Annotated in this window: 50 protein-coding genes and 3 tRNA genes (2 of these 53 running past the window's edge); 29 read left to right on the top strand and 24 right to left on the bottom strand. The window is 59.0% G+C overall.

Annotated features, from left to right (window positions below):
- On the top strand, positions 1-7,067 hold the 3' portion of the coding sequence (locus OHL18_RS22140) for an MBG domain-containing protein (RefSeq protein WP_263377056.1). 4,813 nt of this gene lie to the left of the window's left edge; 7,067 of the gene's 11,880 nt are visible here — the last part of the coding sequence; its start codon lies beyond the left edge, outside the window; its stop codon occupies positions 7,065-7,067.
- A 108-nt stretch (positions 7,068-7,175) separates the two neighbouring features.
- Here OHL18_RS22140 and OHL18_RS22135 read toward each other — a convergent pair whose 3' ends face one another.
- Both OHL18_RS22135 and OHL18_RS22130 read right to left on the bottom strand, forming a co-directional pair.
- Positions 7,176-8,300 carry a hypothetical protein gene (locus OHL18_RS22135; RefSeq protein WP_263377055.1) on the bottom strand — a complete coding sequence of 375 codons (1,125 nt, stop codon included), beginning with the start codon at positions 8,298-8,300 and terminating at the stop codon, positions 7,176-7,178.
- A 65-nt stretch (positions 8,301-8,365) separates the two neighbouring features.
- Positions 8,366-8,605 carry a hypothetical protein gene (locus tag OHL18_RS22130; protein WP_263377054.1) on the bottom strand — a complete coding sequence of 80 codons (240 nt, stop codon included), beginning with the start codon at positions 8,603-8,605 and terminating at the stop codon, positions 8,366-8,368.
- A gap of 930 nt (positions 8,606-9,535) precedes the next feature.
- On the opposite strand from OHL18_RS22130, the gene OHL18_RS22125 reads away from it, so the two are divergent.
- On the top strand, positions 9,536-10,249 hold the full coding sequence (locus OHL18_RS22125; protein WP_263377053.1) for a hypothetical protein: 714 nt from the start codon (positions 9,536-9,538) through the stop codon (positions 10,247-10,249).
- Between the two features lie 400 nt (positions 10,250-10,649).
- Here the strand turns inward: OHL18_RS22125 and OHL18_RS22120 are convergent.
- The 3 genes from OHL18_RS22120 to OHL18_RS22110 form a co-directional block, all read right to left on the bottom strand.
- Positions 10,650-10,725 (bottom strand) — tRNA-Lys (locus OHL18_RS22120).
- A gap of 151 nt (positions 10,726-10,876) precedes the next feature.
- Entirely contained in the window at positions 10,877-11,731 is an 855-nt protein-coding gene (locus tag OHL18_RS22115) for a menaquinone biosynthesis family protein (protein ID WP_263377052.1), read from the bottom strand.
- 125 nt (positions 11,732-11,856) lie between these two features.
- Positions 11,857-12,468 carry a biotin transporter BioY gene (locus OHL18_RS22110; RefSeq protein ID WP_263377051.1) on the bottom strand — a complete coding sequence of 204 codons (612 nt, stop codon included), beginning with the start codon at positions 12,466-12,468 and terminating at the stop codon, positions 11,857-11,859.
- A gap of 384 nt (positions 12,469-12,852) precedes the next feature.
- Between OHL18_RS22110 and OHL18_RS22105 the strand changes: the two genes are divergently transcribed.
- Complete coding sequence (locus OHL18_RS22105; protein ID WP_263377050.1) at positions 12,853-13,224, top strand: FtsB family cell division protein; 372 nt, start codon at positions 12,853-12,855, stop codon at positions 13,222-13,224.
- A gap of 27 nt (positions 13,225-13,251) precedes the next feature.
- Here the strand turns inward: OHL18_RS22105 and OHL18_RS22100 are convergent, their stop codons facing one another.
- Complete coding sequence (locus tag OHL18_RS22100; protein ID WP_263377049.1) at positions 13,252-14,025, bottom strand: hypothetical protein; 774 nt, start codon at positions 14,023-14,025, stop codon at positions 13,252-13,254.
- Between the two features lie 327 nt (positions 14,026-14,352).
- Here OHL18_RS22100 and OHL18_RS22095 point away from each other — a divergent pair, with 327 nt between their 5' ends.
- Positions 14,353-14,994, top strand: a complete 642-nt coding sequence (locus OHL18_RS22095) for a flavin reductase family protein (protein WP_263377048.1) — start codon at positions 14,353-14,355, stop codon at positions 14,992-14,994.
- Positions 14,995-15,015: 21 nt separating this feature from the next.
- On the opposite strand, the gene OHL18_RS22090 is transcribed toward OHL18_RS22095, so the two are convergent.
- Positions 15,016-15,858 (bottom strand): ABC transporter ATP-binding protein, encoded by an 843-nt coding sequence (locus OHL18_RS22090; RefSeq protein WP_263377047.1) that lies wholly within the window; start codon positions 15,856-15,858, stop codon positions 15,016-15,018.
- A 26-nt stretch (positions 15,859-15,884) separates the two neighbouring features.
- Complete coding sequence (locus tag OHL18_RS22085; protein ID WP_263377046.1) at positions 15,885-16,667, bottom strand: MlaE family ABC transporter permease; 783 nt, start codon at positions 16,665-16,667, stop codon at positions 15,885-15,887.
- A 148-nt stretch (positions 16,668-16,815) separates the two neighbouring features.
- On the opposite strand from OHL18_RS22085, the gene OHL18_RS22080 reads away from it, so the two are divergent.
- From OHL18_RS22080 to hpnE, 4 genes are read left to right on the top strand one after another with little or no spacing between them, the layout of a single operon-like run.
- Positions 16,816-17,922 (top strand): zinc-dependent alcohol dehydrogenase, encoded by a 1,107-nt coding sequence (locus OHL18_RS22080; RefSeq protein ID WP_263377066.1) that lies wholly within the window; start codon positions 16,816-16,818, stop codon positions 17,920-17,922.
- Positions 17,919-18,869, top strand: a complete 951-nt coding sequence (gene hpnC / locus OHL18_RS22075) for a squalene synthase HpnC (protein WP_263377045.1) — start codon at positions 17,919-17,921, stop codon at positions 18,867-18,869. The genes OHL18_RS22080 and hpnC overlap by 4 nt, the downstream gene beginning before the upstream one ends.
- 14 nt (positions 18,870-18,883) lie before the next feature.
- A complete protein-coding gene (locus OHL18_RS22070; protein WP_263377065.1) occupies positions 18,884-19,798 on the top strand; it encodes a phytoene/squalene synthase family protein in 915 nt (304 codons plus the stop codon).
- Complete coding sequence (gene hpnE, locus OHL18_RS22065; protein WP_263377044.1) at positions 19,795-21,195, top strand: hydroxysqualene dehydroxylase HpnE; 1,401 nt, start codon at positions 19,795-19,797, stop codon at positions 21,193-21,195. Before OHL18_RS22070 ends, hpnE begins: the two co-directional genes overlap by 4 nt.
- A 71-nt stretch (positions 21,196-21,266) precedes the next feature.
- Here the strand turns inward: hpnE and OHL18_RS22060 are convergent, their stop codons facing one another.
- From OHL18_RS22060 to OHL18_RS22025, 8 genes are all read right to left on the bottom strand, one after another.
- Positions 21,267-21,656, bottom strand: a complete 390-nt coding sequence (locus OHL18_RS22060) for an EamA family transporter (protein ID WP_263377043.1) — start codon at positions 21,654-21,656, stop codon at positions 21,267-21,269.
- Complete coding sequence (locus tag OHL18_RS22055) at positions 21,653-22,081, bottom strand: DMT family transporter (RefSeq protein ID WP_263377042.1); 429 nt, start codon at positions 22,079-22,081, stop codon at positions 21,653-21,655. The genes OHL18_RS22060 and OHL18_RS22055 overlap by 4 nt, the downstream gene beginning before the upstream one ends.
- 71 nt (positions 22,082-22,152) lie before the next feature.
- Positions 22,153-23,637, bottom strand: a complete 1,485-nt coding sequence (hpnJ, locus tag OHL18_RS22050) for a hopanoid biosynthesis associated radical SAM protein HpnJ (protein ID WP_263377041.1) — start codon at positions 23,635-23,637, stop codon at positions 22,153-22,155.
- Positions 23,638-23,718: 81 nt separating this feature from the next.
- Positions 23,719-25,137: a TolC family protein gene (locus tag OHL18_RS22045; protein WP_263377040.1), complete on the bottom strand. Its 1,419-nt coding sequence runs from the start codon at positions 25,135-25,137 to the stop codon at positions 23,719-23,721.
- Between the two features lie 14 nt (positions 25,138-25,151).
- Positions 25,152-26,126: a tetratricopeptide repeat protein gene (locus OHL18_RS22040; protein WP_263377039.1), complete on the bottom strand. Its 975-nt coding sequence runs from the start codon at positions 26,124-26,126 to the stop codon at positions 25,152-25,154.
- Between the two features lies 1 nt (position 26,127).
- The gene (locus tag OHL18_RS22035) at positions 26,128-27,369 is read right to left on the bottom strand and encodes an efflux RND transporter periplasmic adaptor subunit (RefSeq protein WP_263377038.1); all 1,242 of its coding nucleotides are present in this window, start codon (positions 27,367-27,369) and stop codon (positions 26,128-26,130) included.
- Between the two features lie 85 nt (positions 27,370-27,454).
- Positions 27,455-29,332, bottom strand: coding sequence for a single-stranded-DNA-specific exonuclease RecJ (gene recJ / locus OHL18_RS22030; protein WP_263377037.1), 1,878 nt, complete (start codon positions 29,330-29,332; stop codon positions 27,455-27,457).
- A gap of 6 nt (positions 29,333-29,338) precedes the next feature.
- Positions 29,339-29,803 carry a hypothetical protein gene (locus OHL18_RS22025; protein ID WP_263377036.1) on the bottom strand — a complete coding sequence of 155 codons (465 nt, stop codon included), beginning with the start codon at positions 29,801-29,803 and terminating at the stop codon, positions 29,339-29,341.
- A 151-nt stretch (positions 29,804-29,954) separates the two neighbouring features.
- Here OHL18_RS22025 and OHL18_RS22020 point away from each other — a divergent pair, with 151 nt between their 5' ends.
- The 10 genes from OHL18_RS22020 (at position 29,955) to OHL18_RS21975 (ending at position 37,603) form a co-directional block, all read left to right on the top strand.
- On the top strand, positions 29,955-30,233 hold the full coding sequence (locus OHL18_RS22020; RefSeq protein WP_263377035.1) for a DUF507 family protein: 279 nt from the start codon (positions 29,955-29,957) through the stop codon (positions 30,231-30,233).
- Complete coding sequence (locus OHL18_RS22015; RefSeq protein WP_184221679.1) at positions 30,230-30,505, top strand: DUF507 family protein; 276 nt, start codon at positions 30,230-30,232, stop codon at positions 30,503-30,505. Before OHL18_RS22020 ends, OHL18_RS22015 begins: the two co-directional genes overlap by 4 nt.
- A gap of 169 nt (positions 30,506-30,674) precedes the next feature.
- Positions 30,675-30,751: transfer RNA gene (locus OHL18_RS22010), tRNA-Glu, on the top strand.
- 58 nt (positions 30,752-30,809) lie between these two features.
- A tRNA-Glu gene (locus tag OHL18_RS22005) sits at positions 30,810-30,886 on the top strand.
- 184 nt (positions 30,887-31,070) lie between these two features.
- Positions 31,071-32,270, top strand: a complete 1,200-nt coding sequence (locus tag OHL18_RS22000) for a GGDEF domain-containing protein (protein WP_263377034.1) — start codon at positions 31,071-31,073, stop codon at positions 32,268-32,270.
- A 7-nt stretch (positions 32,271-32,277) separates the two neighbouring features.
- Complete coding sequence (locus OHL18_RS21995; protein WP_263377033.1) at positions 32,278-33,318, top strand: SphA family protein; 1,041 nt, start codon at positions 32,278-32,280, stop codon at positions 33,316-33,318.
- A 292-nt stretch (positions 33,319-33,610) separates the two neighbouring features.
- Positions 33,611-34,537 (top strand): GGDEF domain-containing protein, encoded by a 927-nt coding sequence (locus OHL18_RS21990; protein ID WP_263377032.1) that lies wholly within the window; start codon positions 33,611-33,613, stop codon positions 34,535-34,537.
- 4 nt (positions 34,538-34,541) lie between these two features.
- A complete protein-coding gene (miaB, locus tag OHL18_RS21985; RefSeq protein WP_396275087.1) occupies positions 34,542-35,855 on the top strand; it encodes a tRNA (N6-isopentenyl adenosine(37)-C2)-methylthiotransferase MiaB in 1,314 nt (437 codons plus the stop codon).
- Complete coding sequence (locus tag OHL18_RS21980) at positions 35,855-36,391, top strand: bifunctional nuclease family protein (RefSeq protein WP_263377030.1); 537 nt, start codon at positions 35,855-35,857, stop codon at positions 36,389-36,391. Before miaB ends, OHL18_RS21980 begins: the two co-directional genes overlap by 1 nt.
- A gap of 30 nt (positions 36,392-36,421) precedes the next feature.
- The gene (locus OHL18_RS21975) at positions 36,422-37,603 is read left to right on the top strand and encodes a glycosyltransferase family 9 protein (protein ID WP_263377029.1); all 1,182 of its coding nucleotides are present in this window, start codon (positions 36,422-36,424) and stop codon (positions 37,601-37,603) included.
- Here OHL18_RS21975 and aroA read toward each other — a convergent pair whose 3' ends face one another.
- The 3 genes from aroA to OHL18_RS21960 form a co-directional block, all read right to left on the bottom strand.
- Positions 37,604-38,902 (bottom strand): 3-phosphoshikimate 1-carboxyvinyltransferase, encoded by a 1,299-nt coding sequence (gene aroA, locus OHL18_RS21970; protein WP_263377028.1) that lies wholly within the window; start codon positions 38,900-38,902, stop codon positions 37,604-37,606.
- A gap of 52 nt (positions 38,903-38,954) precedes the next feature.
- Positions 38,955-39,377 carry a (deoxy)nucleoside triphosphate pyrophosphohydrolase gene (locus OHL18_RS21965; protein WP_317890524.1) on the bottom strand — a complete coding sequence of 141 codons (423 nt, stop codon included), beginning with the start codon at positions 39,375-39,377 and terminating at the stop codon, positions 38,955-38,957.
- A gap of 154 nt (positions 39,378-39,531) precedes the next feature.
- On the bottom strand, positions 39,532-40,263 hold the full coding sequence (locus tag OHL18_RS21960) for an HAD family hydrolase (protein ID WP_263377026.1): 732 nt from the start codon (positions 40,261-40,263) through the stop codon (positions 39,532-39,534).
- 132 nt (positions 40,264-40,395) lie between these two features.
- On the opposite strand from OHL18_RS21960, the gene OHL18_RS21955 reads away from it, so the two are divergent.
- Positions 40,396-40,905, top strand: a complete 510-nt coding sequence (locus OHL18_RS21955; protein ID WP_263377025.1) for a pyridoxamine 5'-phosphate oxidase family protein — start codon at positions 40,396-40,398, stop codon at positions 40,903-40,905.
- A 3-nt stretch (positions 40,906-40,908) separates the two neighbouring features.
- Here the strand turns inward: OHL18_RS21955 and lolA are convergent, their stop codons facing one another.
- From lolA to OHL18_RS21940, 3 genes are read right to left on the bottom strand one after another with little or no spacing between them, the layout of a single operon-like run.
- Positions 40,909-41,559 carry an outer membrane lipoprotein chaperone LolA gene (gene lolA, locus OHL18_RS21950; protein WP_396275083.1) on the bottom strand — a complete coding sequence of 217 codons (651 nt, stop codon included), beginning with the start codon at positions 41,557-41,559 and terminating at the stop codon, positions 40,909-40,911.
- Positions 41,559-42,089 (bottom strand): prepilin-type N-terminal cleavage/methylation domain-containing protein, encoded by a 531-nt coding sequence (locus OHL18_RS21945; RefSeq protein WP_263377024.1) that lies wholly within the window; start codon positions 42,087-42,089, stop codon positions 41,559-41,561. Before OHL18_RS21945 ends, lolA begins: the two co-directional genes overlap by 1 nt.
- 58 nt (positions 42,090-42,147) lie before the next feature.
- Positions 42,148-43,461 carry a M16 family metallopeptidase gene (locus OHL18_RS21940; protein ID WP_263377023.1) on the bottom strand — a complete coding sequence of 438 codons (1,314 nt, stop codon included), beginning with the start codon at positions 43,459-43,461 and terminating at the stop codon, positions 42,148-42,150.
- A 216-nt stretch (positions 43,462-43,677) separates the two neighbouring features.
- On the opposite strand from OHL18_RS21940, the gene OHL18_RS21935 reads away from it, so the two are divergent.
- The gene (locus OHL18_RS21935; protein WP_263377022.1) at positions 43,678-45,222 is read left to right on the top strand and encodes a glycosyltransferase family protein; all 1,545 of its coding nucleotides are present in this window, start codon (positions 43,678-43,680) and stop codon (positions 45,220-45,222) included.
- Between the two features lie 8 nt (positions 45,223-45,230).
- Here the strand turns inward: OHL18_RS21935 and OHL18_RS21930 are convergent, their stop codons facing one another.
- On the bottom strand, positions 45,231-45,875 hold the full coding sequence (locus OHL18_RS21930) for a hypothetical protein (RefSeq protein WP_263377021.1): 645 nt from the start codon (positions 45,873-45,875) through the stop codon (positions 45,231-45,233).
- Positions 45,876-45,964: 89 nt separating this feature from the next.
- Here OHL18_RS21930 and rlmN point away from each other — a divergent pair, with 89 nt between their 5' ends.
- Together rlmN and OHL18_RS21920 are read left to right on the top strand one after the other, a co-directional pair.
- Complete coding sequence (gene rlmN / locus OHL18_RS21925; RefSeq protein WP_263377020.1) at positions 45,965-47,272, top strand: 23S rRNA (adenine(2503)-C(2))-methyltransferase RlmN; 1,308 nt, start codon at positions 45,965-45,967, stop codon at positions 47,270-47,272.
- A 207-nt stretch (positions 47,273-47,479) separates the two neighbouring features.
- A complete protein-coding gene (locus OHL18_RS21920; RefSeq protein WP_263377063.1) occupies positions 47,480-49,204 on the top strand; it encodes a CRTAC1 family protein in 1,725 nt (574 codons plus the stop codon).
- A gap of 80 nt (positions 49,205-49,284) precedes the next feature.
- Here OHL18_RS21920 and OHL18_RS21915 read toward each other — a convergent pair whose 3' ends face one another.
- Positions 49,285-50,736 carry a sensor histidine kinase gene (locus OHL18_RS21915; RefSeq protein WP_263377019.1) on the bottom strand — a complete coding sequence of 484 codons (1,452 nt, stop codon included), beginning with the start codon at positions 50,734-50,736 and terminating at the stop codon, positions 49,285-49,287.
- Positions 50,737-50,765: 29 nt separating this feature from the next.
- Between OHL18_RS21915 and OHL18_RS21910 the strand changes: the two genes are divergently transcribed.
- The 7 genes from OHL18_RS21910 to htpG all read left to right on the top strand — a co-directional run.
- Complete coding sequence (locus tag OHL18_RS21910; protein WP_263377018.1) at positions 50,766-51,905, top strand: histidine kinase; 1,140 nt, start codon at positions 50,766-50,768, stop codon at positions 51,903-51,905.
- A complete protein-coding gene (locus tag OHL18_RS21905) occupies positions 51,895-52,614 on the top strand; it encodes a response regulator transcription factor (protein ID WP_263377017.1) in 720 nt (239 codons plus the stop codon). The genes OHL18_RS21910 and OHL18_RS21905 overlap by 11 nt, the downstream gene beginning before the upstream one ends.
- Positions 52,615-52,697: 83 nt before the next feature.
- Entirely contained in the window at positions 52,698-52,952 is a 255-nt protein-coding gene (kdpF, locus tag OHL18_RS23410; protein WP_396275079.1) for a K(+)-transporting ATPase subunit F, read from the top strand.
- Positions 52,952-54,739, top strand: a complete 1,788-nt coding sequence (kdpA, locus tag OHL18_RS21900; RefSeq protein ID WP_263377016.1) for a potassium-transporting ATPase subunit KdpA — start codon at positions 52,952-52,954, stop codon at positions 54,737-54,739. The genes kdpF and kdpA overlap by 1 nt, the downstream gene beginning before the upstream one ends.
- 11 nt (positions 54,740-54,750) lie before the next feature.
- Positions 54,751-56,790: a potassium-transporting ATPase subunit KdpB gene (gene kdpB / locus OHL18_RS21895; protein ID WP_263377015.1), complete on the top strand. Its 2,040-nt coding sequence runs from the start codon at positions 54,751-54,753 to the stop codon at positions 56,788-56,790.
- A gap of 14 nt (positions 56,791-56,804) precedes the next feature.
- Positions 56,805-57,374, top strand: a complete 570-nt coding sequence (gene kdpC, locus OHL18_RS21890) for a potassium-transporting ATPase subunit KdpC (protein ID WP_263377014.1) — start codon at positions 56,805-56,807, stop codon at positions 57,372-57,374.
- Between the two features lie 66 nt (positions 57,375-57,440).
- On the top strand, positions 57,441-57,671 hold the start of the coding sequence (gene htpG / locus OHL18_RS21885; protein WP_263377013.1) for a molecular chaperone HtpG. It continues 1,650 nt past the right edge of the window; only the first 231 of its 1,881 coding nucleotides appear in the window; it begins with the start codon at positions 57,441-57,443; the stop codon falls past the right edge of the window.

Below are 57,671 nucleotides of genomic sequence, written 5' to 3'. Positions count from 1 at the left end.
TTATTCCAAGCACCTCAAGCCAGACCTATTATGTAACCGCCTACGCACAGTTATTGACGACCAGCCCTGCCCTATTCACCCTTGCAGCCACCACGATAAAGTTCTCCCTCACGTCGGTCTCGCCAAACGCGATCATCAACAGCGGATCGCAGACGCTGACGTTCGTGGGCGGCGGCTTCCAAAGCAACGCAACATACCAGTTGGTTGCGCCCGGCGGCCAGACATATACAGCAACTTCAGTCTTCCTGACCGACGCATCCCACGCCGCCGCCACTTTTGCCGCGAGTGGACTGGCCAATGGAATCTATGGCGCACAAGTCATGGAGAACGGAACTACTGTGTCACTGAGCAATGCAGTCGCGGTGGGTGCCAACTCTTCCGGATCAAGCTCCAGCGTGGGAGGCCAGATACAGGTCAACTTATCGACACCGTTTGAGTACCGCGTAGGTTTCCCCTTCGAGGCAACGCTGAACTACACGAATGTCAGCAGCTCCGACTTGCCGGCACCGATGATCCTGGTCTCCGCGACCGGTGCGACACTGTCTCAAATTCCGCCGCCATGCTCCGGCTGCAACGCGAACTTCCCGTTGATGTACCAAAGCCAAAATAGCTCCACATCCCTGCTTGTCCTTGGGATCAGCAACCAGGGGCCCGCCGGCGTGCTCCCGGCAGGTGCCTCGGGAAGTATCCCCTTGCTCGTCACGGCCGCATTCTCTTCGAATGTCACCTTCACCACGCAGGTCGTAAGCACGGCAAACCCTGATCCGCTGATCGGATACACGGTCAGCGACAAGGATTGCCCTGCATCAGGGTGCCCCGTCTCTCTTTCCGTCAAAGCCATCGCAAAGCGTCGCGCTTCTGCCTCACAAAACGGTTCAACGGCCCCGACAGAGACCGATATAGGGAATTTCCCTGACGCTACCGCTTTCTGCAGCGTGTTCCTGCCGGCATTTACAAGTGCTGCGGGGTTCTCGCGGACCTGCATGCAACTTCTCGTCGGATCTGGCTATCAGGCGGATCCAACTACCGTAGTTGCGCCGTACGAATACCTCAATCTCGATGGCCGCAACATTAATAGCCTGTTGGCTGCGGACGCGACTGCATTGAGCAGCCAGGGGATATACGAATCCGATGGCAGCCGCCTGTTCCAGTTCGAGCTTCAAAACGACGGCCTTAGTGTCTTCAACCAGCGGTACCACCAGGGGGCCTTTGGTTTCGGGACCAGCCACGCCTTCGATATCACAGGAGAGATCTACAACCGAACACCTGTCGTCCACTATCCGGACGGGAGTACAAGATCCTTTCCGACACCAGACCCGAGTAAGTCGAACCAGTATCTCGGATCTATTGGGGACTATGGTGTTCTCACAGTTAACACCGACGGAAGCTGGACGCTCACCGAAAGAAGCGGGACCGTCTACGACCTGGTCCCCGATACCCAGAATACGGCCACAGCGCGCCAAGTACTTAACTACATCCAGGATCTGAATGGCAATCGGATCACGCTGACGTATACCAACGACCTGGTCACGAGCGCAGTCGATAACTTCGGCAACACCATCGCCTTTGCCTACGACTCCCTTGGTCATATCCTTCAGGCGACCGATCCGGTGGGTAGAGTCACGACCTATACCTACGATACAAAGACCGATTCGCTCCACTCAACCTTCCTTACCTCCGTAACGAATTCTGCCGGCACCACCTCGTTCACATGGAACGAGGGCGGCCCATCCGGAGTCGGCTACATCGCCGACAGTTGCGTATCGACCTACTGCGAGCCTGCGATCGGGGTCAACACCATCGCCTATCCCGATGGCACCCACACTTATTTCACGTACGATGCGCTGGGGCGTCTTGCCACCCAGTACCAGGACGGAAACGCTCAGACGCTCACCTACAAATACGTTGCGGGGGGAGTCGTTACGCTGACCGACGCCGACGGCAACACAGTGCAGGCTTCAACCGACGTGAATGGAAACATATCGCAATACACCGATCCGCTTGGGTCGGTGACAAACCTTTCATACGACCCAGAGAGCAAGTTCACAGGCCTGGCTGGTCCACTCGGGACGACCCTGTCGTTCGGATACGACTCACTGGGCAATGTGGCATCGCTTGTCGATCCACTTGGCAACCAGCAGAACTACTCCTCGACCGCGTATAACAAGCTTCAATCCTTCACGGACGCCGCGGGAAATGCAACGAGCGCAACGTATGACAGCAGTTACAACCAGACTGGCTTAGTCTATCCGGACAACAGCAGTGTACAGGCCACATACGACGGCCATGGAAACGTGACCAGCGTGACTAACCGTCGTGGACACACAACGACCTATACCTACAACTCGGTCAATCTGCTTACGAGCAAGACCTACGCCAACGGCTCCCAGGTCAGCTATACCTACGACGCTCACCGAAACCTACTCACTTCGACCGCCTCGAACGGAACGACCTCTTTTGCCTATGACACTGCCGATCGTTTGACGCAGATCACTTATCCCGGCGGACAAACCATCCAGTACACATACAACACCGGCGGTCAGCGGACCAGCATGTCCGATTCGACTGGCTTCTCGGTCAACTACAGCTACGACGCGGCAGGCAGGCTCTCACAGCTTACCAACAGCGGCGGTGCGTCCATCGTCGCCTATACCTACGACGCCGCGGGTAATTTGACAAAGAAGAGCATGGGGAACGGCACGTCCACGACGTTCGCCTACGATGCAAACGGCAACCCGCTCCACCTCATCAACTATGGCGCAACCGGATCCGTGCTGAGCGAGTTCGACTATACCTACGATTCCCTCGGCAGAACGGCCACAGCCAAGGCGCCAGCCGGAACTTCAAGCTATGCCTACGACGCAGACGGCGAGATATCATCCGATAACACTCCGAACGGAGTTATACCGTACACCTACGACGTCAATGGAAACTGGACGAACGCCTCCGGCACCGCGTACAGCGTCAACAACCTGAACGAGTACACTACAGCCGGAACAACAGCATACGCCTACGACCCCGACGGTAACCTCATATCAGGTGCTGGGGTCAACTATACCTACGACGATGAGAACCGGCTCATCGGCATGACCAGCGCCACGGATACATGGACGTATCAGTACGATGGTTTGGGGAGCCGGATCTCGGCGACGCATAACGGAACGGTAACTCAGTATGTAAACGATCTTTCAGGTCTAGGTAACGTCGAGGCTGAGTTGAACGGCAGCGGCCAGCTTGTCTCTCACTACACCTACGGCCTCGACCTGACCAGTTCCGTGCCAGCCAGCGGTTCCGCTGCGTATTATGCCTTCGATGGCGCGGGTAACACGGCACAGATGACGAGCGCCTCCGGTAGCGTTGTCAATAGCTACAGCTATCTGCCATTCGGCCAGAAACTCACCAGCGTCACAGGCGTGGCCAATCCCTTCACCTTCGTTGGTGAGTACGGCGTGATGGATGAGGGCAGCGGTCTCTACTTTATGCGAAACCGCTGGTATGATCCGGCGCTCGGTCGGTTCGTTCAGCAGGATCCGATTGGTTTTGCTGGCGGAACAAATCTCTATAGCTACTCAGGAAATAGCCCACTCACCTACTCAGATCCAGTTGGTACGTGCCCCACGAAGGCAGACGTAATTGATGCCGGGAATCATGCGCTTAATGCGCTGTCCGGGACTGGCGTGGTAGCTGGCATTGCAGGTAACGTGTCGACGATCTTTAGCCTCGCACAAGACATACATAACGGAGACGCAACAAGCGCCGCCAAAGACAGCGCATCGATCCTAGCGCGCACCCTGTCGCTGGCACCTGCAGAGACAATAGCCGCAACAGAGTTCGTCGGTATCAAGCTATTGCAAAAAGCTCCCGCAGCTCTTGCCAAGGCCGTGCCATTGCTGGGCCAGATAGGAATTCTTGACGAGGCCAGCCAGGCTGGCTTCAATGGAGCCGCAGCCCTCTATTATTACTCGCCATTCCAATTCGACCCCCATGACGACCCAACCGTCTGCAACAACGTAACTCCTGCACCGCGCACTGAAATGCCGATAGACGTACCCGTCGACAAACTTTTGAATGGGCAAATTACCATCACGGATATGACTTCAGGCGGGACATCCAAGGATCCCAACGGCAAGCTGACCTCCGGCTTTGGCGATCAAGGCTTTGTTCCGCCGAGCACGCCAATTCTGTACACCATTTACTTCGAGAACCAGCCAACTGCCACGGCCCCCGCAGAGAAGGTGACCGTCACCGATCCGCTGGCCCCCAATCTCGACTGGTCGACCGTGCAGCTGAGCCAGATCCAGTTCAATAACGTCACCATCAACGTCCCGGCGGGTCAGCAGACCTACAGCGGCCAGGTGAGCGTAGGCACCGATCCGAACCCGGTAAGCGTGAACGCCGCGCTGAACCCCAGCACGGGAGTCCTCTCCTGGACGATGCAATCGGTGAACCCCACCACCGGTGGCCTGCCCTCCGACCCGCTCGCCGGGTTCCTGCCGCCCAACAATGCCAGCAACCAGGGCACCGGATACGTCACCTTCACCGTAAAGCCGAAGAGCGGACTGTCTAACGGCACAGCGATCACGAACCAGGCCACGATCGTCTTCGACGCGAACGCGGCGATCAGCACGAACACAGTCACGAACACGATCGATTCGGTCGATCCCACCAGCAGTGTAGGAGCATTACCCGCAACGACAACCTCGCCGTCGTTCACCGTCACCTGGACCGGAAGCGATCCTGCGGGTGCTGGAATCGCCAGCTACAACATCTATGTATCAATTAACAATGGCGCCTACTCAGTCTGGCTGTCTTCCACAACCGCGACTTCGGCGACTTACAGCGGCGTTGCCGGTCTCACCTACTCCTTCTATTCGATCGCGACAGATAATGCAGGAAACATACAGCTGGCCCCAGGACCAATCCAGACGACGACAACTGCTCAGGCGCTAGCATCGCAGACGATCACCTTCGGCACCCTGGCGAACCAAACTTATGGCGTGGCCGCAATTTCGCTCACCGCCACGGCAAGCTCGGGACTTCCAGTGGCCTACACGGTGACCGGACCCGCTACCGTGTCTGGCTCAACGTTGACGATCACCGGAGCCGGCCTTGTGACGATAACCGCCTCACAAGCGGGCAACAATACCTATGCCGCCGCCACTTCGGTGTCGCAGAGCTTCACGATTGCCAAGGCTGCTTTGACCGCGACCGCGACAAACGTGACCAGATTATATGGCGCTGCAAACCCTGCTCTCACGTACAGCCTTGCCGGCTTCGTCAACGGCGATACCACTGCGGTCGTCTCCGGCTCGGCTACGCTCTCGACCACGGCGACAACGACCTCGGCTCCAGGGCCCTACCCGATCACCTTCGCGACCGAAGCACTCGCCGCGACAAACTACACCTTCAACTATGTAGCAGGTGTGTTGACCGTCTCCGGCGGGGCTTACCAGACGATAACCTTCAGTGCTTTGTTGAACCAGACGTATGGGACTGCTCCGCTCACGCTCGCAGCGACCGCAAGCTCCGGTCTTCCCGTGAGCTATAGAGTGAACGGACCTGCGACGATCTCAGGCTCGATATTGACGGTCACCGGCGCGGGGCTTGTGACGGTAACGGCGTCGCAGGCCGGCAACGCGGACTACGCGGCAGCCACTCCCGTCTCGCAGAGCTTCACAGTGGCCAAGGCTGTGTTGACGGCAACAGCCGCATCGTTGTCACGGATCTATGGGGTGGCGAACCCTGCGTTGACTTATTCCGTCGCCGGATTCGTGAACGGCGATACAAGTGCTATTGTCTCTGGCTCCGCCACTTTGAGCACGACTGCTTCTGCCACTTCGCCCGCTGGCACTTATCCGATCACCTTCACGACCGAGGCCCTGGCCGCTACAAATTACAGTTTCAAGTACGTGGCAGGAGTGCTGACCATCTCTGGCGGGGCTTCCCAAGCGATCACCTTTGGTACTCTTGCTGGAAAGACATACGGAGTGGCTCCGCTTACCTTGACAGCAACGGCCAGCTCGGGTCTGCCGGTGAGCTATACAACGACCGGCCCGGCGACGATATCGGGTTCGACGTTGACGATCACCGGTGCGGGTCTGGTGATAGTAACCGCCTCGCAGGCTGGCAACACGGACTACGCGGCGGCCATGCCTGTCTCGCAGAGCTTGACGGTTGCAAAGGCTGTTTTGACCGCGACGGCGGCGAGCGTATCAAGGCCTTATGGTGCGGCGAATCCGGCTCTGACTTACTCCGTGGCCGGATTCGTGAATGGAGATAACAATTCGGTGGTCTCAGGCTCGGCGGCCCCGACCACGACGGCGACGGCTACATCGGCTCCAGGAACGTACCCGATCACCTTCGCAACCGAGGGCCTGGTCGCAGCCAACTACAGCTTCGCCTACGTGGCTGGAACGCTGACGGTCTCATCTGGCACGCTTGTCATCGCTCCATCCTCCGGGAACTTCGGCAGCATCACGGTTGGCAGGATTAGTCCGGTGATCTCGTTTACCGTCACGAACAATACGACTTCGACGATGGGCTATCTCGGATACACCAATCTTGGGGAGTTCTACCTTCAGCCGGGGACCTGCCATTTGGTAAACGGGGAACCAATGCTGAATCCCGGCAAGAGCTGTGTCTTCACCGCCGTCTTCAAGCCGACGAAGCCGGGACCTGTCAGCGGATCCCTTTCGATTCAGACGTCATCGGGCACCTTCACCGTCCCGATGACTGGAACGGGTTCGACGCTTTTGATTGCTCCATCCTCCGGGAACTTCGGCATCATTACTGTGGGAAAGACCAGTCCAGTGATTTCATTTACCGTCACAAACGATACGACTACAACGATGGGATATCTGGGTTACGCGAACCTTGGAGAGTTCTATCTTCAACCGGGGACGTGCCATCTGGTGAATGGCGAACCCATGCTGAATCCGGGCCAAAGCTGCGTCTTCACCGCGGTCTTCAAGCCGACCAAACCGGGATCTGTCAGCGGCAGCCTATCGATTCAGACATCCTCGGGGACCTTCAACATTCCAATGATGGGAACAGGACTGACGCCGTGATTGCGCCGTCGAGATTCAAGAGATCATTCGAGATCTCGGATTGACCTCAATCGTATTTTTCTGATCTACCTCTATAGGGGCCTCGCATCATGGTGAGGCTTGCTTAGGCTAGTTGAGTGCATTGGAGAGCCTCTCGAGAGCGCCGGAACAGCTTCCCATGTGTAGAGGATTGGTGAAGCAGTCAGTTTCAATCTCTCTTCGAATAGCAACGAAATCTGCACCGGTATCAAGCCATGGATTATCAATGTAGGTCAGTAGATTCCTTATCTGTGGGCGGAAAAGCATGAACCCACCATCTTTCGCTGCCTGTATTGCTTCGGCCATAGCCGATCTCGATGTTGGGCTGGAATCAACGATGCTCGCCGCTTCAGCCGGCGTTTTCCCGAATTTCTCCACTAAGTCATCGCGTTGTGCATTCCTTCGGGTGGTGTCGTACATTTTCAAAGCTGCCGCGTCTTTTTGTCCCTGATCCCTAATTTGCGCGACTAAAGTTGCGATCTGCTGACGCAGGAGAGATTTAAGCCTACCTTCGACGTTAGCGACGTGCGCTTCGGTATCGGTGTTGTTAGATCGCACTGTGTGCAAAAACATCAACACTTTTGCTTCGTGGGACATGAGCAAAGACGGATTGATACTCTCTAGAATGGTAAGAGCGTTGATGACACCACTACGATTGGATGTCTGGGTGCTGGCTGTGTCTATAAGGTCTTCAACTAGCTTGTCGTCATTTGACCAGACGCGAATTAATTCCGCTACGGCCTTCCGGTTTCTGTCGCTGTTATCGCTGAAGCAATCGGCGATCAACGGCGAGAGCCGACTATCTAACACAGTTCGGGCAGCCCTTTGCACGGTAGGTTCAGCAGAGTCTAGCGACACAATTTGGAGAAGACGAGAGCTCTCTTCTGGAAGAGCGTACTGAACGGCTTCAATTGCCAATAATTTCTTTTGGCGCGAGCCGCTCGAAAGTGCATCCATGAACGTTGAGATCAGTTGCGCTTGGCTAATTCGAGCCTGAAGTGCTGCGAACTCTTTTTGTTGAGTTTCGACGCGGCGAGTGTTTTCAAGCGCCATCCGTTGTGACGCTTGGTTGTACCAGAATCCAGCAAGTCCGATGGACAGTGGGATAAGCATAGCGCCGATGATCTGAGCCTTATCCCACCAGTCTTTGGGTTTGCCCTTCAGCCTTTCATAGTCTTTTTCGAGTGTGGCGATGCGCTCTTCAATATCTGCCATGGCGTTGGATTCTAACACTCGACGATAGCTCGCATAGGTTCAAGGTGACGGGGCGGCCAGATTGTTTAGAGGTGCAGTCTTCTGTACTGCTCTGTCGTCAGATTGAGCCAAGCTGAACCCCTTCCGAGGCTGATGCCGTGCTCAATCGCCTGCCTATCTGCCAGCACCTTACCAGCCCCACCACGCAAGGCTATCTCGATCACCTTGATGGAGTCCTGGAAGATCATCTTGCGGGGCAGGGGAGTCTTCAGATCCGCTTCAAGGAACGTGACCCTCCAGCCTTCCGGCATCAGCATGAAGTGCATGTAGACCCTGCGTCGGGGTTCACACCGTTCGCAGTAGCGTTCCCTAAATCTGGCGGGCGGGGATTCCAGCGGCACCTTGCAGGAGCAACATATGCGTCCCGACTCTCGCATCCGGGTTGTCGATGCTCGCTCCCCGCCCATGTGCAGAGTTTAGGCGAAGGCAAGGCGAAAGTCATCCACACGCTTGAAATACGCCCCGTCAGCCGGATATCACTGCCAAATGCGTATCTTGTTGCCAAGCGAAATATCGTCTAGCTCTGCTGTGAATACTGGGTATACTCTAGCCGGATCGCTCAGTCACACTACGAAGGCGAATACACGTGTCTCCCGAGGAGCCTGATGAGAACTAGCGTGGGTTTTTTCTTGTCCATGACTTTCCTTGGTCTGATCCTATTGTTCATAGGGTTCAACCAGCTAGTTGGGCCCGATCCCGATCCAGTGGGGGGGCTGGATAGGCACAATTTATGGCGTTCTGAGTTTGACGTTTGTTTTGGCCATCTTTAGTAAGGAGTTTCAGAGTGCGCACCCCGACTTGTTCGCATTAGGTGAACTGCTAATTGGAGTCGGCATTTGTATCGTGAACATCAGAGCAATCCATCAAGTGAGCCCCGTCACTTTTTACAGCGTCCTCTCGGCTGGTGTTCTGTCCTGCCTCAAAGGGATGAAGGATCTCCTTGGATGAGCGACTCTCTTGAGGTCGGTTCAATACTCACCCAGCACACGGGAGATTCTTCATGGCCGGTCCTAACGACTGCAATCAGGCAGGCACCGAGATAGACCATGTTGCGGTTGACGCGGGGCAGGCTGGCGTTGGGATCAAACATGATAGGGTTTAGGCAAATAAAAGGAGAACACGACAGAGTGCAGATTTGCGATCGTGATCTATATATTGCTTTACATTAGGTAAAGTCCAGCCTAATGTACGAGATCATGCAAACCGACTGGAAGAGCATTGCCGCCGTCCTAGCGCCGCTCTTGGCTGCGGTTGTCACTGCAGGTGCAACTTTTGTAGGGACAGTGATTGCCCTGCTCTTTGCTTGGTTCAAAGAACGCGGCGAAAGCACAAAGCGGTCTCAAGTCATCAGAGAGGCCACGGACCGTGTACTTTTCTGGAAAGCTTGGCAGGAACTCAGGATAGCCACCGCTAACGATGATGATCTAGATAGCATTCGCGCCAAGGTTCGCGAGGAACTTGATTTGGTTCGGGCCGGTTTTGAGCAACGCATCCATATACCGTCGAGACCCAACTCGTTGATGCGACGGCTGCTCTTGCTGTACAAACCGTACAACGAACAAGTTTGGTTGCTGCGGGCGGCTTTTTACGCGTTATTAGTCTTTGCAATACCGGGTGGCGTCATCCTGGGTCGAATTTGCATCGGGGCACAGGGCGACGCTATCGACCATTTTGGCCCCATGATTGTCATCCATAATCAGCCGATCCCCAATCACCTGACCTGGGCCTACATCGAACAATCTCTTGACTTTCCAGCCGTTGCAGGGCTGATTACCATTATCTCGGCGTTGGGATTGTTTTGGCTGCTCTTGATGACGGGATACATCCTCATGGTACTTCTAGTCCGATGGATCGCGCTTGATCTGGATAAGGATTCGATTTCGGAGCAGCTCGTCAAATTGCTTTCTTAAACCAAATCAATCATCGATAAAGATAACGCGTCAAGAGTAGTAAGTTCGAGCCGAGGCGAGAAATGAAGAACGCCCACTTCGGTCAAGAGAGCAAGGCGGCTTTGACGCCCACGCAGTCTCATAAATATGCTGATTTGTGAACAGCGCAAGGATCGAACTCGCGACCGGTCGATTGGAAGTTCACAAAGCTAGACAGGCCGCCGATTGAGCACAGCCATCGCATTCCGAAGACTCGAATGAGTCATGTGGGAATAGCAGGCAGCCATCGCAATCGACTTGTGACCGCGTGCTTCCGTGCGGCGACAGGCAACGACAGCATCAGAAGCGAGAACAACCACTGAAACCCAACAGCCACTTGAACAGCCACTGGACAGATTTTCTTGCTTGAAAGGGCTGTAAGTGGTGGACGCGGTAGGGATCGAACCTACGACCAGTCGATTAAGAGTCGAATGCTCTACCAACTGAGCTACGCGTCCACTTTGGAGGGAGTCCTTCAGAAGTTCAAGGACATTTGCGGTAAAGGCCTGCTGATCGGGAAGACTCAGGACTCATGTACCGAACCAACTACATAAGAATAACACATGGGGCGGACGGAATCTCTCCCGATCCGGCCCCGATTGTTGAGATTTAGCCTATGAACTGTACGTCGGTCTTGACCGGAATGATGCCGCGCTCATATCCCAGTTCCAGCAGCTTACGGATGGCCAGACGCCCATCTTCGCCGTAGTCGAGCGTGCGCTCGTTCACGTACATACCGACGAATCGGTTCGCGAGATTCGTATCCAGATCACGGGCGAATTGCATGGCGTATTCCAGAGCTTCATCGCGATGATCGAGCGCGTGCTGAATGCTGTCGCGTAGCGCGTTCGTGGTGGTCAGCATTACCTCATCTCCGAGCGAACGCCGAATCGCGTTGCCGCCAAGAGGGAGGGGAAGTCCGGTCTCCTCTCGCCACCACTGACCCAGGTCGAGCACCTTCTGCAGTCCTTCGATCGCGTAGGTGAGTTGACCCTCGTGAATAATCAGCCCGGCGTCAAACTCGCCGGCAAGGACTGCGGGAATGATCTTATCGAAGGGAACGGTGACGGTTTCGATCTCCGGTGCAAAGAGCTTCAACGCGAGATAGGCGGTCGTCAGCGTTCCGGGTACAGCGATCTTGACCTTGCGGATCTCATCGAGGGAGAACTTCCGGCTGGCCACAATCATGGGGCCGTAGCCATCGCCGACGCTGCCGCCGCAGGCCATCAGCGCGTACTTCTCCTGCATGAAAGGGTAGGCGTGGAACGAGATCGCCGTGACATCGTAGAAAGCCTCGTTGATGGCGAGATGGTTGAGCGTCTCGATGTCCTGCAGCTTGTGGGTGAACTTGAATCCTGGCACACGGACCTTATTGGTTGCCAGGCCGTAGAACATAAAGGCGTCATCGGAATCAGGGCTGTGCGCGATGCTGATCTCTTGAATTGAGGTGCTTGATGCAGTCATTTACAGATCTTCCTTATCCACGCCCGGAGGAGCGCCGTCGCGTGGGCCATGCAAGTTGTGCGGTGTCGGAGGTGCGGCAGATCCAGGCGTTCTCAATTGGCTGGATCTGCCAGAGGTGTGGGAAGTTAAGAGCGCAGCCAACGCCGGGTTGAGCCGAAGATCATCGCAGCGGCGACCACCTTGGCCGCTGCTCCAAACATGAAGGGAGCGATCGCGACATGCCACGCTGAAGAGGCGCTGAGATAGTGCGAGTGGGCAAGCCAGGTCGCTCCGAAGCCGAGGATGATTGCCGTGGCGCCGGTCCCCGCCATGACTGCCGCGGTGAAGGAAGACATTCCGGAGCGGCTAAGTCTTGAAGCTGCCCCGGCGATGACAGCCGCGAAGGGATAGGCGAAGAGGTAGCCGCCCGTCGGGCCAAAGAGTTGGGCCGTACCGCCAAGGCCCATCGGACTGAAGACCGGCAATCCAGCCGCGCCTTCGAGGAGGTAGAGCATGAGGGCAGAGAAGGCGGCCGTAGGTCCAAGCGCCATGCCAACCAGCAACACTGCGAAGTCCGACATCGTAAGCGGCACGGGGGTGAACGGAAGAGGCAGGGAAATATGCGCTCCCGCAGCGATCAATGCCGTGGCACCGACGACCACAAAGATCTTTCCAGGCAGAGTCTGGCTTAGGGACTCGAGAAGCGGCAGCGCCGGTCGACCGTTAGGCCCAAGCGATTCGGATGTTGCAGAGTGCATGTTGTCCTCTTTCTTCGTGACTTGTAGCCGTGCGTGCTTGAACTCGATTCGATCCGAAAGCGGTTACCCCGCGTAGTCGACAGGGCTGATACCCGGAAAGTCTTCAGCCAGTCCGGTGTTGCCCAAAGGCACGGCCGGGATGCCGAAGAGAAGACGCAACGTCGCCTTCAAGCATAGCAAGCCCACGGCCTGGTATGCACCATAATCCTCCGTCCTGCTGCGTACCCTGGAAGGAGCGGGCGTCAACCTTCGTGCTAGGTCAAATTGGGGCGCTTTCCAGCCGCCCGGTGAAAGGCCAGTTAGCTTTGTGGTTCCGGCAGTGTCCGGGAGACAAGATCAAATTGGAAGTTTCACGAAGGAATCTATACTTGTCATGCGGAGCCCATGCTTAACAAGTCCCATCCCGGAAGCCGGCTGGCGTCGGTTGCACGTACTGCGAAGAGCCTCTACGCCGTGCGCCGCAGGATTGCGACCGTGGCGGCTGCGGCCTTGACCATAGGGCTTGGGTATCACGTGGTCTTCGGCCGCAATGGCCTTTTCGTGTATCAGCAGAAGCGTATGGACACGCGAACCCTGGATGGGGAACTGCACACGTTACAGCAGGAAAACGACCGGCTGAAGATCCATGTGGACCGTCTGCAGTCGGATCCGGATGCGATCGAACACCAGGCGCGTGAAGAGCTGCACTACACCCGTCCGGGTGAGGTCATCTATACGCTTCCGGCTCAGACGCCACCCGAAAAGACAAGCAAATAGTGGGAGCTGGCCGTCTCGCTGCAATGTTTAGGGCGTCGGTTTCTTCTTTCCGTGAATGTGCCGCCGGATATCGGGATAAAACTCGATCAGCAGAGCTCCGAACGACCCCTCTGCGGTGACCTCCATGCCTTGTTCGACCGTAAGGGCAAACCCTCGCTCGGCACGCGGGTAATATAGATTCGAAATTCCCCCGGATACCAGGTTCCCGAGGACGTTGGAGTAGTTCGGCTGCAGCTTGCCGTTGTCACCTCTTGCAACGACGGTCGTCGAGAGCGAATAGAGGAATCGCTTCTTGAAGGAACCTGTCCCCATGCGGTAGTACCTGGGGTCCTGGTGGAGAAGGACTGGCAATACGCCGTTTCCGATGATCGTTCCGTTGAACTGATCCACGTAGTTTGCACCATACCGCTCGCCGAAACCGGCCCATCCCTGTCCATAGCCATGGTGGGTTCCGTTCGGGTCGATGGAGCTGTGGGAGTCCGTCGCCTGTCCATACCCGGAGGTGATGAAGGCCAACCCAAACTGGTACGGGTCGACAGCGCTGCGGAACGCCGCGCGCATCTTCTGCCCGGGGCTAAGCGGAAGAGCCGTGCCGCCAAGAACAGCATTGAAGTTCGGAACCACGCCGGCCATGCGCTGATGAAGCTGCCGCTGGAGCTGCTCTTCAGAGAGCTTCTTCTTCTCTTCCTCGGTAAGAGGATGATCGGGATCTGGGGCTGGCACCTGTTCGCTGGAAGAAGCCGGTGGTTGGGAGCTCTGAGGTTCTTCGACCAAGGAGTCCGCCATGAGAGGAGCTGCCAACTGTGGTTCGGGCGCTTCTGGAAGCGATCCCGAGGCAAGAACGGTTTGTGCAGGCGAAGTCTGGCAAGAGGGCGCTACCGGATATACCAGCACGATAGCGATCGCTGAGACAAGGAACATACGGCGGGGATTGATAAAAATCACTCTTTGACTGTACCTGAACGGCTCCCTTAGAAGACGGGGAAACCCGGGCAGAAGACGCAAAGGAGCCCTTCGTGTCCGTCTGATGGAAGTCTGTGGAGTCTCGAATCAATCGCAGAAGGGTTGAGTCCGTAAGATGGGAACAGCGCAAGAGATTCATTGCGCCGTACTTAGGGGGACCGAGAGATGCACTTTTTCATAGCGGAGATGGCACCAAACCAGATCTACAACCTGCTGATCGGGCTGGTGGCGCCGCGGCCCATCGCGCTGGTGACGAGCATGAACGAAGAAGGCAGAGTGAATGCCGCTCCGTTCAGCGCCTACAACTATCTCTGCACCGATCCGCCGGTGGTTGGGCTTGGTGTCATGAATCGCCCGGGCGGCAAGTTCGTTCCCAAGGACACCGCGAGAAATATCCGCCGAACCCGCGAGTTTGTCGTGAACGTGGTGACCGAAGACATCGCGCACCCGATGAACATCTGTGCGACCGACTTTCCCGAAGAGGTGGATGAGCTGGAGATGGCCGGTCTGGAGACTGCGCCGTCAAAAGTAGTGAAGGTGCCTCGCATCAAGCAGGCCCATGCCGCGCTGGAGTGCGAGGAGTTCACCTCGATGGAGATAGGGAATTCGCGGATCATCCTGGGCAAGGTGGTCGCGATGTATGTGGAGGACAAGTTCGTCGATCCGGCTGGGCCGTACATTCTGGGCGAAGAGCTTCACGCTATAGGCAGGATGAATGGCCTTGGCTCTTACGTTAAGACACAGGACGCATTTTTTACGATGCCCCGTATTCCGTACAGCGAATGGCAGAAGGGGCGGCGGGAGTAGCTCTCCAGAGATGCGACGGGACTAGGAGAGATATTCTTTCAGCCAGGGGTCATCGGAGTGGACCAGCTCTTCCGTGGAGCCGTCGAAGACGATGCGCCCCTCGTTGAGAACGAGGAATCGCGTGCTGGGTACGATTCCGTTATTGGGCAGTTTCTCCATGTGCCCGGTCTCGGTGTTGAACTGGTAGGTTGCGAGCGTGAAAGCGTCCTGGAGGCGGTGCGTGATCAAGAGCGAGGTGGTGTGAGAGACGTCCCGCTGCTTCACCACTAACTCGACGATCGTGGTTGAGGTGATGGGATCGAGACCGCCGGTGGGTGAGTCGTAAAGGATCAAATCGGGCTTGGTGATGAGTGCACGCGCGATGGAGACGCGGCGGCGCATACCGCCCGATAGCTCCGAAGGGAACTTTGAGATCGCCTTTTCCAGTTCGACGAAGCGGAGGGATTCCACCACCCGCTTGTGCGCTTGCTCTTCGGGAACCTTCTCTTCGTTCAGGCGATAGGCGACGTTTTCTTCCACCGAGAGTGAGTCGAAGAGCGCTGACTCCTGAAAAACCATGCCGATCCGCGACCGCAGCTTGTAGAGGTCGTTCTCGCTCATCTTCGTCACATCCTGCCCGAAGACCTTGATGGAACCCGTATCCGGCTTGAGCAGGCCGTTAGCGAGCTTCATCAGAACCGACTTGCCGCAGCCTGCCGGACCCAGGATGATCCGCGTCTCACCGGGCATCACACTGAACGAGATCTTCTCGAGTACCGGCTTGATGTCGAAGATGATGGAAACGTCTTCGAAGACGACCACGGGCTCGGCGCTGCTTGCAGCGGTAGCCGGTTCCGTCTTGTCCAAAGTCACTGAATTCGCCATCGTCCGCCGTCTGACACTGCCAAGGTCTATTGATTGCCAAAGATGCCGATCATCGCGCGGCTTACCAGGAAGTCCACGATGATGATGAAGACGGAGGAGACGACGACAGCTTGCGTCGTCGAACGACCGACGCCTTGAGTTCCGCCCTTGGTGGTCATGCCGAAGTAGCAGCCGACGGTCGCGATGATGAAGCCTGAGAAGAGCGGCTTGACCAACCCCTGCGTCACTCCCGCGTAGGTCAGCGAGCGATAGGAGGTGTGGAAGTAGGACGAAAAATTCAGACCGAGCATGGTCACGCTGACCAGGGCGCCGCCCGCGATTCCCACTGCGTCGGAGACGATGGTCAGGAAGAAAAGCATGAAGACGGTGGCCATCAGTCGAGGGGTGACTAGTTTTCGAACTGGATCGGTGCCCAGCGCGCGCATGGCGTCGATCTGCTCGGTGACCTTCATGGAGCCCAGCTCCGACGCCATTCCCGACGCGTTGCGGCCGGAGATCATCAGTCCGGTCAGCACCGGCCCGAGTTCCTTGACCATCGAGAGCGCGACCAGGCTACCGGTCATGCTGATCGCACCGAAGGCCTCAAGCGAGCTTGCTGATTGGAGAGCGAGCACGCAGCCGGTGAAAAATCCGGTCAGAATGACGATCGGCATCGACCCGACGCCGATGGAATCCATCTGGGTGAAGACGTCATCCCAGTAGTGCGGGCCGGTAAAGATATTCGCGACCGCCTGTCCCGTTAGCAGGGAATACTCCTGCACGGCTGCGACACGTTGTTTGAGAAACACGTCTGGGGAAACGAAAGGCATAGTCTGGCTCAATGTATCAGATGCAGTTTCCTTTCGGGCGACTTCAGCTGGGGAGCGGATTTTCTCTGATCAAATCGCTCGGCACACGGCATGGCACATCTCCAGGCCCATCGGTGAGAAAATCAAGAGAATGAGAACGTCGAATCAAATGCTCGCAGCGGTGCTGTATGGCAAGGAAGATCTCCGGTTGGAACGGGTTCCCGTTCCGTTGCCGGAGGAGGGAGAGATCGTAGTCCGTGTCGGGGCGGCGCTGACCTGCGGTACGGACCTGAAGGTCTATCGTCGCGGTTACCACGCGATGATGCTGCAGCCGCCCATTCCCTTCGGTCACGAGCTGGCCGGAACGGTCTCCGCCGTTGGAGAGGGCGTTACACGATTTTCTATAGGCGACCGTGTCGTCGCGTTGAACTCCGCGCCTTGTGACGTGTGTTTCTTCTGCGAGCACGACCAGCAGAATCTCTGCGAGGACCTGCTGTTCAATAACGGTGCCTACGCGGAGTACATCCGGGTTCCTGCGAGGATCGTCGAGAAGAACACACTACGTATTCCCGAGGGAGTTGCCTTTGAGCACGCCGCTCTGACCGAGCCTTTGGCCTGCGTGGTTCGCGGCCTGGAGGAGACCATGGCGCGGCCCGGTGACACGATGGTGGTCGTAGGTGCAGGGCCTATCGGGCTGATGTTCATGCACGCGGCAGAACTGGCGGGCATCAACGTAATTGCCGTGGTCAAGCGAGAAGACCAGATCGCATCGGCGAAGCTCTTTGGGGCCTCTCAGGTGGTGCAGATCCACGATCGGATCGATACGGTTGCCGCCACACGTGCGTTGACTCCGCAGCAGCGCGGCGGGGACTCCGTGATTGAAGCGGTCGCCACTCCCATGACGTGGGGATGGGCCGTCGATATGGTACGCAAGGGCGGGACCGTGAACTTCTTCGGCGGGCCACCTTCAGGGACGCGCGTCACGCTCGATACGAACCGCCTGCACTACGGCGACATCACGCTGAAGGCCAGCTTCCATCACACCCCAGCCGCCTGCCAGACAGCGTTCGAACTCATCACAAGCGGTCGCTTCAAAGCGTCGGAGTATATTACGGGCCGGGCGTCGCTTGCTGACGTCCCGCAGCTCTTCCACAAGATGCTGACTCGCTCCCGCGGAGCGTCACGGCTGGAGATCAAGACGGCGATCTTCCCTGGCAGCGAACTATTAGAGAGCCCCGCACGGGCTGAGTCGGTACTGGTGGGAGCCGCACGATGAGCTCGCCGGCAGAGCTAGCCGTTTCCGTACATGGCAATCTTGAAGGCGCTTCGCCGCAGTACCTCATGCCCGCTGTGCGGCCTACGCTGACTGAGGCGAAGCTGTGGTGCCGCAATCTAGCTACTACGCACTACGAAAACTTCCACGTTGCGACGTGGTTCCTGCCCAAGGCAGTGCGTCCACACTTCGAGAGTGTTTACGCGTACTGCCGCGTATCAGACGATCTTGGTGATGAGGTCGCCGATCCGCAGACCGCACTTCGCCTCCTCGATGAGTGGGGAGCTCTGCTCGACGAGTGCTACGACGCGCCTGCACAATCGCGGCACCCAGTCTTTGTCGCGCTGCATGAGACCATCGTGGAACACAACCTGCCGCGTCATCTCTTTCACGATCTGCTGGCCGCCTTTCGGCTCGACCAGACGAAGACGCGCTACGAGTCGCTTGCCGAGCTGAATGCGTACTCGCATGACTCGGCAAATCCCGTGGGAAGACTCGTCCTGCTGATCTCCGGCCACCGCGAAGAGTCGCTCGCTCTGCTCTCCGATAAGATCTGTACCGCGCTGCAACTCGCAAACTTCTGGCAGGATGTGGTCGAGGACTGGGAGCGTGGCCGTCGCTATCTGCCTGCCAATCTGATGACGCAGTTTGGCGTAACCGACGACGATATTGCTGCACGCCGGTTTACGCCGCATTTTCGAGCGCTGATGCAGCATCTCGTTACGTACACACGAGAGATGCTGCTCGAGGGAAGCGCGATCAGCCAGCATGTTGATCGCGAGCTTGCGACCACTCTGGATCTCTTCCGCAAAGGCGGCGAGTCTATCCTGGACGCGATCGCCGCGCAGGACTTCAACACGTTGAAGAGCCGCCCGGAGGTCTCGAAATCACGCAAGCTTCAACTGCTCGCAGGGGCGGTCTGGGGCAAGCTGCTTGGAGCGAGATCGTGAACGCACCTGTCTCCATGGAGCCGCCTACTTTGGAGATCGCCGCGGCCTACGCGGTCTGCGAGGCTATCGCGAAGCGCGAGGCGAAGAACTTCTACTACTCCTTCCGCGTTTTGCCGCGAGCCAAGCGCGACGCCATGTGCGCGATCTACGCCTTCATGCGCCGGGCCGATGACCTCTCCGACGACGAGACCTTCTCCATCGAAGTTCGTCGCGTGATGATGGACGAGTGGATCGCTGCATGGAGGCGATCCACGCTCGAAGACACAGACCCGGTCTTCGTCGCGGTGCGTGACACACAGGCCCGCTTCGGCATCTCGGACGATCTGCTCGAGCAGCTTGTGCAGGGCACGACGATGGACCTCTACCCGGACGAGACAGATGACGGCCAAATAAGCGGCTATGCCGACTTCGACGCACTCTATCGCTATTGTTATCTCGTCGCATCGGTGGTTGGCCTCGTGTGCATTCGGATCTTTGGTTACTCAGACGCGCGCGCCGAGAAGTTTGCCGAAGAGACCGGCATAGCCTTCCAGTTGACGAACATTCTTCGCGATGTGAAGGAAGACGCCGAACGCGGGCGCTCCTATCTCCCGCTCGACCTCATGGCGGGATATGGGCTCACCTTCGACCGGTTGCAAGTACTCTCCTCGGGAGAACTGCCGGTTGAGAATGATCGCCAGATGCTGCGCGCTCTTGGCGAAAAAGCTGAGGTCTACTACGGCTCGGCGCAGCAGTTGCTGCCTCTGATCGACCGCGACAGCCGCGCGGCGTTGTGGGTGCTGGTGACCATCTACCGCCGTCTGCTGGAGCGCATCATCGCCGCGGACTATGATGTCTTCAGCGAGCGTGCCTCGGTGCCGACTGCGCAGAAGCTGACGATTCTCGCGCAGGGAGTTCTGCTGTCCTTCAGGAACCGAATCTTCGGATGAGCGGAGCGATTCAGCGTGACGTAGTCGTTGTCGGTGGTGGGCTTGCGGGAACTGCCGCTGCGCTTGCCCTGTCGCAAGGCGGAGCGGGCACCAGTGGCAACAGCATCACCGTGCTCGACCGGCGGCCGACGCTGGGCGGACGTGCCTACTCTTATCCGCATCCTGCGCTCGAAGAGGTTATCGATTCGCAGCACGTCATCCTGGGCTGTTGCACAAACTTGATTGATCTGTTCGAACAAGCTGGTGCGGCAGACACGATCCGCTGGTACGACGAACTCTTCTTCCTCGAGCCCAATGGCAATAGGACGCGGCTTGCACCTGGATCGCTGCCCGCGCCGTCGCATCAGACGATGAGCTTTCTGCGTGCCCCGATGCTTGGGCTTGGTGACAAGATAGGCATCGCACGTGGACTGATGGAGTTTTTGCGTGGCTATCCGGCCTCGGATGCAGAGAGCTTTGCGGCGTGGCTGAAACGAACGCATCAGACTGAGCGGGGGATTCGCCACTTCTGGGAGCCGGTCGTGGTTGGAGCCCTGAACGATGGCTTCGACAACTGCTCGACGAAGTATGCAGGCAAGGTCTTCCACGAATCGTTTCTACGGTCGCCGCAGGCCGGTCGCCTTGGGATTCCCGCGCTGCCGCTTAGCGAGTGGCTCGCGCCACTGACGGATCTGGCGCAATCGCGTGGTGTCGATGTGCGCCTGAAGACCGGCATGACAGCGCTTGAACAGATTGCCGGAGATCGCTGGCGCGTCACGACCGATGGCGCAGACTTCGAGACGAGTAACGTCATTCTGGCGGTGGACTTCAAGCAGACGCAGGGCATCCTGCGCGGACTGCCGGATGGCGCTCCCATCGCCTCTGGATTCGACCACTTTATCGCTGCGCCCATCACTACGATTCATCTCTGGTACGACCGTGAGGTGATCGATGTAGACCATGCCGTCCTGCTCGATACGCGTATTCAATGGATCTTCACCAAGTCACGAATACGTCGCTGGCCGGCTTCGCGCGGGACTTATCTTGAGCTGGTGATCAGCGCGTCTTGGCCGGAGTTGAAGATGGGGAGGGAAGCGATACTCGCATCCGCCCTTGAAGAGCTAGCAATGTTCTTTCCGGCGATTAAGACCGCACGGCTGGTGAAGTCGAGCGTGTTGAAAGAGGCTCGCGCAACGTTTTCGGTGACGCCAGGGCTTGATCATTACCGGCCCACGCAGAAGACGCAATGGCCAGGGCTCTTTCTTGCTGGAGACTGGACCGCGACCGAGTGGCCATCAACGATGGAGGGGGCTATACGGGGTGGGAGGCTCGCGGCCGGAGCGATTGTGGGGGATGCTGCTCGGTATCTTTCTGCAGAGCTTCCGGCTACGGGGTTGATGCCGCTGCTGGTTCGTTAGCTCGTGCGTTCTACGTCCCACCCATCGCGAGAAGCAACGGCGCGATGGATGGGGCACCCTGGCTTAAGTCGTTACTTCGCTAGAAGAACGACGCCTGCGGTGACGAACGCGGCGGAGATCCAGCGGCGTTTGTCGACGTTCTCGTGCAGGAAGAACTTCGCCGCGAAGGCGTTGCCAATGTAGGTGATCGCCGCGCTTGCCGGGGTCGCGAGCGAAACATCGACGACACTCAAGGTGAACAGCAGCGAGAAGAAACTCACAGCCATGGAACACACACCGAGCAGAAACATTGGGTTGGTAACGACCGCCTTGACCGCGCCCAAAATTCCCGATTTCGCCCGGATCAGGTCGAGATCGCCAATGCGACGCATCGCGCCCGCAGTGAGGATATCTCCCGCAATCGCCGAGACCGCGACAACGCCAATCAGAGCCCATTTCTCGGCCACGCCGACGGTCGTCATACCTCCTCCATCTCTTTCTCTGAGGGCTTTGGCGGATGCTCGGTGAGCGATGGCCCGTTCGCGACGAACCCGACACCGCAGACGATCAGCATGATTCCCAGCCAGCGATAAAGAGAGATCGTCTCATGCTGCCAAAACTTCGCCAGCAACGCGATGACTACGTAGCTGAAGGCGGTGGAAGGGAGGACGAAGGTGAGGTCGGCCCAGCTCAATGCGGTAAGGTAACTTGCGAAGTATCCGATGAGCAGAAGGATTCCACCGATGATCCAGGGGTTCTTCATTGCGACGAGCAACAGTCCGAGATGATGCGCCGATACGGGCCCAACCTGCGCCATGCCATGCGACAGCATCGTGTCGCCGACCGATACGGTCAGCATCACGGCGAGCAGGATCAGGTAACGCCGGAATGAGAGGGTGTGCTTCATTTTCCTTCGAGCAAAATCAGAAAGGCGGCCAGCAGACTTGCTGACCGCCTCTTCGTTGGAGTTCGTGAACGCTACGCGTTCATGCTGACCGATTCCTGAGCCTTCACTGCGTTGGCTTCCTTCGCAGCGCGGGCAGCCTTGTTGCGCTGCGAGCGGAGCTTCATGAAGCTAACGGCCTCGGTGTAGAGGCGGGGCACATCGCGGTTGACGATCGCCTGCCACACCACGCGGAAGGCCGCCTTGGGGCGGAAGTAGTACTCGTCGTAGAACTTGTGCACCATCTCCATCACGTACTCGACGGGAAGGCCAGGGTATTCGATGTGCGCCATCTGGTGGCCGCCATCGTCGCTCATCGCTTCGTTGGTAATGAAGTTGTTGGCCTTCGCGTAGTCGAAGAACTCCGTACCAGGGAAGGCGTGCGCAATCGAGACCTGGATCGTCTCGCAATCGAGCTGTTTCGCGAACTCGATCGTGTTGCGGATCGACTCCTTCGTCTCTCCGGGCAGGCCGAGGATGAAGTCGCCGTGGATGACCAGGCCGAGTTTGTGGCAGTCACGGGTGAAGTCGAGCGCGCGCTGAACGGTCGCACCCTTCTTGATGTTCTTCAGGATCTGCTCGTCGCCGGACTCGTAGCCGACGATCAGCAGGCGGCAGCCCGCTTCCTTCATTGCCTTCAGGGTCTCGTAGTCCGTGGTGACGCGCGAGGTGCAGGACCACGTCAAGCCAAGCGGCTTCAGCTTCTCGCACAGCTCGACCGTGCGGGCGCGCTGGATATTGAAGGTGTCATCGTCGAAGAAGAACTCTTTTACGTGCGGGAAGAGTTCCTTCGCCTGCTTCATCTCTGCAGCGACATCATCTGTAGACCGCTTGCGCCAGGCGTGGCCCGAGAGCGTCTGCGGCCACAGGCAGAAGGTGCACTGAGCCGGGCAGCCGCGTGTCGAGTAGAGAGACACATAAGGGTGTAGCAGGAAGGGAACCGAGTACTTGGTGACATCGAGATCGCGATGGTAGATCTCGGTCGCCCAGGGCATCTCGTCCAGCTCTTCCGGAGTGACCTGCGGACGATCTGCGTTGTGCTGGATGACACCGTTTTCCTTGTAGCTGACGCCAAGGATCTCTGCAAGAGGCTTGTGATTCGCGAACTCCACGACGGAGAAGTCGAACTCGCGGCGGCAGATAAAGTCGATTGCCGGGCACTCATTCAGCGCCTTGTCTGGTGAGGTGGTCACCGGAGGTCCGACGAAGGCAATCTTGATCGACGGATAGGTTTGCTTGATGACCTCGGCCATCTTCTGGTCGCCCTCCCAGCCCATCGTGCTGGTGAAGAGGACGAGGAACTCGTAGTCCTTAAGGATTTCGACCACATCCTGCCAGCTGAGGTGGTGCGGCGGAGCGTCGACGAGGCGAGAGCCTTCGAGCATGCCGGCGGGATAGGTGAGCCATACCGGGTACCAGTAGGATTCGATCTCACGTGTCGCGGGCCAGCGGGAGCTGGCTCCACCATCAAATTTCTCAAAGGAAGGCGGGTTCAGAAAGAGTGTCTTAAGTGGCTTCATCGCTACCTCATAGTTTACCACTCCGTTAGCCCTTGGAGCCGCGAAGCGTTGGTTGTTGGAAGGGTATCGCCGCTGAGTCGCTTAGGGCGTGACCGAGCCTGAACCAGGCACGATCGTCGTAGACGCAGCTGGCGCAACCGAATTCGCCTCCAGGTGCTTCACCCAGCTTTCAAGCTGTCCGGTCTGGCGCATCAGGTTGATCTGCGCCTGGTTCAGCTGGAACTCCGCTTCAAGCAGATCGATCGCCCGAGCGCGTTCCTGCAGGCGGGCGTTCTGTTCATCCTTGGGAGTCATTAGCGGCCCTCCAACACTCCCGTGCTCCGCCGAAAGCTGCGCCAGCACAATATCAAGCTGCTCCTGCGCAAGTTCGCGGTCGATGCCGGCCAGATCGCTACGCGCTTCAAGCTCGCTGGCGCTGTGCTGCAGACGTGCGCGGCCCTCAAGGAACTGGCTGCGTTGCCCCTCCGCCTCGAACTGCGCCCGCTTTGCTTCGGCGGCGGACTCGCGGGCACGGTCGTCATGGAGACGGTCGTAGAGCGGGATCGTGATCTGGATGCCGATGGACGCAGCGCTTTCGCTCTTTTGCTTGAATCCGGGATAGTAATCGACGTAGTTCGTCTGACTGGTGCTGATGCGGCTGTAGTTCGCTCCGAAGCTCAGCTGCGGACGGAAGCGGTATCGCGCTTCGCCGAAGGCCACAAACTGCTTACTGCGCGCGGTCTCCTCGGCGGCCTTTATGCCGTAGCTGTCCGGCGCATCGCCGGTCAGTGTCGAGATCGCGGGAAGCGTCGGAATCGACGCTGTTACCGAGCTGAGATGATTTCCGGGAAGCCCGATGAGACGAGACAGGTGGTCGGAGAGACCGGCGATTTGGTCGTCGATCTGGAGCAGCTGAAGGTGGACCTGGGCTGCGGTGCGCTTCGCCTTCAAGAGTTCGATTCGCGTATCGCGGCCGGCATCCAGCCTCTCCTGCACGATTTTGGTGAGGTTGGAGGCGAACTCGTACTCCTGGGACATCGCGCCCCGGCGGCGCTGCGCGTTGTCCAGGTTCAGGTAAGTTACGGCGACATCCTCGGTCACCTGGTCGCGAGACTCTTCAGCTGCCAGCAGGGCAGCCTGCAGTCCCGCCGCCGCTGCGCGTGAATTGTCGCGCTGGGCGAAGTTGAAGATCTGCGATTGACTCGCCAGGCTGAAGACGACGGGAACGCTCAGCGGAACTCCGGTGGAGGTTCCATATCCTCCATTCACGCTGACGCCCGGGATGAAGGCGTCACGCGTGGTGGCCAGTTGGGCACGGGCCTTCTCCACGGTCGCTTCGGCGGCTTTGATCTTTGGATCGCTCCGAAGCGCAAGGTCCATGGCCGAAGAGAAAGAGATCTGCGCCTGCGCGGCGACACACGGCACAAAGAGAGCCGCGGTGGCCAGTAGAAATGATGGGAAGCGGAGCATCGATCGTCGCCGGCCTCTCTGTGTCATGCTGCGTGTGCGGCTGAATTTCATGGTATCTCGATTAGTTAGCGTGCCTGCAGAGCTTTGCGAGCGGGAGCATACTCGGAGGCAAGGGCAAGTGCCGCCTCGTACTCGCGGCGCGCGCCTTCTGAATCACCGGATTTGGCAATCAGATCGCCCAGTTGCACATGCACCCGCGCTGCGGGTGCGTTGTCGGATCTTGCCGGTGAGGTGAGGTAGCTGGAAAGTAACTCCCGCGCCAGTTGCGGCTCGCGATTACAGGCGGTGAGAACGCTGGCCGCATCGACGATGGCTGAGTCTTTCGCCCGGTCCATCCGCACGAGCGTCCTGACCGTCGATACTGCCTCGTCGCACTGCTTGCGGCGCTGGTAGAAGCCGGCAACGTCGATCAATGTCTGAGGCGTTCGCTGAGCTTCGAAGGCGCGCTTGAACTCCGCCTCCGACGTTTCGTAGTCATCGCGCTTCTCGGCGATCATCGCCAGCAGCCTGTGGGCCTTGGTTGCGGAGACGGGCTGCATTCGTAGGACGAGGCGGTCAGCCTTGTCGAGTCCGCCGCCAACGATCGATGGCGCGCCAACGTAATACTCTCCAAGATCGCTGAGGGCGGAGACATTCTTCGCGTCAACCTGGGTTGAGCGCTCAAACGATGCTACTACCTTCTTGGCGATACGGAATGCGGAGATCGGATTCGCGCGTGAAGCCTTGAGACCGTAGGCTCGCCCAAGCCACATCAGGTTCTCGCTTAATAACGCGTCGTCAGAACGCGTGTCGGCGACAGCAGCCTCGCACTCTCCGATAGCACGGTCGGCAAGCTCCTCCGAGTAAAACGCTCTGCACAACATCTGGTGAAGTACGGCGTCGTGAGGATGCATCTTGAGATCACTCCGGAGTTCCAATGCCGCTTCGTCGACCCGGCCTTGATTCAAGGCTGTCGTCGCGTGGACGACATCCGCTACCGCGGTGAGACGGAGGAGAAAGAACATCGCGAACAGCGAAATCGTGGGGAGCCGGTAAGCCATGTTATTCGACGATTTTTACGGGCAAGCCGTTGGAGAGTTCGCTGTCGCTGGTGGCACTGAGAGCAACGACATCCTTATCGCTCAGACCGGAGATGATCTCAACCCGGGTCAGGTTGACGACTCCAATCTGGACTGCTGTGCGCACCAGTTTGTTGTTGACGACACGAAAGACATAGTCTCGCGGCCCATCGGTATGCAGAGCCTCACGGGGGATGCTCAACACGTCGCTGCTGTGGGAAGTCGTCACAGTCACGGTGACATTTGTGTTCGGCAGTAGGTCACCCTGCGCATCGTCGACGGTAATCAGGCACTCGCCGACGTTACGCGTGCCGTAGGTGATGACCGTAGAAGGAACCTGGTCGATATGGCCATGCCAGGTCTTCAGCGGCTTGGCGGGCCATACAATCGTTACCTTCTGACCGATGGCGAGCTTACCGATCTCCGGCTCGTCAAAGTAGGCGCGAACCTGGATCTGGTTGAGGTCGGCGATGTCGAGGAGGTCCTCACCTGCGGGAACATAGTCGTACTCGGCCACGGGCACGGAGTAGACGGTGCCCGCAAAAGGCGCGCGGATATTCGCCAGAGCGTAGCTGCGTTCCGCCGCAGCCTGGTCCGCCTGAGCATTCACAAGCTGTTGCTGCGCTCGCTCGAGCTCTGAAGGGCTGTAGCGGCGTTCGCTGCGCGCCTGAAGGCCATCAAGAGTGCTTGTTGCCGCCTGCAGGCGCTGTTGCGCGGCGGCTACTTCCGCCGCAGAGGCTGCGCCCTTCTGTTGTAGCTGCTGTAGCGCCGCAAGCTCAGTAGCCGCCTGCTGCTTCTGAGACCTTGCACGCTCCAGGTCGCCGGATAAGGCGAGACGTTCTTCCTGCGTCCCATTATGTTGCGTTGCGTCGAGCCCAATCTTCGCCGTACTGATCGATACCGCCGCGCCGGCCAGACGTGACCGGATATCGGTGTCATCCATCGTCACGAGGAGAGCGCCGGCTGGGACTTTGTCACCAACCTGCACGTACAGCCGCTTCACTACTCCCGGAAAGGCGGCGTGGGCCTGGTACTCGTGGATCGGCTCCACCTTGCCGTTCGTAGAGGTCGAGCTCTCAAGGCTCTGGCGGCTCACCGTCGACGCGCGGATGACAACGCGATCCTTCGTCTTCCAGCGAATGAAGAGAATCGCCGCTACGAGCAGGGCAGCTGCGACGATCCAAATTACATAGGAGTTGCGGTGCGTCTTTTCGTTTGCAGGCATCGTCGGGTCTTCAGTATATAAGACGCTTCCGCTCCACCAAGGGAGCAAGTTTTTTCGTTACAGTATGTTGCGAAGTCGGGCTGGGTTACTCCCTCGATCCAGCTGCGATGCTGAGATCTACCAACTCCAGTTCCAGACCGGCAAATCGCCCGTTTGTATTTCGCCGGACATAATAAGCGACATCGAGCCGTGAGCCTCGATTGAGTTCGAGAAGCCGGCATCTCTCAGGCCAATCGATATTCCGGCTCCAACCCATAGCGCTCATAGAGCCTCCGCCACTTCGTTCGATCTGCAGGCAGATATGCCGGTCCTTGATGATTCGGGGTGCGCTCGCGAGAGCCACGCCGCGGCTCACAAAGAGCGGCTCAGGATTGCCATTGCCGAACGGAGCGCAGCGCGAAAGCCAGGCTTCAAACTCATCGGTTACTTCAGAAAAATCCAGCTCAACATCGAAGTGCAGCGATTCGACCAGAGCCTCTGCCGCGAAGTGGACTCCTGCGATGGCCGCCATGCGCTCTCTTAGATCGGCAAGCCGGTCTGAGGGTAGAGAGAACCCTACTGCGTGCGCATGACCGCCGAATCGCGTGAACACTGGCTCGACGCCGTCGCCGGGCTCATGGGCTGCTGTCAGCGCATCGAGCAGATGGAAGCCCTCGATCGATCGTCCTGACCCGTGAGCCTGTCCGTCATCGTGAGTCATCACGAGGGCAGGCCGCCCGGTCCGATCGACTACCCGCGATGCAAGAATTCCCAGCACGCCCCGATGCCACTCGGCATCGTCTAGGATGATGCAGTCGGCGGGGAACTCGCCCGTCACAGCCTTCATGACGGCAAGCTGCGCCTCGATGCTCTCAAGCGCCTTGGCCTCCGTTGCGCGCCGTTCGCTGTTCAGCCGGTCCAGCTTCTCTGCAAGCTCCTGGGCAAGCTCCGGATCGCGTGTAAGGAAGAGTTCTACCACGTCGCTTGCGACGTCCATGCGTCCGGCCGCGTTGATCCGAGGGGCCAGCCGGAAGCCAACTTCAGTCGCAGTGGGAGGACGATCAAGCGGGATCTGTGCGACCTGCATCAAAGCCCGCAAGCCTGGCTGGACCGGGTTGCGAAGCTCGCGAAGCCCAAGCGCGGCGATCACGCGGTTCTCACCGACCAGCGGGACTGAGTCAGCAATCGTGGCAATCGCAACCAGCTTGAGGAACGATGGAAGAATCTTGTTTTCCAAGCGTTCGCGCTCGGTCGCGGTATGCGCTACAGCCGACATCAGAGCGTAGGCCAACTTGAAAGCAACTGCCGCTCCGCAGAGCGACTTGAAAGGGTAGGGGCAATCGGCCTGCGCGGGGTTGATGACGGCGAGAGCTTCAGGAATCCCAGCTACGTCGTCCGGAAGATGGTGGTCGGTCACGATCAGGTCGAGGCCGAGAGCCTTCGCTTCCTCCGCTGCCGCAAAGGCCCGGATGCCAGTGTCCACGCTGATCACCAGCGACACGCCTGCGATCGAGGCATCCCCAAGGACCTTGGCCTGCATGCCATAGCCTTCGCGGATGCGATGGGGGACGTGATATCGCACCTGCGCCGGGCGATCTGTGGGCGCAATGCGCTCGATGGCTGTCTTCAGAAGGACCGTGGCTGTCGTGCCGTCCACGTCGTAGTCGCCGTAGATGAGGATGATCTCGCCATCCGCCACCGCCCGCTGAATCCGCGCAACGGCTGTTGCCATTCCCAGCAGTAACCGAGGATCGTGAAGCTCTTCGATGCTGGGATGAAAGAACCTGTGCGCTGAAGAGACGGCTGAAACTCCGCGTGATACAAGAAACTTCGCGATCGGAAGCGGACAGCAGAACTCCTGCGCCAAAGCTTGCGCCGCGGCTTCATCGATATCGCGAGCGATCCAACGGACCGCTCGCTGCGCGGAACTCAAAGTGGCCGTTTCAGGCCCTTCCGTACTCAGGGCGCCAGCTTCATCGTTCATCGCTGCTTAGTCGTCGCCTTCACCGTCGTCGACGACGATGCCTCCAAGATCCGTCACCGCTTCGAGCAGCTCCTGAAAGCGCTCGTACCACGGCGTCGAAGTCTCGAAGAGAAACATCACGCCCTGGTGGGCGAAGCCGAGTTGAAGGTAGCCCGTCTTGCCGACGTGCTTCACCAGTGCCTGTGCGTCCTCGAACTCCTGGCCATCGTCATCCGGATAGCTCTGGTCGCGCAACTGCTCGAGCAGGATGGCGATGTCGGTCTTCTCGAGCACAACCTCGCTCATCGTCACGAAAGGAGAGTTCGCCGCCTTCGCGTGCTCCACAAAGACCTTCCAGGCGTCCGCGTCGTCTTCTTCAAAGAGGACGGTCGGCACCTCTTCGGTCACATAGCCATTCAGCCGCCTCATGCCGTGTCCGGCGATGAAGGCAATCATGTCGTCTTTAACTGAGATCAGGTTATCGGTCTGCATCAAGCAACTATTGTCGCAGAAAGAGTGCTGGAGCGCCTATGGAATTGGCCCATCCTCTAAGGAGCTTCTGCGCCAGCAGGAGGAAATCAGGGGCCAGAACCCAGCTCTCCGCGCAGGTCCTTTAACGCATCGTGTATCCTGAGAAAAAGCGATGATTTTTTCTAAAGATTATGTAGGTTACCTGGCACGGCAGACGGTCAAGCATCTCGTTGAAGCGAAGATGATTGCGACCACCAAGCCTGCCGTTTTGAACGAGCGCGTGACGATGGCCATGGTCGAGGAACTCTCCCTCGAAGACCGCATCAACGAAGAGGTCCGCGTCATCCTTGAAGCCTTCCAGGATGACATGCGCAAGACCGGCGCAAGCTACCCGGAGATGTTCAAGAAGGTCAAGAACGAGCTGGCCCGCAAGTACAAGGCGGTGCTATGAGAATCTCTCGCGACAAACTGAACAAGCTTGCCCACACGGTCGCCGACTCGCTCGCCGAGATCCCCGAGTGCGACTTTCTCGAAGATCGCAACACCATCCGGCAGGAGGCCCGCAAGGCCCTCGAAAAGCTGCTGATGGAAGAGACCAAGATCGACGCAGCCGCTCGGATGAAAATTTCCTCGCAGCGCAAGATCATCGTCGAAGGCTCGCAGGAGTGGGACATCCTCTACCGTAAGTACTACAACGACGAGGTCAAGAAACTCGGCCTGTAATAGGCCGAACCAAGATACGTCATCTCGACCGAAGCATCGCAGTTTCATCGCGATGCGCAGCGGAGAGGCCTCCTTATTTCGTACTTGCTTCTGTCTTTCGCTCTCCGCCCTAAGCAGACATTTTCTGATACACTTAGGCTATCGCGGCGAAGAGATGTTTCTTCTGTTTGGCGTCATGGTGTAACTGGTTAACACGCCGCCCTCTCAAGGCGGAGAGTCCGGGTTCGAGCCCCGGTGACGCTACCAAATCCTGATCCCCCTCTAGATTTGAAGATGCGAGTTCCAAGCAATGCCGAAGCAATTTGGCGCCATGGTGTAACTGGTTAACACGCGGCCCTTTCAAGGCTGAGAGTCCGGGTTCGAGCCCCGGTGGCGCTACCAAACGAAACACAATTGACCAAGGTTGTAGACGCGATCACCATCGCGGACTGATACGTATCCGCTGTTATGCCGATGGCACTACACAGATGGGTAATGTCCTGCGTCGCAAGGTCGATACGGTACTCATGTCTGTCGCACAAGGGACAAAGAGGGGTACCAGTTGCCAGAAGCGGCATCAGCCAGGATGTTGTCGGAAGTAGAGGAAGCGCTGTCCCACAGGCGCTACCGCCTGGAGTTCATTCCGCGTCTGGAGGCCGCCTATCAGGCTGCTCGAGGGCCAGCACGCAACAAGGCAATCGCAAAGTATCTGGTCGTCTATATGGCGGCCAAGCTGTTGTTTCTTTATGCGAACCTGCGAGTCGGCTCGCAAGTGTTCCGGATCTCCATGGAGTTGAGGCTGGGCATCGTTCTGCCGCTCACCCTGCTGGCGGTATACCTTCTACTTCGGCCGATGCCTGCCTGGATACACGGAGTGGCAGCCTTCGCTCCTTTGATTGCGGAGACGGCGCTGGTCATCCTCCTGGGCAGGCTTTCGGGCTCGGCACTCACAGACAAGTACGTGATCGCGGCCGGGGTGGGGATCTTTGCACAGACGCTGTTGATGCAGGCTCCGTTCCGATACTGCGTCCGAGGTCTCGTGGTTGCGCTCACCGTATTTCTTGCTCTGTGCCGTGTGCGGTGGGCAGGACACTTCGGTCCGCCGATCGCGGTGGACGAGATAGTCTTCGTCGTCGTCTTCAGTCTGCCCGCGCTCTACGAGCGGTACAACCGGGAACGTGCTGGTAGACGCGAGTTCCTGCTGGGCGAGACCAACCGGCTTCGGACAGAAGACATTCTGCGAATGAACGCGCATCTGGAACGGCTTTCGAGCCTGGACGGCCTTACCGGGATATTCAACCGGCGGTATCTGGATTCGGCGCTGGTGCGGCTGAGTAAGGTCGCCGTCGAAAACCAGCGCTGGATCAGCGTGCTCATGATCGATATCGACCACTTCAAGGAATTGAATGACACGACCGGACACCAGCACGGAGACTTCTGTCTGGAGCGGGTGGCGCAACTGCTTCAGCAAGGTGTTCGCGCTGGCGTAGACACCGTAGCGCGTTATGGCGGCGAGGAGTTTGTCGCCATCCTGCCGGACGCCGATGAGCAGGAGGCGATGGCTGCCGGGGAGCGACTTCGCGATTCCATCGAGTCGGCGGCGTTTCCTGGGGCGCACGGGGCGGTGGTGACCATCAGCATCGGGGTAGCTGCGTTACGCGGGGCGGCCGGGCTGCAATTCACCGCCGAAGACCTGATCGCGAGCGCCGATGACGCACTCTACGAAGCGAAGCGATCCGGACGAAACCGGGTGGTCTGTTTCGTCCGTGAGAGAGCCACGGCTTAGGAGCTCTATGAAGTTTTTTCAGCGTCGGCTTCGCCTTCTGCTTGTAGTCTTTGGGACTTTTCTTGCAGCCGGATCCATTGCGTCCCATGCCCAGGCCGCTCTTCCTGACATCGTCAAGCCACCGCCGTCCATCAACCTTGGAAGCACGAGCTTCTACGATGGCTTCGGTCGCGTGAGGCCCGGGCTCACTGTGCTCGAATACTTCCGCTGGCAACATAGCGACGAGATCAGTGACCGCGATGGCGTGGAGAGTGTGAACTTCGTCCAGCCAAGGATCGACAGCTTTCCCTCGTTGACCCAGTTCATCGTCGCCTCGAAGTGGCGGCCATTCGGCGGCACTGCCGGCTTCTCGGTTCTTGTCCCGCTGGTGGGCCTGCGAACCGGGTTCGCGGCGAATAGCCCGAAGCGGCTCCCAGCGGATGAGCCCGGCTTTGGCGACATTATTGCCGGTCCAACCTATCAGTCGAAGTACTTCCTGCACGGCGCAGCCTCGCGGCCCCTGAAGCCCGGCTCGGTAGAGACGCACTCCGGGCCGTTTCTCGCCTGGCGGACGCAGTTCCTGGTTCAGATTCCGAACGGCAAGTTCGACGCCAAGAAGAGCGTCAACCCCGGGTCGGGATACTGGGCCGTGGTGCCGTATCTTGCGGCGACCTACATGCCGTGGCGCAAGCTGGAGATGAGCACTCGGCTGCACTACCAGTACAACCTGCCAACGACCAAGCTTGCCAACCCTCCGCTGATTCCTCATCTCGTCTATGTCAACGGGCAGGCAGGACAACTGGTGTATGGCAACTTCACCACCTCCTACAGAGTGACGCGAAAGCTCTACATGGGCGCGAACAGCTACGGTGTCTACCAACTCAGCCCAGACCGGACCAACGGCGTGACCGTGAGCAAGGCGCGCGAGTCGCAGTTCTATCTTGGGCCGGGCGGCGGCTTCGACTTCAGCCGGACGGACACACTGAACGTGAACCTCTACCTGAAGGTGGAGGCGCACAATACGGCGAGCGGCCCGGCTCTGCAGATGCTTTACATTCACCGGTTCTAAGCCGAATCCTACCCAAAGCCTGGAGATTCAGGGGTCGAATAAAGTCACAAGGCCTTCTACGCCGAACCCTCGGCACTCAGATGAAAGCCCATGATTCCGAAAAGATCGCTCGGCAGGCTAAACTGCCGGCCTTTTTGAGGTATTGCGGATTTTCCGGACTGTATCTAATATCGCTGTAATCCGAGACCCTTGCTGCGTAGATCTGGATCTAGGCTCAAAGTCCATCTTTGATTTAGGAGATGACTCTTCTCGAGGGTTTGTGGCCACTGTGAGGCGGAAGCCGAAGAAATCGATGCGGCGCGATGAAGTTGAGATCGCGATGAAGGTCGTCGACAATGTCGACGCCTTGCTGGGCTATTGGGATCGGGACCTGCGATGCCGGTTCGCGAATGCGGCTTACGGCGTATGGTTCGGAAGAACGCGCGACGAACTCGTCGGGCTGACGATGGAAGAGGTCCTGGGGGAACCTCTGTTCGACATGAACCACAATCATGCTCTTGCGGCCCTTGCGGGCGAGATTCAGGTTTTCGAGCGTGCGATCATGCTCCCAGACGGGAGCATTCGAAATAGCCTTGCCTCGTACATTCCAGACATCCGGGATGGAGTTGTTCTCGGGTTCAGTGTGCAAGTTACAGATGTCAGCCGGATGAAGAGTCTTGAACTTGAGTTGAAAGAGGCGAAACGCCAGGCAGAGGTGTTGGCAACTCACGACTTTCTGACCGGATTGCCGAACCGGGTGCTGCTTTCGGAGAGCATCCGGCATGCCCTAGCCGAAGTTCATCGCAAGGGCGGAAGCTTCGGAGTTGTAGCGATCGATTTTGATGGCTTCAAAGCGATCAACGACACGTATGGACACCAAGGCGGCGACAAATTTCTGCAAGAGATGGCGGCGAGGATGAAAAGTGGGATTCGCGATGGAGACACGGTGACCCGTCTCGGAGGCGACGAGTTCGTTCTATTAGTCAATGAGGCAAAGAAGAGTGAAGACGTGATGCTTACGGTTCGCCGCCTCTTCGATTCCGTAAGGCGGCCGCTTTGCCTCGAAGGGGGCAGCATGATTCCGAGCTTGAGCGCAGGCATCGCGGTCTTTCCGGTAGATGGGGTTAGCGAGACCGAGTTAATGGCGAAAGCTGACGCTGCACTCTACGAAGCCAAGAGAAAAGGCAAGAACCGCTTTGTACTAGCTGAAAACGATGCAGATTACGCGGCGATATACTAACTGGGTGAGTAAAACCTTCTACATCGAAACCTTCGGCTGCCAGATGAACGCCCATGACTCCGAAAAAGTCATCGGCACCCTGGAGCACGAGGGCTACGCCCAGGTTCAGGACGAAGCCGACGCCGGCCTGATCCTCTACAACACCTGTTCCATCCGCGACAAAGCCGAACAAAAGGTCTTCCATCGCCTGAACGAATACAAGCGCATGCAGGGCGAAGGCAAGAAGTTTGCCGTCATCGGCTGCGTCGCCCAGCAGGAGGGCGAGAAGATCTTCGAGAAGGCCCCTTACGTCTCGATCGTCTCCGGTTCGGCCTCGTATCGCAACCTTCCCGACATGCTCGCCCGTCTCGAAGCTGGCGAAACGCGCATCACCGGCCTCGATGACCGCCAGACCAACGAGACCTTCGAGACCGAGTTCACCTCGCGCACCAACCCGCACCGCGGCTATATCACCATCATCGAAGGCTGCGATAAGTTCTGTGCCTACTGCGTCGTCCCTTACACCCGCGGCAAGGAGCGGTCGCGCACAGCGGACTCCGTCCTCGCCGAGGCCCGTCGTATCGCGGACTCCGGTTACACCGAGATTCAGCTCCTCGGCCAGAACGTGAACTCCTACGCTGACCCCTCCGGCAAGAAGTCCTTCGCCGAACTCCTTGAGGCCGTTGGAACCGTTCCGGGCATCCGCCGCGTGCGCTTCACCACCTCGCACCCGCGCCACTTCACGAAGGACATCGTCGAGGTGCTCGACGCCGTACCTACGCTCTGCGACCACGTCCACCTTCCCGTGCAGAGCGGCTCGACCGACGTACTGAAGGCCATGGCCCGCGAGTACACCCGCGACTGGTACCTCGAACGCATCGCCTGGATCAAGGCGGCGAAGCGCGAGATCAGCATTACCTCCGACATCATCGTCGGCTTCCCCGGCGAGACCGAGGAGGACTTTGAACAGACGGCGACACTGCTCGGCGAGGTCGGATACGACGCGATCTATGCCTTCAAGTATTCGCCCCGGCCCAACACGCCGGCGATTACCATGGCGGACTCCATCTCCGAAGAGCTCAAGGTCGACCGCCTGAAGCGGCTCAACGACATTCAGCGCGACCTGCAGCGCATCAGCTACAACCGTCACCTCGGCCAGACGATGGAGGTCATGGTCGAAGGCCACAATCGTCAACGCGGACAGGTCATCGGACGCAGCTCGCAGAACAAGACCGTCAACTTCACCACGACACAGCCGATCCTTCCCGCACCCGGAAGCTATGTGAACGTCCGCATCACGCAGACCTTCCCCAACAGCCTCGTCGGCGAGGCCGCCTGATGAAGCACGAGGCCAAATCTGTTGCGACGAAGTCGGCGCTTGAGGTGCCGATGGAGATCGAAGTGCAGATTCGTGGCCTGATGATGGACCCCATCACCAACATGCCCATCGTCATCCTCAAGGATGTCGAAAGCGAGATGGTGCTTCCGATCTGGGTCGGCATCTTCGAGGCGAACGCCATCGCGATCGAATTGGAGAAAACGGCGACACCGAGGCCGATGACCCACGATCTGTTGCGCGACATGACTCGTGGCCTGAATGCCAGGGTAACGAAGGTCGTCGTCTCGGAGCTGCGCGACGACACCTTCTACGCGGTCATCTGGATGGAGCAGCAGGGTGAGATCGTGGCCATCGATGCGCGGCCTTCCGATGCCATCGCACTTGCGCTACGCTGGGACTGCCCCATCTACGTCAATCGCGACGTCCTCGCCAGCTCTCGCGTGGCGGCGAACGGCACGCAGAACATCAATCCGGACGAGCTGCGGAAGTGGCTTGAAAATCTGAACGACGACGAGATGGGCCGCTACAAGATGTAGCCGGAACTACTGTACGGGGTGTAGCGGGCGATGTCTCTCAAGCAAGTGATAGCAGGCGCGGCGCTGGCGCCGGTGATGGCGGTGGAGCGCATCGTCAGGTCGGGAAACTTTCGCACCCCCGTCGAAGAAGCGCAATCCATACTGATCCTCGAGTACATGCTTCCGCTGGGATGTTGCGTTCATCTCACGCCGCTCTTCGACGCTATTCGAGCAGAGAAGCCGCACGCGGTCATCGCCGTCGCCACACGCGGGGTTGGTCTCGATGTGCTGCGACACAATGCCGCCATCGACCACTTGATCGAGACGCCTGATCCGTTGCACGAACTCCGGCCAGCAGCCAAAGCGCTTTCGTCGGAATTGACGAAGCTGCGCATTCAGCCCGATTGCATCCTGACCGGAGCTTCCGACCAGCGGACACGGATTGGTCTGATGGCGTTGCTGGCGACTGGCGGTTGGCGGGCTGGCTTCACCCAGACGCCCGCGCTGTATCACCAGCCCCTGACTGTCGACCGCGAGGTGAGCTTAATTGAGAACAACCTCCGTCTGACGGGATTACTGAAACTCGACGGCCCGACCCGCGAGCCGCGCGTCCCATTCTCCTCTCCAGACGTTGCCTATGCGGAGAAGCTTGTCCGCGAGGCCAATCCCCAGGGCCGTCCTCTGCTGGTGATGGTGAACCAGACCAGCGGTGGCCAGAGAACGGGATGGCATCGCGATCGTTTTGTCCAGATAGTCCATCACGCACGCCACGAGCTAGGTTGCGCGGTTGTCTATGTTGGGACGGCAGCCGACGCTAAGCCGATCGAAGAGATACGGCTGGCTGCCGATGAGATCGGCGTCTCCCTGGCGGGACGGACCTCCGTGACGCAGCTTGCGGCGCTGCTTGCGATGAGCGACTACGTCGTCTCGCTCGACACCGGCACGATGCATGTTGCCCGCGCGGTAGGCGTACCCATGGTGGTGCTCGCGCCTTCGTGGCAGAAGGCGATTGAGTGGATGCCTTTGGGGCTCCCGCATGTCCGTATACTGCGAGGCGAGGACCGCGATAAGGCTCCCAAGGGCTATCAACTCGATGAGATTGAAGCGAAGGACGTCATCCGGGCGCTCGGCGAGCTGATCGCGAAGTATCCCGCAAGCTGGGCTCAGCGCGCAGAGCGCGTCGAGCGCTCGCTATCGCACATCGATCACCTGCCGACGCTCTCGCCCGAATAACTAGGCCGTACAGAGCTCGCGCAGGTTGGTGAAGAACTCCGGGAAGGATATCGCGGCAGCTTCGGCTCCGTGGATCTCGGTCTCGCCTTCGGCCCTTAGCGCGGCGATCGAAAACGCCATCGCGATGCGGTGGTCGGTGCCGGAGTCGATCTGCGCGCCGTGCAGCGTCTGGCCGCCCGGGATGTCGAGGCCGTCTTCGAACTCCGTGAACTTGGCTCCCATGGCGGCAAGATTCTTCGCAACGAGCGCGATGCGGTCGGACTCCTTGACCCGCAGCTCCTTGGCGTCGCGGATGCGGATTCCGTCCCTGGTGTACGGGGCGATCGCGGCCAGAACGGGCAGCTCGTCGATGATCATGGCGGAGAGTGCACCCGTAATGTCCGCTCCCTTCAGGCCGCCGGGGGCGACGTTCACCTGGATGGTTCCAATCATCTCGCCGTGGTGCTCTTCGACGGTCAGCACCTTGAACTTCGCTCCGAGCGTGGCCAGAACATCCAGCAGAGCCGTCCGGGTAGGATTCATGCCGAGCGAGTCGAGGACGAGGTTCGAGTCCGGGAAGAGCAGCGCGGCACAGAGAAAGAAGGCAGCGGATGAGAGGTCGCCGGGAACAGTCGCGTCGATGGCTTTGAGGCCTTGGCCGCCGGGAATCGACAGTTTGTCACCGACCCGGTTCAGCGTTGCACCGAAGGCGCGGAGCGCGTGCTCGGAGTGGTCGCGGGTGCGGACAGACTCGGACAGACTTGTCGTGCCGGTGGCCTGCAAACCTGCAAAGAGAACTGCCGTCTTCACCTGGGCAGACGGAATTGGCGTGTCAAAGTCGATCGCCCGGAGGGGTCCACCGTGGATCGTGATTGGCGCGTGCCCATCGACGAGCTCCATCTTGACGCCCATCTGCGAAAGCGGCTTGCGAATGCGCTCCATGGGGCGAAGGGTGAGGGAATGGTCGCCGATCAAGGTAAATGTATGCGGGTGCGGCGCGATCAACCCCGACAGCATGCGCATCGTCGAGCCGGAGTTACCGCAGTCCAGCGCAACCGTCGGCTGGATGAACTTGCCCGCCGTTCCCGTCACCTCGATGACGCGAGCCGGGCCTTCTCCGGCGGTCTTCACCGTCGCGCCCAGCGCCTCCATGCAGGCAAGGGAACTGGCCGGGTCCGCACCGGTCGAGAAGTTCGAGAGGCGCGTCATGCCCTCGGCCAGACCCGCGAGCATCGCGTAGCGGTGGGAGATGGACTTGTCGCCGGGAACGGTGAGAGAGCCTTGCAGGGTACGGGCGGGACGGACTACTTCAATCGACATTCGTTCTGGAATCGCTTTCTCGGGCGGGATGCGCCTTAGAGCTCCAGTTTACTTAAAGAAGGCGGCCTTCGGAGAGATCGCGGATCAGGCCGAGGTCTGCGGCGAGGAAGTCGTACTCCGGCAGGGCGCTGAGCGGGGACCAGCGCATATCGTTGAAGATGCGGTTCTCCAATGCGCCGCCAAACTGGTCGACCACGAAGAATTGCAGGTCAATCGCTCCGCCGTTGCGATACTTGTGTCGAATCTGCGCGATGCGGCGGCCGATGGTGGCGCTGATGCCCAACTCCTCGTCAAGCTCGCGGGCGAGCGCCTCTTCGGCGGTCTCACCAGGTTCGATCTTGCCGCCGGGAAACTCCCACTTCAGGCTCATGGGCTGGTCCGGTTTGCGTTGACAGATAAGGACTTCCGTCGCTCCGGCACCAGACTCAGAGGAGTCGGCGTGACGAAGGATCAGCCCGGCTACGACCAGGCGCATGGGCTTCGGTGCTCCCGAATCAGCACTGCGGTCGAGTTTGCGTATCGGCTCTTTCACAACTGTCTAGAGTTTAGACGCTGTGAAGGAAAGATTGGACTTATCGGCTGCCCGAATGGGGTCTCGGCCCCAAAGTAGACACTAAGGGCTGAGACCTCTAAACACCACGCATTGATGCAGGGAGATACACCGGCCAGCCTTCTGCCGCACTGCGCTCCAGCAAGGCCGCCGTCGGGTTGACCGGGAAAGCTCGGCGAGCGATGGCCAGCATGGCGGCATCATGGACCGAGTTGCCGAAGACCGCATCGGGAGTTGGGACGCCGGCGGCCTGGAGCGCACGAACCTTTCCTTCGTCTGTCGGCACGTCGCTCAAGCGGTCGGTTACTAGGCCGTTTTCAATCGCGACACGAGCCGAAAGCACACGGTTTGCGGGTATGCCGAAACGCTTCACGCCCTCTTCGATGACCCAGTCATTTGTGGAACTTACCGCCCAAATATCGGTGCCTCGTTGTTGCAGTTCCGTGACCAGGGCAAGCATCTCGGGGAAGATATTGCGCTCGATCTTCTCGGCGAAAAACCGGGCTGCCGATTTGCGCATCTCTAACTCGGCGAGACCCTGGTAGACCTGCACCATCTCGCCGCAGATCGCGGCCTCGGAGACCTCGCCATGGCGGTAGCCGCGATAGCGGGAGTCAAGCCAGTCCGTCGCCTCTCGTGAAAGGAGGCCCGTCTCAACCGTCCAGTGCATGAAGGTGGAACCGGCATCGCCGGACCATAGGGTGCCGTCGCAGTCGAAGACGGCGATGGCAGGGTTCAGTTCGAGTACGGCTGCATGAAACTCTTCCGTGGACAGGTTTGAAACCGGGGGCCGATTGATGGCGGTGCTCAAAATTGATCTTCTCTTCCGCGTGTCGTTACACGCTGCTTTCTGCTGAATACGTAAATTTTACGCTCCTCTGTGAAAGGACGGTGGAGAGACATTCCCGCGATGAAGCGCATCGTAGTGGCTGGAGGATCTTCCATGAGCGAATTTAAGGAACTTTACGGGGACGAAGGACTACAGAAGATCGGGGATCTGATCAAGGACATCCGGATGGCGATGCTGACAACGGCTGCGCCCGACGGAAGCTTCGACAGCCGGCCGATGGCCACGCAGAGGTTCGAGCACTTCGACGGAACGGTGTGGTTCTTGACGCAGGCGGGATCTGGCAAACTGCAAGAGATCGCCGATGACAGCCACGTTTCCCTGATCTATGCCGACAGCGGCGCTTCGAAGTACGTGACCGTCAAAGGGTTTGCCTCTACCAGCAGGGACAAGGCCAAGATCCACGAGATTTGGAATCCGATGTACAAGGCATGGTTCCCAGACGGTGAGGACGATCCCAGCATCCGAGTGCTTCGCGTGGACGTGACGGAGGCCGACTATTGGGAGGCGTCGTCGAGCCGGATCGTGCGCGGGGCCAAGTATCTTGCGGCGGCTGTGACGGGCGGCAAGGTGGACATCGGCGAAGCAGGAAAAGTGCTGGTCTAGCAGCTAAATGGGCGCGATGCCGTCCACGACTGCGACTCCGACAGGCGGCACGAAGGTGAAGTCGGAGTCGAGGACGGGCAGGTTCTCTTGCATCGCCGTAAAGGCAAACTCGGTGACGGCACCGTCGATCTCCTCGATCTTCATGTTCTGGATCGCCCCGGACGCGGTGACCGTCAGCGACAAGGTTTTTACCCGCTGCGCCATCCCCTTAGGCGTTCCGGCAATCTTGTACCCACCGCCGCTCGGAGTCACAGAGGTGTTCTGCAACTCCTTTTCAAGCTGGGTGTGACCAAGAAGGAAACGCAGTGGAGACCGCAGGTCATCGAGTTTCTTGGCCGCGATGCGCGTCGCCTGGTTGTCGCCGGGCGTGTAGAACCAGCCAAACTTGCCATCCAGAATGAAGACCTTACCGACGGGAGTGTTGTAACTCCATCGCATCCGCCCCGGCTTCTTCAGCAGCAACGTCCCCGACTCTGTTCGGTCCATGCCCATCCCGGCGTAATGCTCCGTGTAGCTGGCGCGCAAGCTGGAGAGGTGGTTGTAGTGATCGTCTACCTTGCGAAGGATGGGGTCGGGAGCCTGTGCAGGCAGAAACGGAGTTCCCAAAGGAACTCCGATGAGGACAACGCAGAGCAGAGATCGAATCAACGCCATTACTGAATGGGCTGGGTGCAGTTCGTCGCGCCGGCTGGGTCGAAGCGGATCAGGTTATTCTCGTCGGCGCAGAAGCCGCGATCGCCGGTCTTACCCACTGAGGTCGGGACAGCGGTCACCTCAAAGGAGCTGAACTGGTCCTGGTTGTTGACGGTGACCTTGCCGCCGCAGGTGATGGTGAAGGTGTATCCCGCCTTCTGGCCGGTCGCCAAGGCGTTCTCGATCAACTGTGCGCCCTGAGCCGACGGCGCGCCGGACTTGGGATCGCCGCCGAGCGCGGGCAGCGTGCAGGCAAATCCGTTGGCCGGATACGCGGAGTTGTACTGTAGTTCAGCATTCTCAATCGTGCGTAGAGACTGGATCGCCGAGGTCTCGTTCGCCGACTTGCGCAGCTTCAGCAGCTGCGGGATGCCGAGCGTCATCAGGATCAGCATGACCGACATAACGATGAGGAGCTCGATGAGGGTGAATCCGGCTTCCAGGGAACGCGATGTAGAGCGCGATGTCTTTCGAATCTCTGCGATGTTCATGGTTCCTCGTCGGGTTTCTTTGCCGCGCTTTGGAACGCGGACTTCGTTTCAAACTTTATCAGCAGGCGAGGTCTTTGCGCTCTATCTTCAGCGTCCCAAGGTTACCTAGAAGTGTCAGCGCCATCTTTTCTGGAACAAAGAGGTTCTGGGCGATGGCCTGGACATCGGCGGGAGTGACCGCCTCAATCTCTTCGGTGATCTCGTCGACGCCGAAAAAACGGCCAAAGTACATCTGCTGCCGGGCGAGGTTCGCCATGCGGCTGCCTGAACTTTCCAGGCCAAGGACGATGTTGCTCTTGAGCTGATCTTTGGCGCGCTTCAACTCTGCCTCGCTGACTGTGACTTCCTTAAGACGGCGGAGTTCGTCGAGAGTGAGCCGGAGCAGTCGGTCGGTCTTGTCGATCGAGGTTCCGGCGTAGACACAGAGTGAGCCAGTATCGCGGAAGGGATTCATCTCCGAGTAGATGGAGTAGGCGAGGCCGTGGTCCTCGCGGACAGTTTGGAAGAGGCGGCTGCTCATGCCGCCGCCTAACATTGTATTCAGCAGATAGATACCATAGCGTTGCTCATCCGATACTCTAGGTGCTGGCACGCCCAGGCAGAACTGCACCTGCTCAAGCGACTTCTTCCGCTTCAGCGTAATGTGCGGGGTTGCGGGCGGGGCATCGTGGCGGATGAAGGGGGTGTCGGTGCTGGCAGCCAGGGAGCTGAACTGCTGGGCTACCTGTTCGACAAAGGAGTCGTGGTCAAGATGTCCGGCCGCGGAGAAGACCATGTTGCTGGGGATGAAGCGGCTCGCGTAGAAGTCGAAGACGGTCTGCTGGTCGAAGCTGGACACGGTCTTGACCGTACCTAAAATCGGTCGTCCCAAAGCGTCGTTCTTCCAGAAGTTCTGGGTAAAGGTCTCGTGGACCAGGTAGTCGGGATTGTCCTCGTCCATCTTGATCTCTTCCAGGATGACGCCCTGCTCACGCGTAATGTCTTCGGGTGTAAATGTTGGGTGAAGAACAAGATCTGAGAGAACATCGAGAGCTGGGTTTAAGTGTTCATCGAGCGCCTTGATGGTGAAGCCGACGGTCTCCTTGCCGGTGAAGGCATCGAGATTGCCGCCGATGGTATCGACTTCGCGGGCGAGCTGCTGGGCGGAGCGCGAGGTCGTTCCTTTGAAGACCATGTGTTCGACGAAGTGGGAGATGCCGTTCTGGGCGACGGTCTCGTCACGCGCTCCCGAGTTGATCCACACCCCCATCGAGATGCTGCGCACATGCTCGATGGATTCGGTCAGAACGAGCAGGCCGTTTGGAAGGACGGTGCGGCGGATGTTGCGGGGAGCGGATACGGAGGGCGCGGGCGGGGTAAGCGTTGCGGACATATTTCTCTCATTGTTTCACAGTAAATCTGCGATTTGAGCGGGGTTTTTCATGCGCGGCGAAAGGGAGGTTGGCTAGAGTCTCGTCTGAGACTGCACATGCGACGGGCAAACTGTCGCCCATAGCCTCCTTTTTGGATTCAAAGCGGGATGTCCAGCCTCCGTTTCCCGTTGGGCCAGCATCACAGGTGCATTACCTAAGGCGGAGACGAAACAGGGATGCCTACGTTCACGACTCCTAAGATGAGGCGAACGGTGAATGTGGCCATGGCGGTGATGGTCTTCACCGCTTCGGCGATCCTGTTCTCCACCCCCCTGCGGGTGCAGGGGAACCTGCTCGGCTACGCGCAGGACGACTTTTACTACTACCTGGTGGTCGCCCGAAACCTGGCACGCGGACTCGGTTCGACCTTCGATGGCGTCACTCCGACGAATGGATACCATCCTCTCTATCTTTTGCTGTTGTGGGGCATTTCGCTCCTGGCGAAGTCGCTCCGAGGGGTCTTTTGGTGGCTCGCAGTCCTCGATACGCTGAGTGCGACCGCCATCTTTCTGGCGGCCCGGGCGCTGTTCGCTCGTGTGTTGCGCCGCGTCTGGCTGGAGAACGCCCTTGCTTTGATCATCCTGACGCGATGCAGAATTACGCTTTGCGAGCAGATGGAAGTCACGCTGGCTCTGCCGCTCGCGATCCTCTTTTTCGTCCTCCTTGACCGCTCGCCGGAGACCGTCTCGACACGCCAATGGGCCGGCATCGGGCTTCTAGCGTCGCTCCTGGTGCTCGCGCGACTTGATGCGATTCTGCTTGTGGGGCTTTGCGGTGGCTTCGCGCTGATCGTTCCGCGATACCGCGCAGGACTGACTATCGCCAAGGTCGCCGCTTTTCTGGCTGGCCTGATGCCGCTCCTGGTCGCCTACGTTGTACTCAACAAGGTGGTGTTTCACCGGCTGATGCCGATCTCCGGTGCAGCGAAGCAGTTGGAGACGGGCCACTCCTTCGCCTGGCATGCGTTGAAGCTGTCGCTTACCCCCGACATGACGCAGATGTTCTTCTTCGCGGCCTTGGGGCTGGTGCTGTTTCCGGCTTTCTGGGGCAGGCTGGCTCCTGCGCAGCGGGTGGTCTATCTCGCTGGGTTGTCGTTTCCGTTTGTGCATTGGTCGCTGAATCTGTGGCTCAGTGACTGGCAACTCTGGCCGTGGTACTCGTACAGCATCCGGATCTCTCTCGTGGTCGTCCTCGCGATGGCGGGAACTGCTTGTCTGCGATACTCCGAGCAGCGCTGGTGGCAGACGGCGGAGCTCATACTCTTCGCCGCCGCGGTCTTTCTGCTGGTCTCGAAGCCCTACTCCGTGGGCGGATTCATGATGGATACGGCGAACGCCGCTACCAGAATCAGCGAGTTTACGGCCGCGCATCCCGGTCGCTACGCCATGGGCGACCGTGCCGGCATGGCCGGATACCTGAGCAGCCAGCCCATCCTGCAGACCGAGGGCCTGATGATGGATGGCGCGTATCTTGCCCACATCAGGCGTCAAGACCCGTTGGAAGATGTGTTGAAGATCTATGGGGTCGACTACTACATCGCCTTCGAAGAGAAGAATGGGGACGGGGGCCATATGGGGGCCAATGGCTGCTATCAGGCCAAGGAACCGGCGCAGGCGGGCAGCCACTCACCTGTCATGCGCGGGGTCTTCTGCCAGCCTTCGGAGATGGAGATCTCCGCGCCAAGCGGCCAGACCCGCATCTTCGATCTGCGCCAGCCCTGAAAGCCGAGTCAGTTCGTAGGGAGAGCCTCTAAAGGCGGATCTTGCCAGGTGGTGCCGCAATCTTCGCAGACCCAGGTGTTGGTCGGTTCGACGGTTTCGAGGAGAAGCTCTTCAGACGAGCAGTTCGGGCAAGCTGGTGGTGCGAAATCGCGGCTCGTAATCGCTGATTCGGCTTCGAATCGCGGGCGGAGTTCGGTCAGGTTAGCGCTGCTCAGGACTTGTTTCGCCTTGTCCAGATCGTCGGGAGCGACCAGCACCTGAGGAAGGCGAAGGTCGAATCTTCCTTCGTTGCGCCGAATGGTTGAGGCGATGCGTTCTTCCGCCAGGATAAAGCCGACGAAATTGGCTTGGTCGGTCGTGTCGCATTCGCACAGGGCGACACCGCCCATCTGGAGGAGATCGGAGGGGAAGTAGGTACGGGCTTCTTCTTCCGTCACTCCGGCATCGAGTTCAGAAGGTAATTCAGCGATGTCGGGCAAGATAGCGGGCGGGGCGGAAAGCTTGCGTCTGGTGAGTTCGTTGCGAAGCAGGCCTTGCGCATCGTCCCTGAGACTGTCGAATTGATTGTTTAATTCAAGGAGTTCGTCGTTTGGCATCCGGGCATAGGCATCGCGGAGGCGGTGCCAACCTTCAGGATCATCTGCATAGGACATATGCAGGAGGTTACACAGAACTACTGGTCGGACTCCATTTCGCCGGCACAGTCATCGTAAACTTAAGAGTGATCGTAGAAGGCAGGAGTATGGAGCAGTCGGCAATAAATTTGGCATCTGTTGGCAAGGCTCTCTTCGGGAAGACGCTGGCGGAGTTGCAGGAGCTGGTGGGAGGCCTCGGGCTGACGAAGTATCGGGCGACTCAGATCTTTGAGGCGCTCTACAAGGGGCGTGTCGAGTCGCTGGCGGAGATTACAACGCTGCCGATTGAAGTTCGCGATCGGCTGGCGGCTGAAGGCTATGTCGTGGGTCGCCCGAAGATTGCGCAGACGGCGACGTCGATCGACGGAACCGAACGCTACCTGATGCGGATGGACGACGGCGAGACCGTCGAGACCGTATGGATGCCCGAAGGTGATGGCGGCGAGCGCGGGGATGGAAGCGAAGCCGCTGCGGAGGAGGCCGGTGAGGTTGATCTGATTGAGATTGGTGGCGAAGATGAAGCCAATGCGGGGATTCTTCCCCTTCGGCAAGCTCAGGGGCAGAATGACGGCAATTCTATTGTCCGCCCCCCAGCTGCGAGGAAGAGGTTTCAGGACGTTGGGACGTTGGAGAAGAGTGGCTACCGGCGCGCGACCATCTGCATCTCGAGCCAGGTGGGGTGCGCGGTCAACTGCCAGTTCTGCCTGACGGCGAAGCTGGGGATCAAGCGCAACCTGACGGCTGGCGAGATCGCGGGGCAGGTTGCCTCGGTGTTGGCGCGGCAGGGAATCAAGGTGGGTCAGGACCGGATCAACCTGGTCTACATGGGCATGGGCGAGCCCTTCCTGAACTACGACGCGTTTATGGATAGCGTGCGGCTGCTGAGCGGGGCGATGGGGATTCCGGAGTCGCGGATGACGGTCTCAACCAGCGGCATTGAGCCGGCGATCCGCCGATTTGCGCAGGAGAGTGTGAGGCCCAAGCTGGCGCTTTCGCTCAATGCCTCAAACGACAAGGTCCGCGCCGAGGTGATGCCGATTACGCGCAAGTGGAACATCGCGGCCCTGCTCGAAGCGGTCGATACGATTCCGCTCGGCAAACGGGAGTATGTCACCTTCGAATATGTTCTGCTTGGCGGGGTGAATGACCGGCCCGAGCATGCGCGGGAGGTACTGGCACTGCTCGGAGGGACGAAGGCGAAGGTCAATCTCATCGTCTGGAATCCCGGGCCGGGAATTGCGTATCATCAGCCGACGCCGGAAGACGTGGCGATCTTTCAGAAGATGCTGATCGATGGCGGGTTGCCGACGTACATCCGCAGACCGCGCGGGCGGGACATCTACGCCGCGTGCGGGCAGTTGAAGCGAACGGTAGCCGAGGAGTCTGGTTTGGTAGAGATTGCGGCGGCGCGATAACGCCGTCTCCACCTATGGGTGGATGCGAATTTGCAACCAGAAGTGTAGCGTGGTCGCCGGAGAGCTTTTGAGTTGAAGGGGAAACAGGTGGGGATTGTGCGGGTAGCTGGATTGGCGTTGGCGGTTGCGATGGGAGCGAGCGCGGTGGCGCAGTCGACCTCCGAGGCAGACAAGCAGAAGCCGACCGAGGGTGGCCAGCCGGCGGCAATGGGCGGAGTGAACACCGGCGGGGCGCATGCGGCAGTGCTTGACGCGGAGCATCGTCCTATCACCGCGGGTGGCTTTGTGAAGTCTGGACCTCCGATCTTCATAGACATCGCGGAGAAGAGCGGCCTGGCGAAGTGGCACCACACCATGGGGACGCCGGAGAAGCACTTCATCATCGAGACCGTTGGCTCGGGCGTTGGTTTGCTGGACTACGACAATGATGGCTGGCTCGATATCTACATGGTCAACGGCTCAACGTTTGAGGCGGAGGCGGGTAAGGCTCCTGCGCCGCGCGCTGCGTTGTTCCATAACAACCACGACGGGACGTTTACGAACGTTGCCGATCAGGCTGGCGTGACGAATGAGCGCTGGGGCTTCGGTGTAGCCGTTGCCGATTACGACAATGATGGCTGGCCAGACATCTTCGTCTCGAACTACGGCAAGAACCGGCTGTATCACAACAACCATAACGGGACGTTCACGGATGTTGCGGAGAAGGCGGGCGTGACGCTGGGCAACTGGTCGACCTCTGCGACGTGGGGCGACTACGACGGCGACGGCAGGCTCGACCTCTTCGTCCCTGGCTACGTCCACTACGACATGGTTGAGCCGCCCGCGTCCGGATCGCAGAGCGTTGCCGGGAGCTTCTGCCAATTTCGCGGAGTGAAGGTGATGTGTGGCCCACGCGGTCTGAAGGGCGAGCCGGACCATCTCTTCCATAACAATGGCGACGGGACATTCACCGATGTCAGCGAGAAGGCTGGCGTTGCGGACTCGAAGTCCTCGTATTATGGGCTCGCCTCGCTCTTCATCGATGTGAACAACGATGGCAAGGTCGACCTGCTGGTGGCCGACGACTCCACGCCGAACTACCTCTACATCAACAAGGGCGATGGCACCTTTGAGGATGACAGCTTCGCGTCCGGCTACGCGCTCAACGAGGGTGGCCGCGAGACGGCATCGATGGGCATCGCGTCCGGCGACCTGACGCACAACGGCAAGGTTGATCTCTACAACACCACCTTCTCAGACGACTACAAGCCGCTCTATCGCAACGATGGCGACGCGAACTTTACCGACGTCAGCTACCAGATGGGCATCGCTGAGCCGACGGTGCCGTTCCTCGGCTGGGGCACTTCATTCTTCGACTACGACAACGATGGCTGGCTCGATCTGCTGGAGGCGAACGGCCACGTGTATCCCGAGGTCGACAACATGCCCTGGGGCACAAGCTGGAAGCAGCGGCCTCTGCTGTTCCACAGCGACAAGGGCAAGCTGGAGCTGGTTGCTGCGGTCGAAGGCTCGAGCCTTGCGAAGACCGGAGTTGGCCGCGGCCTGGCGTTCGGCGACCTTTTCAACGATGGCAAGATCGACGCGATCATCAACAATATGGATGGCACGCCATCGTTCCTTCGGAACGTCTCGGAGAACAAGAATCACTGGGTTGAGCTGGAGCTTGTCGGTGGGCCTAAGAGCCCTCGCGATGCCGTGGGCTCGACGGTGTATCTGAAGACTGCGAGCTTCAGGCAGCGCGGCGATGTAGTGAGCGGAGGCAGTTTTGCTTCGACCAGCGACAAGCGTCTGCACTTCGGCATCGGGGATGCGACTGCGATCGATGAAGTCGAGGTTCATTGGCCAAGCGGTGCCGTCGAGAAGATCAAGCTACCCGGTGTGGACGGGATTTTTAAGGTAATTGAAGGTAGCGGGGCGGCGAAGAAGGAGTAGCGACGTTTTACGTCCCTTCCATCGCGTGGGACAAAGGCGCGATAGATGGGGCACCCGAGCTTTGCCGGCTAGTAAGAAGCCTATGCGGGTGCGTTGATGGGCAAGGTGAAGGAGAAGACCGAGCCCTGTCCGAGCTGGCTGGTCACGCCGATCGTTCCGTGGTGTGCTTCGACGATGGCCTTCGCGATGGCCAATCCCATGCCGGTGCCCTGAACGCGAAAGCGTTGGCTTTCGCCGCGATAGAACTTGTCGAAGATCATCAACCGCTCGAGGTCGTCGATGCCTGGTCCGCGGTCGGCGACGCTCACCACGACACACTTACCGCTCGGCTCCGCGCTCAGAATGATCGGCGTTCCGGCAGGCGAATAGTTCGCGGCGTTCTCGATTAGGTGCAGCAGTACCTTCACAATGCGGTCGTGGTCAAGCCAGATCTTTGGCAGGTCTGGTGCAACGTGGATCTCTACGGGATGATGCGCGTGATTGATCTTGGCCTCGTGCAGTGCCTCGGGCAGAAGCGCGGCGATATCGCTCGGGGCGAGTTCGAGCTTCACGTCGTCGGTGTCTAGCTCCGCCATCTCCACCGCCTGCGAGATGAGCTGGTTCAGCCGCTGCGCCTCTTCGTCGATGACGATCATCATCTCCGAGCGTGCTTCGGGGCTCAGATCGGGGTCAGAGCGAAGGCTGGAGATCGCCATCGTGATCGAAGTCAATGGCGTCCGAAGCTGGTGCGTGACGGAGTCGAGGATGGCATTGCGCAGGCGTTCGCTCTCTCGGCCCGCTTCGCTGCGGCTCAGCGTCTCTACGGCGCGGGCGCGCTCGACAGCGATCGCGATGAGGCCGCCAATGGCGTCGAGCGCCTCCCGCGAGACCCCGGTTCCGGCGATTGCGAACGCCCCAATCGGCCGCATGCCCAGACGAATGGGAACGAAGGTGATGTTGCCTTCGCGCGTGGAGTGGTCCTGCACCTGGGCCGCGACCCGGAGCTCGCGATCGTTTTTGAAGAACTCCTGATTGGACCGGTAGGTCTGGTTGCGGGACTGGAGATAGAGGGCGACGTCGCGCAGAGCGAAGATATCGACCAGCTTGGCGGGCACCGTGCCGACAAGCTCGACGACATTGGGGGCGACCAGAAGCTGCTGGCTGAACTCGTAGAGTCGCTCGGCCTCGCGGCGGCGCTTGTTGGAGATGCGGGTCTCAGTCTGGGCCCGGTCGGAGAGATTGCTGGCGATGATGCCTGTGCTGAGGAAGGCGATTAGGGCGACCCAATTCTGTGAGTCTGAAACGGTGAAGGTAAGGAACGGTGGAAGGAAGTAGTAATTAAAACAAAGCGCCGCGACGAGAGAGGTATAAAGAGAGGCACGAAATCCCCAGTACGCCGCGACGATGAGGATGTCGACGATGAAGGTCAAGGCAACCGTCGTCGTGTTCACGTGAATGAGATGAAAGTAGACGTACACGATCAGGGCGAGCATGACGGTGGAGACGATGTACGGGATGACCTTGACCAGCAACCGCATCTGCATGGATGACATGATAGCGTGAAGGTTCGAGTTCTCTGCGAATGCCGAAGACCCCTGAAGAGTGGCTGGCCCATACCGATCCCGAGAAGATGCGCGGGACGCTCAAGCTTTTTCTTGGCTACGCGCCGGGAGTGGGCAAGACCTACAGCATGTTGAGCGAGGCGATCCGGCGCAAGGAGCGCGGCGAAGACATCGTCGTGGGCATCGTCGAGACGCATGGCCGGGCGCGGACGGCTGAGCTGGTTGAGAAGATGGAAGTGATTCCGCGGCGGCAGATCGAATATCGCGGTGTTCCGTTCGACGAGATGGACCTCGACGCGATCCTGGCGCGACGACCGCAGATCGTCCTCGTCGATGAGCTCGCGCACACCAACATCGAGGGCAGCCGCAACGCGAAGCGCTGGCAGGATGTGCAGGAGCTGTTGCAGGCGAAGATCGATGTGCTCTCGACGATCAACGTCCAGCACATCGAAACGGTTGCTCCCACGGTCCAGCGGGTGACGGGCGTCGAGATTCGCGAGACCGTGCCGGACTGGGTAATTCAGCAGGCGGATGAAGTCGTGATGGCGGACCTGACTCCTGAGGCTCTCCAGGAGAGAATGCGGCGCGGCGACATCTATCCCGTGGCGCGGGTCGAGCGCTCTCTCTCGAACTTCTTCCGTCGCGGCAATCTGATCGCTCTGCGCGAGCTTGCCCTGCAGCACGTCAGCAAGGCGGTCGACAAGACGCTGACGAGCTACATGGACGCCCACCACATCCGCGATAACTGGGCGGTGCGGGAGCGTGTGCTGGTCTGCATCAGCGCCAATCCACGTGCACGATATCTGATCGCACGTGGAGCGCGGCTGGCTGAGGCTGTCGAAGGCGAGCTGTATGTGCTGCACGTCGAAGGCGATCGCGAACTTGACGAGGAGAGCAGGCGCGCGCTTGAGAATAACGTTCAGTTCGCGGCAAACCTGAAGGCGCAGGTGGTGCGCGTCACGGCGAAGAGCGTTCCGCTGGCGGCTGCGCAACTGGTTCGCGAGAAGCGCATCACCCAGGTGATCTTTGGCAGGTCGCAGATCAAAGGTCTGCGGAAATACTTTTACTATTATGCGATTCAACGCTTCCTGAGCGATGTGCCCACGGTCGATGTTCACATTGTGACCCAGCCCGAGAAGGACGAAGACGATGACGAATGACAAACAGGAGCGCGCAAGGCTCCTCCTGATCGATGACGAGAGCCAGATCCTGCGGACCTTGCAGGTAACGCTCGGCAGCCAGGGATACGAGATCAAGACCGCGTCCAATGGACTCGACGGGCTGATCCTCTTTCGCGAGTGGCGGCCCGACCTTGTGATCACCGACTTATCGATGCCGGAGATGAGCGGCGTGGAGCTATGCCGCGAGATACGTACGATCGCCCAGACTCCGATCATCGTGTTGAGCGTTCGCGAGCAGGAGGGCGCGAAGGTGGCGGCGCTCGACGCGGGCGCCGACGATTACGTAACCAAACCATTCAATATCCAGGAGCTCAAAGCACGAATTCGCGCCCATCTGAGACGCCAGACTGCGGATGCGCCGAAGAGTCAGTCGGTTAGCGTCGGTGACTTTGTGATCGACGTGCCGGAGCACCGCGTAACCGTGCAGGAAAACGAGATTCACCTGACGCCAAAGCAGTTTGAGTTGCTGTTGTACATGGCGCAGTCGCCGGGAAAGGTGCTCTCGCACCGCGATTTGTTGAATGCGGTGTGGGGCGCGAATGCGACCTCGCAACCGGAGTATCTTCGCGTCGCAATCGGGCAGCTTCGCAAGAAGCTGGGAGATCGCGGAGAGATATACATTCAAACAGAACCCTGGGTGGGGTACCGGTTCGTCGCTGTAGCCGACGAGAGCAAGCCGCAGGACTGAAGGGGCGACGGGCCAGCGATGGCCGGCCCCTTTACGAATTCTTTATGTCTCCGTTACAGCCTCTTTAGTGCAGCGAGCGTGGAATGGGTTTTGTCGCGCCTATGGGCGTGCGTGTGCTGCTACTTTGGGGCGCCGAAAGGAACCTGGGACATGTGGGATCTGGGAATGATAGCGATGGGAGTTGCGTTCTTCGCCATCGCGGTCCTCTACGTAAGGGGCTGCAGTCTGCTCTCGAAGAAGGGACCAGCCAAGTGATGGAGCCAGTCCTTCTTGTATTGGTCATCGTCCTTTTGATGGCCTACCTTATCTTCGCGCTGCTGCGTCCGGAGAAGTTTTGATGACCTCAAATGGATGGCTGCAGATAGCGTTGTTTTTCGCTCTGATCGCGCTCACGGCGAAGCCGCTTGGCGAGTACATGGCCAAAGTCTTTGGCCGCGAGAAGACGTTCTTCGATTTCTTCGCAAGACCGATTGAGCGTTTGATCTACAAGCTGACCGGCGTCGACGAAGCCCACGAGATGAAGTGGACGGAGTACGCCCTCGCCATGCTGTTCTTCAGCGTTGTAACCATGATGGTTACCTATGCGATCGAGCGGCTCCAGGCGGTGCTTCCGCTTCAGTCGCTGCTGAACCCGCAGAAGCTGGCCGCAGTTGCGCCCGACCTCGCGATGAACACGGCCGCGTCGTTTACCACCAATACCAACTGGCAGGCCTACGTTCCCGAAGCCACGATGAGCTACCTGACCCAGATGGTCACGCTGGCCTATCACAACTTCGCCTCAGCCGCTGTCGGTATCGCTCTCGCCATCGCATTTGTACGCGGCATTGCCGGACGCGAGAAGAAGACGCTGGGCAACTTCTGGGTCGATACAACACGCGCAACACTGTGGGTCTTGCTGCCGGGAAGCCTGATCCTCGCTCTGGCACTCGTCTCGCAGGGAGTCGTGCAAAACTTCAGGCCGTATGACTCAGCGACGCTTGTGCAGCCGCAGCAGGTGCAAACGACAGGTGCGGATGGCAAGGTGATTACGCAGACCGTGACCAAGCAGAGCATCGCCCAGGGACCGGTCGCCTCGCAGGAGGCGATCAAAATGCTGGGCACCAATGGCGGGGGCTTCTTCCAGGCCAATAGCGCGCATCCGTTTGAAAATCCCACCGCGCTTTCGAATTTTCTCGAGATGTTCGCCATCTTCGTCATCCCTGCGGCGCTAACGGTCACGCTGGGCCGGATGGTGAAGTCACCGGGACATGGGTGGGCCATCTTCGCCGCGATGTCTGCGCTGTTCCTTGCTGGAGTCTTCGTGCTGTACTGGGCAGAGAGTCATCCGAACCCTCTGCTGCACAACGTCAACCAGACTGCATCGATGATGCAGAGTGGTGGCAACATGGAGGGCAAAGAAGTTCGCTTTGGCATCGCGAACACGGCGCTCTTCGCAACCGCAACAACGGACGCGAGCTGCGGTGCCGTGAATGGAATGCATGACTCCTTCATGCCACTGGGCGGCCTGGTCACGATGGTCAACATCATGCTTGGCGAGATCGTCTTTGGCGGCGTCGGCGCTGGCCTGTATGGCATGTTGATCTTCGTCGTGGTGACCGTCTTCATCGCGGGCCTGATGGTCGGCCGAACGCCCGAGTATCTGGGCAAAAAGATCGAGTCCTACGACGTGCAGATGGCGATGCTGTACGTGCTCATCTTCCCATTCTCGGTGCTCCTCTTCGCCGGAGTCACGGTGCTGATGCCGAACTTGGGTCTGGCGAGCCTGAACAACACCGGGCCGCACGGGTTGTCGGAGATTCTCTATGCCTATGCTTCGGCGACAGGCAACAACGGCTCAGCGTTCGCCGGTCTTAACGCGAATACGCACTGGTACAACCTATCGCTGGCCACAGCGATGCTGGTCGGGCGCTTCCTGATGATCGTTCCCATGCTGGCCGTCGCGGGAAACCTCGCACAGAAGAAACTGGTGCCGCCCTCGGCTGGAACTTTCCCTGTGAACACGCCGCTGTTCGCGGTGCTTCTGGTCGGCGTGATTCTCATTGTGGGCGCTCTCACTTTCTTTCCCGCGCTTGCTCTTGGACCAATTCTCGAACACCTGCAGATGCTTGCAGGCAAGAGCTACTAAGGAGATTTGGCATGTCTACCGCGCAAAAGCGCTCCTTGTGGGACGTGAAGATCGTCCGCCGCGCTGCAATGGATGCGCTGGTGAAGCTGCATCCCCGCAACATGATGAAGAACACGGTCATGTTCGTGGTGGAGATTGGCAGCGTCATCACTACGATCTATCTTGTGCGCGATTTAGTTACAAATCGCGGACCCTTCAGCTTCGATCTCCAGGTGACCCTGTGGCTCTGGTTCACGGTGCTGTTCGCAAACTTTGCGGAGGCGATGGCCGAAGGCCGCGGCAAGGCCCAGGCCGACGCATTACGTCAGGCAAAGTCGGAGACGATGGCCAACAAGCTTTCGCCGGACGGCACTATTACGCCGACTTCAAGCGCGCTTCTCCGCGTGGGAGATATAGTCCAATGCATCGCAGGGGAGATGATTCCCGGTGACGGCGACGTGATCGAGGGCGTCGCTTCGGTCGACGAATCGGCCATCACGGGAGAGTCGGCACCGGTCATCCGCGAAGCCGGCGGCGACCGCTCGGCAGTCACCGGCGGCACGCGGGTTCTATCGGACCGCATCGCGGTTCGCATCTCGTCCAACCCTGGCGAGACGTTCCTCGATCGCATGATCGCGCTGGTCGAAGGGGCCGAACGGCAGAAGACTCCGAATGAGATTGCGCTCAACATCCTGCTGGCCGGGTTGACGATCATCTTCCTGCTCGCGGTGGGAACATTGCAGCCGTTCGCGATCTATTCGACAGCTCCGCAGTCGGTGTTTGTGTTGATCGCTCTGCTGGTGTGCCTTATCCCGACTACGATCGGTGGCCTGCTTTCGGCGATTGGCATTGCTGGCATGGATCGCTTGGTGCAGCACAATGTTCTCGCGATGTCCGGGCGTGCCGTTGAAGCGGCGGGCGATGTGAACACGCTGCTGCTTGACAAGACAGGTACGATCACGCTCGGCAATCGCCAGGCGAGTGACTTTGTTGCCGCGCCGGGTGTGAGCAACGCGGAACTCGCCGATGCAGCGCAGTTGTCTTCGTTGCCCGATGAGACCCCTGAAGGCCGCTCCATCGTCGTGCTCGCCAAGGAGCGCTTCGGCCTTCGCGGGCGCGAGATGAGCGAGCTTCATGCAGAGTTCGTCCCGTTCAGCGCGCTCACGAGAATGTCGGGCATCGATGTCGATGGCCGCCAGATTCGCAAGGGAGCGACGGACGCCATCGCGAAGTTCATCGAACAGAACGGTGGTTCCATGCCGCAGGAGGTACGCGATGCTGTCGACGTGATTGCGCGCAGCGGAGGCACGCCTCTGGTGGTTGCGGAAGGCCGCCGTGCTCTGGGTGTGATCCACCTGAAAGACATCGTCAAGGGCGGCATGAAGGAGCGCTTTGCCCAACTCCGCGCGATGGGCATTCGTACCGTGATGATCACTGGCGACAACCCGTTGACCGCTGCGGCGATTGCGCGCGAAGCTGGCGTCGATGACTTTCTTGCCGAGGCTAAGCCCAAGGACAAGATGGATTTGATCAAGCGCGAGCAGGCGGACGGCAAGCTCGTTGCGATGACGGGCGATGGTACCAACGACGCTCCCGCACTGGCTCAGGCAGATGTAGGCGTCGCCATGAATACCGGCACGCAGGCGGCAAAGGAAGCGGGCAACATGGTCGACCTGGACTCTAACCCGACCAAGCTGATTGAGATCGTCGAGATCGGCAAGCAGCTCCTGATGACGCGCGGCGCACTCACCACCTTCTCCATCGCGAACGACGTGGCGAAGTACTTCGCCATCATTCCAGCCATGTTTGCGGCTACGTTCCCGGTGCTGAACGCTTTGAACATCATGCACCTGAAGACGCCGCAATCGGCTGTCCTCTCGGCCGTGATCTTCAATGCCATCGTTATCATTGGCTTAATCCCTCTGGCGCTGAAGGGCGTTGGATACAGGGCGATGAGCGCTGAAGCTCTGCTGAGGCGCAACCTCATCATCTATGGCGTTGGCGGCATCATCGTGCCATTTGTCGGCATCAAGCTCATCGACCTCGTCATCACCGCGATTCACCTGGCTTAGCCATAGGAGAGGCAATGCGCAAGGCACTTATCACTTCGATTCTCTACACGATCGTCACAACCATCTTGCTGGGTATCGGCTATCCGATGCTGGTGACGGTGATCGCTCGGTCGGCCTTCCCGAAGCAGGCGAACGGAAGCCTGATCGTGAAGAGTGGAATGGTCGTCGGCTCCTCCTTGATTGGGCAGCCCTTTAGCGGCGATAACTACTTCCACAGCCGGCCATCTGCCGCTGGTGCGGGCTATGATCCCACCTTGTCGGGTGGGTCGAACCTTGGCCCGACGAGTAAGAAGCTCGTCGACCGGATCGCCGCTGACACCGCAACTGTGCAGCTTGATCACCCAGGCGTGCCGGTGCCGATCGACCTTGTGACCACATCGGGGTCTGGTCTCGATCCGCACATCTCGCCGGCCGCTGCGGAGTACCAGGTGGCCCGTATTGCGAAGCAGCGCAAGCTGAGCGAAGATATGGTGCGGACCCTTGTAGCGAAGCATACGACGCAACGCACCCTCGGTCTGCTCGGCGAGCCAACGGTCAACGTGCTGGAATTGAACCTCGATCTGGACCATGTAAATCCAGATTGAAAATTGCGGATGGAAGGCTGTCTTCGGACTTTATCGACACGCGAAGAAGAGCGATAATGGATGCCTATGGCAAACGCAACCGCTACAAAACGTGAGTTTCAAACCGAAGTCAGCCAACTCCTCCAACTCATCATCCACTCTCTCTACTCGCACCCGGAGATCTTCCTCCGCGAGTTGATCTCGAACTCCTCCGACGCACTCGATAAGCTGCGCCATCTGACGTTGACGGATGACGCCTTCAAGTCGTTCGCGTTCGATCCGCGGATTGACCTGGAGCTTGACGAAGAGAATCACACC

Origin of the sequence: Granulicella aggregans, assembly GCF_025685565.1 — a bacterium.
Taxonomy (GTDB): Bacteria; Acidobacteriota; Terriglobia; order Terriglobales; family Acidobacteriaceae; genus Edaphobacter; species Edaphobacter aggregans_B.
This window is presented reverse-complemented; position numbering and strand designations above follow the sequence as displayed.

Bases quoted from the DNA above. Each gene is read 5' to 3' on its own strand.
- OHL18_RS22135 (WP_263377055.1), bottom strand. From the start codon at position 8,300: ATGGCAGATATTGAAGAGCGCATCGCCACACTCGAAAAAGACTATGAA.
- OHL18_RS22130 (WP_263377054.1), bottom strand. From the start codon at position 8,605: ATGCACTTCATGCTGATGCCGGAAGGCTGGAGGGTCACGTTCCTTGAA.
- OHL18_RS22125 (WP_263377053.1), top strand. From the start codon at position 9,536: ATGCAAACCGACTGGAAGAGCATTGCCGCCGTCCTAGCGCCGCTCTTG.
- OHL18_RS22115 (WP_263377052.1), bottom strand. From the start codon at position 11,731: ATGACTGCATCAAGCACCTCAATTCAAGAGATCAGCATCGCGCACAGC.
- OHL18_RS22110 (WP_263377051.1), bottom strand. From the start codon at position 12,468: ATGCACTCTGCAACATCCGAATCGCTTGGGCCTAACGGTCGACCGGCG.
- OHL18_RS22105 (WP_263377050.1), top strand. From the start codon at position 12,853: ATGCTTAACAAGTCCCATCCCGGAAGCCGGCTGGCGTCGGTTGCACGT.
- OHL18_RS22095 (WP_263377048.1), top strand. From the start codon at position 14,353: ATGCACTTTTTCATAGCGGAGATGGCACCAAACCAGATCTACAACCTG.
- OHL18_RS22090 (WP_263377047.1), bottom strand. From the start codon at position 15,858: ATGGCGAATTCAGTGACTTTGGACAAGACGGAACCGGCTACCGCTGCA.
- OHL18_RS22085 (WP_263377046.1), bottom strand. From the start codon at position 16,667: ATGCCTTTCGTTTCCCCAGACGTGTTTCTCAAACAACGTGTCGCAGCC.
- OHL18_RS22080 (WP_263377066.1), top strand. From the start codon at position 16,816: ATGCTCGCAGCGGTGCTGTATGGCAAGGAAGATCTCCGGTTGGAACGG.
- hpnC (WP_263377045.1), top strand. From the start codon at position 17,919: ATGAGCTCGCCGGCAGAGCTAGCCGTTTCCGTACATGGCAATCTTGAA.
- OHL18_RS22070 (WP_263377065.1), top strand. From the start codon at position 18,884: ATGGAGCCGCCTACTTTGGAGATCGCCGCGGCCTACGCGGTCTGCGAG.
- hpnE (WP_263377044.1), top strand. From the start codon at position 19,795: ATGAGCGGAGCGATTCAGCGTGACGTAGTCGTTGTCGGTGGTGGGCTT.
- OHL18_RS22060 (WP_263377043.1), bottom strand. From the start codon at position 21,656: ATGACGACCGTCGGCGTGGCCGAGAAATGGGCTCTGATTGGCGTTGTC.
- OHL18_RS22055 (WP_263377042.1), bottom strand. From the start codon at position 22,081: ATGAAGCACACCCTCTCATTCCGGCGTTACCTGATCCTGCTCGCCGTG.
- hpnJ (WP_263377041.1), bottom strand. From the start codon at position 23,637: ATGAAGCCACTTAAGACACTCTTTCTGAACCCGCCTTCCTTTGAGAAA.
- OHL18_RS22045 (WP_263377040.1), bottom strand. From the start codon at position 25,137: ATGAAATTCAGCCGCACACGCAGCATGACACAGAGAGGCCGGCGACGA.
- OHL18_RS22040 (WP_263377039.1), bottom strand. From the start codon at position 26,126: ATGGCTTACCGGCTCCCCACGATTTCGCTGTTCGCGATGTTCTTTCTC.
- OHL18_RS22035 (WP_263377038.1), bottom strand. From the start codon at position 27,369: ATGCCTGCAAACGAAAAGACGCACCGCAACTCCTATGTAATTTGGATC.
- recJ (WP_263377037.1), bottom strand. From the start codon at position 29,332: ATGAACGATGAAGCTGGCGCCCTGAGTACGGAAGGGCCTGAAACGGCC.
- OHL18_RS22025 (WP_263377036.1), bottom strand. From the start codon at position 29,803: ATGCAGACCGATAACCTGATCTCAGTTAAAGACGACATGATTGCCTTC.
- OHL18_RS22020 (WP_263377035.1), top strand. From the start codon at position 29,955: ATGATTTTTTCTAAAGATTATGTAGGTTACCTGGCACGGCAGACGGTC.
- OHL18_RS22015 (WP_184221679.1), top strand. From the start codon at position 30,230: ATGAGAATCTCTCGCGACAAACTGAACAAGCTTGCCCACACGGTCGCC.
- OHL18_RS22000 (WP_263377034.1), top strand. From the start codon at position 31,071: ATGTTGTCGGAAGTAGAGGAAGCGCTGTCCCACAGGCGCTACCGCCTG.
- OHL18_RS21995 (WP_263377033.1), top strand. From the start codon at position 32,278: ATGAAGTTTTTTCAGCGTCGGCTTCGCCTTCTGCTTGTAGTCTTTGGG.
- OHL18_RS21990 (WP_263377032.1), top strand. From the start codon at position 33,611: ATGCGGCGCGATGAAGTTGAGATCGCGATGAAGGTCGTCGACAATGTC.
- OHL18_RS21980 (WP_263377030.1), top strand. From the start codon at position 35,855: ATGAAGCACGAGGCCAAATCTGTTGCGACGAAGTCGGCGCTTGAGGTG.
- OHL18_RS21975 (WP_263377029.1), top strand. From the start codon at position 36,422: ATGTCTCTCAAGCAAGTGATAGCAGGCGCGGCGCTGGCGCCGGTGATG.
- aroA (WP_263377028.1), bottom strand. From the start codon at position 38,902: ATGTCGATTGAAGTAGTCCGTCCCGCCCGTACCCTGCAAGGCTCTCTC.
- OHL18_RS21965 (WP_317890524.1), bottom strand. From the start codon at position 39,377: ATGCGCCTGGTCGTAGCCGGGCTGATCCTTCGTCACGCCGACTCCTCT.
- OHL18_RS21955 (WP_263377025.1), top strand. From the start codon at position 40,396: ATGAGCGAATTTAAGGAACTTTACGGGGACGAAGGACTACAGAAGATC.
- lolA (WP_396275083.1), bottom strand. From the start codon at position 41,559: ATGGCGTTGATTCGATCTCTGCTCTGCGTTGTCCTCATCGGAGTTCCT.
- OHL18_RS21945 (WP_263377024.1), bottom strand. From the start codon at position 42,089: ATGAACATCGCAGAGATTCGAAAGACATCGCGCTCTACATCGCGTTCC.
- OHL18_RS21940 (WP_263377023.1), bottom strand. From the start codon at position 43,461: ATGTCCGCAACGCTTACCCCGCCCGCGCCCTCCGTATCCGCTCCCCGC.
- OHL18_RS21935 (WP_263377022.1), top strand. From the start codon at position 43,678: ATGCCTACGTTCACGACTCCTAAGATGAGGCGAACGGTGAATGTGGCC.
- OHL18_RS21930 (WP_263377021.1), bottom strand. From the start codon at position 45,875: ATGTCCTATGCAGATGATCCTGAAGGTTGGCACCGCCTCCGCGATGCC.
- rlmN (WP_263377020.1), top strand. From the start codon at position 45,965: ATGGAGCAGTCGGCAATAAATTTGGCATCTGTTGGCAAGGCTCTCTTC.
- OHL18_RS21920 (WP_263377063.1), top strand. From the start codon at position 47,480: ATGGGCGGAGTGAACACCGGCGGGGCGCATGCGGCAGTGCTTGACGCG.
- OHL18_RS21915 (WP_263377019.1), bottom strand. From the start codon at position 50,736: ATGTCATCCATGCAGATGCGGTTGCTGGTCAAGGTCATCCCGTACATC.
- OHL18_RS21910 (WP_263377018.1), top strand. From the start codon at position 50,766: ATGCCGAAGACCCCTGAAGAGTGGCTGGCCCATACCGATCCCGAGAAG.
- OHL18_RS21905 (WP_263377017.1), top strand. From the start codon at position 51,895: ATGACGAATGACAAACAGGAGCGCGCAAGGCTCCTCCTGATCGATGAC.
- kdpF (WP_396275079.1), top strand. From the start codon at position 52,698: ATGGGTTTTGTCGCGCCTATGGGCGTGCGTGTGCTGCTACTTTGGGGC.
- kdpA (WP_263377016.1), top strand. From the start codon at position 52,952: ATGACCTCAAATGGATGGCTGCAGATAGCGTTGTTTTTCGCTCTGATC.
- kdpB (WP_263377015.1), top strand. From the start codon at position 54,751: ATGTCTACCGCGCAAAAGCGCTCCTTGTGGGACGTGAAGATCGTCCGC.
- kdpC (WP_263377014.1), top strand. From the start codon at position 56,805: ATGCGCAAGGCACTTATCACTTCGATTCTCTACACGATCGTCACAACC.